This is a genomic window from Serratia sp. CoH_134_PS_4 (assembly GCF_058190535.1).
The window spans coordinates 1-57,671 of the sequence record NZ_JBXWKI010000005.1 but is presented as its reverse complement, the minus strand read 5'-3'; the positions used below and the strand labels follow the sequence as shown (position 1 = coordinate 57,671).

Annotated in this window: 52 protein-coding genes and 3 pseudogenes (1 of these 55 running past the window's edge); 27 read left to right on the top strand and 28 right to left on the bottom strand. The window is 52.5% G+C overall.

All coding sequences use genetic code 11. From position 1 onward, the window contains the following. The 4 genes from AC2FCQ_RS10050 to AC2FCQ_RS10035 all read left to right on the top strand — a co-directional run. A protein-coding gene (locus AC2FCQ_RS10050) for a VENN motif pre-toxin domain-containing protein (RefSeq protein ID WP_490307943.1) crosses the window boundary here: on the top strand, positions 1-1,012 show its 3' portion. Its footprint begins 506 nt before the window's first position; only the last 1,012 of its 1,518 coding nucleotides appear in the window; its start codon lies off the left edge, out of view; it ends in the stop codon at positions 1,010-1,012. Then, positions 1,002-1,268 carry a hypothetical protein gene (locus AC2FCQ_RS10045; RefSeq protein ID WP_209637406.1) on the top strand — a complete coding sequence of 89 codons (267 nt, stop codon included), beginning with the start codon at positions 1,002-1,004 and terminating at the stop codon, positions 1,266-1,268. The genes AC2FCQ_RS10050 and AC2FCQ_RS10045 overlap by 11 nt, the downstream gene beginning before the upstream one ends. Positions 1,269-1,318: 50 nt before the next feature. After that, complete coding sequence (locus tag AC2FCQ_RS10040) at positions 1,319-1,876, top strand: hypothetical protein (RefSeq protein ID WP_245209960.1); 558 nt, start codon at positions 1,319-1,321, stop codon at positions 1,874-1,876. 178 nt (positions 1,877-2,054) lie between these two features. Then, positions 2,055-2,630, top strand: a complete 576-nt coding sequence (locus tag AC2FCQ_RS10035) for an Ail/Lom family outer membrane beta-barrel protein (RefSeq protein WP_209637408.1) — start codon at positions 2,055-2,057, stop codon at positions 2,628-2,630. A gap of 43 nt (positions 2,631-2,673) precedes the next feature. On the opposite strand, the gene abgT is transcribed toward AC2FCQ_RS10035, so the two are convergent. The 3 genes from abgT to AC2FCQ_RS10020 all read right to left on the bottom strand — a co-directional run bounded on the left by abgT (position 2,674) and on the right by AC2FCQ_RS10020 (position 7,068). Further along, positions 2,674-4,200 carry a p-aminobenzoyl-glutamate transporter gene (gene abgT, locus AC2FCQ_RS10030; protein ID WP_209637410.1) on the bottom strand — a complete coding sequence of 509 codons (1,527 nt, stop codon included), beginning with the start codon at positions 4,198-4,200 and terminating at the stop codon, positions 2,674-2,676. Between the two features lie 103 nt (positions 4,201-4,303). Next, positions 4,304-5,755 carry a M20 family metallopeptidase gene (locus AC2FCQ_RS10025; protein ID WP_209637412.1) on the bottom strand — a complete coding sequence of 484 codons (1,452 nt, stop codon included), beginning with the start codon at positions 5,753-5,755 and terminating at the stop codon, positions 4,304-4,306. Next, positions 5,752-7,068 (bottom strand): M20 family metallo-hydrolase, encoded by a 1,317-nt coding sequence (locus tag AC2FCQ_RS10020; protein WP_209637414.1) that lies wholly within the window; start codon positions 7,066-7,068, stop codon positions 5,752-5,754. The genes AC2FCQ_RS10025 and AC2FCQ_RS10020 overlap by 4 nt, the downstream gene beginning before the upstream one ends. Before the next feature lie 271 nt (positions 7,069-7,339). Between AC2FCQ_RS10020 and AC2FCQ_RS10015 the strand changes: the two genes are divergently transcribed. Next, complete coding sequence (locus AC2FCQ_RS10015; protein ID WP_209637635.1) at positions 7,340-8,236, top strand: LysR family transcriptional regulator; 897 nt, start codon at positions 7,340-7,342, stop codon at positions 8,234-8,236. Between the two features lie 30 nt (positions 8,237-8,266). Here AC2FCQ_RS10015 and AC2FCQ_RS10010 read toward each other — a convergent pair whose 3' ends face one another. From AC2FCQ_RS10010 to AC2FCQ_RS09965, 10 genes are all read right to left on the bottom strand, one after another. Then, positions 8,267-10,396: a TonB-dependent receptor family protein gene (locus AC2FCQ_RS10010; protein ID WP_209637416.1), complete on the bottom strand. Its 2,130-nt coding sequence runs from the start codon at positions 10,394-10,396 to the stop codon at positions 8,267-8,269. A 160-nt stretch (positions 10,397-10,556) separates the two neighbouring features. Continuing rightward, positions 10,557-11,693 (bottom strand): ABC transporter substrate-binding protein, encoded by a 1,137-nt coding sequence (locus tag AC2FCQ_RS10005; RefSeq protein WP_490307927.1) that lies wholly within the window; start codon positions 11,691-11,693, stop codon positions 10,557-10,559. A gap of 86 nt (positions 11,694-11,779) precedes the next feature. Further along, positions 11,780-13,927 (bottom strand): phosphocholine-specific phospholipase C, encoded by a 2,148-nt coding sequence (locus AC2FCQ_RS10000; RefSeq protein WP_209637420.1) that lies wholly within the window; start codon positions 13,925-13,927, stop codon positions 11,780-11,782. Between the two features lie 123 nt (positions 13,928-14,050). Next, positions 14,051-14,893 carry an NADPH-dependent 7-cyano-7-deazaguanine reductase QueF gene (gene queF / locus AC2FCQ_RS09995; protein WP_209637422.1) on the bottom strand — a complete coding sequence of 281 codons (843 nt, stop codon included), beginning with the start codon at positions 14,891-14,893 and terminating at the stop codon, positions 14,051-14,053. Then, positions 14,871-15,767 carry a queuosine precursor transporter gene (locus AC2FCQ_RS09990; protein WP_037416671.1) on the bottom strand — a complete coding sequence of 299 codons (897 nt, stop codon included), beginning with the start codon at positions 15,765-15,767 and terminating at the stop codon, positions 14,871-14,873. The genes queF and AC2FCQ_RS09990 overlap by 23 nt, the downstream gene beginning before the upstream one ends. Beyond that, positions 15,768-16,382 carry a helix-turn-helix domain-containing protein gene (locus AC2FCQ_RS09985; protein ID WP_209637424.1) on the bottom strand — a complete coding sequence of 205 codons (615 nt, stop codon included), beginning with the start codon at positions 16,380-16,382 and terminating at the stop codon, positions 15,768-15,770. Positions 16,383-17,004: 622 nt separating this feature from the next. Further along, complete coding sequence (locus tag AC2FCQ_RS09980) at positions 17,005-18,300, bottom strand: cytosine permease (protein ID WP_037416677.1); 1,296 nt, start codon at positions 18,298-18,300, stop codon at positions 17,005-17,007. A gap of 20 nt (positions 18,301-18,320) precedes the next feature. Further along, positions 18,321-19,010, bottom strand: a complete 690-nt coding sequence (locus AC2FCQ_RS09975) for a helix-turn-helix transcriptional regulator (protein ID WP_209637426.1) — start codon at positions 19,008-19,010, stop codon at positions 18,321-18,323. Positions 19,011-19,035: 25 nt separating this feature from the next. Then, positions 19,036-19,446: a GNAT family N-acetyltransferase gene (locus AC2FCQ_RS09970; RefSeq protein WP_209637428.1), complete on the bottom strand. Its 411-nt coding sequence runs from the start codon at positions 19,444-19,446 to the stop codon at positions 19,036-19,038. A gap of 344 nt (positions 19,447-19,790) precedes the next feature. After that, a complete protein-coding gene (locus AC2FCQ_RS09965) occupies positions 19,791-20,711 on the bottom strand; it encodes an alpha/beta hydrolase (RefSeq protein WP_209637430.1) in 921 nt (306 codons plus the stop codon). Between the two features lie 437 nt (positions 20,712-21,148). Between AC2FCQ_RS09965 and AC2FCQ_RS09960 the strand changes: the two genes are divergently transcribed. Beyond that, positions 21,149-21,937: a winged helix-turn-helix domain-containing protein gene (locus AC2FCQ_RS09960; RefSeq protein WP_209637432.1), complete on the top strand. Its 789-nt coding sequence runs from the start codon at positions 21,149-21,151 to the stop codon at positions 21,935-21,937. 25 nt (positions 21,938-21,962) lie between these two features. Continuing rightward, on the top strand, positions 21,963-22,409 hold the full coding sequence (locus tag AC2FCQ_RS09955) for a hypothetical protein (protein WP_209637434.1): 447 nt from the start codon (positions 21,963-21,965) through the stop codon (positions 22,407-22,409). Between the two features lie 67 nt (positions 22,410-22,476). Here AC2FCQ_RS09955 and AC2FCQ_RS09950 read toward each other — a convergent pair whose 3' ends face one another. After that, a complete protein-coding gene (locus AC2FCQ_RS09950; protein WP_209637436.1) occupies positions 22,477-23,220 on the bottom strand; it encodes a winged helix-turn-helix domain-containing protein in 744 nt (247 codons plus the stop codon). A gap of 414 nt (positions 23,221-23,634) precedes the next feature. Here AC2FCQ_RS09950 and AC2FCQ_RS09945 point away from each other — a divergent pair, with 414 nt between their 5' ends. The 11 genes and pseudogenes from AC2FCQ_RS09945 to AC2FCQ_RS09895 all read left to right on the top strand — a co-directional run. After that, a complete protein-coding gene (locus AC2FCQ_RS09945) occupies positions 23,635-24,192 on the top strand; it encodes a fimbrial protein (protein ID WP_209637438.1) in 558 nt (185 codons plus the stop codon). A gap of 78 nt (positions 24,193-24,270) precedes the next feature. Then, on the top strand, positions 24,271-24,816 hold the full coding sequence (locus AC2FCQ_RS09940) for a fimbrial protein (RefSeq protein ID WP_490307928.1): 546 nt from the start codon (positions 24,271-24,273) through the stop codon (positions 24,814-24,816). A 29-nt stretch (positions 24,817-24,845) separates the two neighbouring features. After that, positions 24,846-27,377, top strand: a complete 2,532-nt coding sequence (locus AC2FCQ_RS09935) for an outer membrane usher protein (RefSeq protein ID WP_490307929.1) — start codon at positions 24,846-24,848, stop codon at positions 27,375-27,377. 56 nt (positions 27,378-27,433) lie between these two features. Beyond that, positions 27,434-28,183, top strand: coding sequence for a fimbria/pilus periplasmic chaperone (locus tag AC2FCQ_RS09930; protein ID WP_209637444.1), 750 nt, complete (start codon positions 27,434-27,436; stop codon positions 28,181-28,183). A 49-nt stretch (positions 28,184-28,232) separates the two neighbouring features. Further along, the gene (locus tag AC2FCQ_RS09925; RefSeq protein WP_490307930.1) at positions 28,233-28,847 is read left to right on the top strand and encodes a fimbrial protein; all 615 of its coding nucleotides are present in this window, start codon (positions 28,233-28,235) and stop codon (positions 28,845-28,847) included. Beyond that, on the top strand, positions 28,840-29,427 hold the full coding sequence (locus AC2FCQ_RS09920) for a fimbrial protein (protein ID WP_490307931.1): 588 nt from the start codon (positions 28,840-28,842) through the stop codon (positions 29,425-29,427). The genes AC2FCQ_RS09925 and AC2FCQ_RS09920 overlap by 8 nt, the downstream gene beginning before the upstream one ends. A gap of 10 nt (positions 29,428-29,437) precedes the next feature. Further along, the gene (locus tag AC2FCQ_RS09915) at positions 29,438-29,965 is read left to right on the top strand and encodes a fimbrial protein (protein WP_490307932.1); all 528 of its coding nucleotides are present in this window, start codon (positions 29,438-29,440) and stop codon (positions 29,963-29,965) included. 237 nt (positions 29,966-30,202) lie between these two features. Beyond that, positions 30,203-31,156, top strand: coding sequence for an MrpH family fimbial adhesin (locus AC2FCQ_RS09910; protein ID WP_490307933.1), 954 nt, complete (start codon positions 30,203-30,205; stop codon positions 31,154-31,156). Positions 31,157-31,313: 157 nt separating this feature from the next. Beyond that, complete coding sequence (locus AC2FCQ_RS09905) at positions 31,314-31,859, top strand: helix-turn-helix transcriptional regulator (RefSeq protein WP_404760462.1); 546 nt, start codon at positions 31,314-31,316, stop codon at positions 31,857-31,859. 121 nt (positions 31,860-31,980) lie between these two features. Then, the gene (locus AC2FCQ_RS09900; protein ID WP_490307934.1) at positions 31,981-32,265 is read left to right on the top strand and encodes a hypothetical protein; all 285 of its coding nucleotides are present in this window, start codon (positions 31,981-31,983) and stop codon (positions 32,263-32,265) included. Positions 32,266-32,592: 327 nt separating this feature from the next. Beyond that, positions 32,593-32,796: pseudogene (locus AC2FCQ_RS09895) on the top strand (hypothetical protein); the annotation flags it as partial. A gap of 373 nt (positions 32,797-33,169) precedes the next feature. On the opposite strand, the gene AC2FCQ_RS09890 reads toward AC2FCQ_RS09895, so the two are convergent. Then, positions 33,170-34,222: a GlxA family transcriptional regulator gene (locus AC2FCQ_RS09890; protein WP_245209964.1), complete on the bottom strand. Its 1,053-nt coding sequence runs from the start codon at positions 34,220-34,222 to the stop codon at positions 33,170-33,172. Between the two features lie 180 nt (positions 34,223-34,402). Between AC2FCQ_RS09890 and AC2FCQ_RS09885 the strand changes: the two genes are divergently transcribed. The 9 genes and pseudogenes from AC2FCQ_RS09885 to AC2FCQ_RS09845 form a co-directional block, all read left to right on the top strand. Next, complete coding sequence (locus AC2FCQ_RS09885) at positions 34,403-36,301, top strand: beta-ketoacyl synthase (protein ID WP_490307935.1); 1,899 nt, start codon at positions 34,403-34,405, stop codon at positions 36,299-36,301. 118 nt (positions 36,302-36,419) lie between these two features. Continuing rightward, positions 36,420-36,830, top strand: a complete 411-nt coding sequence (locus AC2FCQ_RS09880) for a CorA family divalent cation transporter (protein ID WP_209637456.1) — start codon at positions 36,420-36,422, stop codon at positions 36,828-36,830. A gap of 36 nt (positions 36,831-36,866) precedes the next feature. Further along, positions 36,867-37,694 carry a hypothetical protein gene (locus tag AC2FCQ_RS09875; RefSeq protein WP_490307936.1) on the top strand — a complete coding sequence of 276 codons (828 nt, stop codon included), beginning with the start codon at positions 36,867-36,869 and terminating at the stop codon, positions 37,692-37,694. A gap of 55 nt (positions 37,695-37,749) precedes the next feature. Further along, entirely contained in the window at positions 37,750-45,585 is a 7,836-nt protein-coding gene (locus AC2FCQ_RS09870) for an aminotransferase class III-fold pyridoxal phosphate-dependent enzyme (RefSeq protein ID WP_490307937.1), read from the top strand. Then, a complete protein-coding gene (locus AC2FCQ_RS09865) occupies positions 45,585-46,601 on the top strand; it encodes an arylesterase (protein WP_209637462.1) in 1,017 nt (338 codons plus the stop codon). Before AC2FCQ_RS09870 ends, AC2FCQ_RS09865 begins: the two co-directional genes overlap by 1 nt. 1 nt (position 46,602) lies before the next feature. Continuing rightward, entirely contained in the window at positions 46,603-47,673 is a 1,071-nt protein-coding gene (locus AC2FCQ_RS09860) for a 2Fe-2S iron-sulfur cluster-binding protein (protein WP_490307938.1), read from the top strand. Further along, positions 47,667-48,821, top strand: coding sequence for an alkane 1-monooxygenase (locus AC2FCQ_RS09855; RefSeq protein ID WP_490307939.1), 1,155 nt, complete (start codon positions 47,667-47,669; stop codon positions 48,819-48,821). Before AC2FCQ_RS09860 ends, AC2FCQ_RS09855 begins: the two co-directional genes overlap by 7 nt. 26 nt (positions 48,822-48,847) lie before the next feature. Continuing rightward, on the top strand, positions 48,848-49,765 hold the full coding sequence (locus AC2FCQ_RS09850) for an alpha/beta fold hydrolase (RefSeq protein ID WP_490307940.1): 918 nt from the start codon (positions 48,848-48,850) through the stop codon (positions 49,763-49,765). Between the two features lie 80 nt (positions 49,766-49,845). After that, a pseudogene (locus AC2FCQ_RS09845) lies at positions 49,846-50,500 on the top strand (integrase core domain-containing protein); the annotation flags it as partial. 66 nt (positions 50,501-50,566) lie between these two features. Here AC2FCQ_RS09845 and AC2FCQ_RS09840 read toward each other — a convergent pair. From AC2FCQ_RS09840 to AC2FCQ_RS09780, 13 genes and pseudogenes are all read right to left on the bottom strand, one after another. Beyond that, a pseudogene (locus AC2FCQ_RS09840) lies at positions 50,567-50,677 on the bottom strand (Arm DNA-binding domain-containing protein); the annotation flags it as partial. A gap of 483 nt (positions 50,678-51,160) precedes the next feature. Continuing rightward, the gene (locus tag AC2FCQ_RS09835) at positions 51,161-52,003 is read right to left on the bottom strand and encodes a DUF4942 domain-containing protein (RefSeq protein WP_004856809.1); all 843 of its coding nucleotides are present in this window, start codon (positions 52,001-52,003) and stop codon (positions 51,161-51,163) included. Positions 52,004-52,131: 128 nt separating this feature from the next. Next, a complete protein-coding gene (locus tag AC2FCQ_RS09830) occupies positions 52,132-52,623 on the bottom strand; it encodes a DUF5983 family protein (protein WP_004856810.1) in 492 nt (163 codons plus the stop codon). Beyond that, the gene (locus AC2FCQ_RS09825; RefSeq protein ID WP_004856815.1) at positions 52,620-52,997 is read right to left on the bottom strand and encodes a TA system toxin CbtA family protein; all 378 of its coding nucleotides are present in this window, start codon (positions 52,995-52,997) and stop codon (positions 52,620-52,622) included. Before AC2FCQ_RS09825 ends, AC2FCQ_RS09830 begins: the two co-directional genes overlap by 4 nt. Before the next feature lie 94 nt (positions 52,998-53,091). After that, entirely contained in the window at positions 53,092-53,322 is a 231-nt protein-coding gene (locus tag AC2FCQ_RS09820) for a hypothetical protein (protein ID WP_004856818.1), read from the bottom strand. Positions 53,323-53,324: 2 nt separating this feature from the next. Continuing rightward, a complete protein-coding gene (locus AC2FCQ_RS09815; RefSeq protein WP_004856821.1) occupies positions 53,325-53,696 on the bottom strand; it encodes a type IV toxin-antitoxin system YeeU family antitoxin in 372 nt (123 codons plus the stop codon). 22 nt (positions 53,697-53,718) lie between these two features. Then, entirely contained in the window at positions 53,719-53,940 is a 222-nt protein-coding gene (locus tag AC2FCQ_RS09810; protein ID WP_004856822.1) for a DUF987 domain-containing protein, read from the bottom strand. 11 nt (positions 53,941-53,951) lie between these two features. Next, positions 53,952-54,431, bottom strand: a complete 480-nt coding sequence (radC, locus tag AC2FCQ_RS09805) for a RadC family protein (protein ID WP_004856825.1) — start codon at positions 54,429-54,431, stop codon at positions 53,952-53,954. Positions 54,432-54,441: 10 nt separating this feature from the next. Beyond that, positions 54,442-54,906 carry an antirestriction protein gene (locus AC2FCQ_RS09800; protein WP_004856826.1) on the bottom strand — a complete coding sequence of 155 codons (465 nt, stop codon included), beginning with the start codon at positions 54,904-54,906 and terminating at the stop codon, positions 54,442-54,444. A 356-nt stretch (positions 54,907-55,262) separates the two neighbouring features. Beyond that, positions 55,263-56,081, bottom strand: coding sequence for a DUF932 domain-containing protein (locus AC2FCQ_RS09795; RefSeq protein ID WP_004856830.1), 819 nt, complete (start codon positions 56,079-56,081; stop codon positions 55,263-55,265). A gap of 89 nt (positions 56,082-56,170) precedes the next feature. After that, positions 56,171-56,713 carry a DUF4234 domain-containing protein gene (locus AC2FCQ_RS09790; protein WP_004856832.1) on the bottom strand — a complete coding sequence of 181 codons (543 nt, stop codon included), beginning with the start codon at positions 56,711-56,713 and terminating at the stop codon, positions 56,171-56,173. A 46-nt stretch (positions 56,714-56,759) separates the two neighbouring features. Further along, complete coding sequence (locus AC2FCQ_RS09785; RefSeq protein WP_004856835.1) at positions 56,760-57,227, bottom strand: YfjT/YkfB family phage-associated protein; 468 nt, start codon at positions 57,225-57,227, stop codon at positions 56,760-56,762. Between the two features lie 58 nt (positions 57,228-57,285). Next, positions 57,286-57,597, bottom strand: coding sequence for a hypothetical protein (locus AC2FCQ_RS09780; RefSeq protein ID WP_490307941.1), 312 nt, complete (start codon positions 57,595-57,597; stop codon positions 57,286-57,288). Between the last annotated feature and the right edge of the window lie 74 nt (positions 57,598-57,671).

Sequence of the window (57,671 nt, the reverse complement as noted above, 5' to 3'; positions counted from 1 at the left end):
TGGCGATCTGAAGGCCGCGATTGCCGGCGGGGCTGCGCCGTATCTGGCGGAACAGATTCATCTTCTGGCACCCAATGAGGAAAGCAGAATTATCGCGCATGCCGTGGTGGCTGGCGCACTGGCAGAACTGCAAGGTCAGTCGGCTGCTGCCGGTGCTGCGGGCGCTGCAACGGCAGCATTGGGTACCAAGGCGATCGCCGAGGCGATGTTCGGCACCAGCGATTTCAGCAAGATGAGCGAAGAGCAGCGCCAGACGGTTTCCGCGTTGGCTACTCTGGCAGGCGGTTTGGCCGGTGGTCTGGCAAGCGGTGATACGGCGGGGGCGGTCGTTGGTGGACAATCAGGTAAGAATACCTCTGAGAACAATGACCAGTTTAGTTTCCCTCCAGGGATGATGAGTTCTGGTCAAGCTGCGTTCACTTTGGGCAGGTATATGACAGAGCATGACGCGACTCCGGAACAAATGACTACGGCACAGTCTGATTTGGCGCGTGGTTTGGGAACTGGTGCACCACAGCCTGCAACCGAGTTTGTTAAGGCTTGGGCGCTATTGATGAGTGGTGTCGGGGGGGCTGTCATAGCACCAACTGCTGGTACTGCGGCCGTTATTGGTGGCGGGGCCTTCGGTGGTATTTCTGATGCGGGTAAGCAGTTGCTTACTATGAAGCCAAATGAGACATATAGTTACACCGATACTTTAATAGCCATTGGTACCGGCGCATTAACGCAGGGTAAAGGGCTGGTACTTTCAGAGGCCGTAAATACAAGTGGTGCATATTTAGGAAGTAAAGTTAAAGGTGAGGATGCTACAGGTGCTGTAACAGGTGCTGTATTTGGTACATTCATCGGTTATAAAGGTGGCGAAAAGATAACCAAGGGAATTATATCTAAAGGCATATCACCCATTACTGCTGAAGCGGCTGGGGTTGTGGGTGGCGGTGTGGCCGGGACAGTGGTAGGCGCTGGGATTGAGGCTGGGATGAAAGCTGAGGATAAAAATAATGGAAAATAAACGTGTAGGTTTCTCAATGTTTTTATATTTATTTTTTTCATTTTCATTGTTGATAATAGCAATAGCTATTTTGGCGAGTTTTATTGCGCCAATAATTTTCTTCGTCCGTAATGGGGTTTTTGATTATCGGTTAGAGACGTTTGTTTTTGCTTGCAAAGCTGGGGCAGGTGCTGGTATTCCATTAGGGATTGGCGTTTGGGTGTTTGCGAAAATAGAAGAGATACGGAAACGAAAACTAAGCGATAAAGATAGGTGACTCTATTTTTTAACCGGTTTTTTTATGATGTATATGAGAGGGATTTTGTGGTGAGATTAAAATTAATTGCCGTTTTTCTATCAGTCACTGCTGTTTCTGGCTGTTCCGTGAACTTAACAAAATCTGTTGATGATTACGCAGGGGCGGATTTTGCCAGGATCAGGGTAAAAAACTACCTGCCACCATTAACTCTTGAAGTTTATGAAAAAGCAGGACAGTGCTACAAGCTTGTGGATGCCAAGAGCTTGACTGCGGGTGTTAATGTCATTGGTATCAAGTCTACCTACAATAAAAAATTACCGGGCATGTTGCCGCCGTCGCCTGAAATGCAGGGCATGGATGCGATAGAGTATAAAATTAAAGCGAATCAGCATGTCAGCATCACCTATAAAGAAGAGACGTTTAGATCGCAATATAATCAAACTATAGCTACGCGTTCAAGCAGTTTCATTCCGGAGGTTGGTCATGATTATGATATCTACCCAGTCAACTCGGGGGTGAATATTGTTGATCTGACTAGCAGCAACCATGCACCAAAGTCTTGGGGCAATGAAGACAAAGAGTGCAATTATAAAACAGGGCTGCTGGGAGGGAGGAATTACTATTGATGCGTGGCAGCTCGCAAGTTACCGGTTTCACTGATTAATTATTATGTCGGACCTGCTAGTCTTTAACCTTATCTATTATTGGGTTTGATAAGATTAATTCAATTATTTATGCCGTTAATACGGCATGGAAAGCTATTTTTGTACCTAAGTTGTTCCACTTACTATTAAGGATGATTGCATGAAAAAGTTAGCTATTGCCACTCTGGCCCTTTCTACCTTGGGCTTCGGTGCTGCGGCACAGGCTGGCCAAAGCACTATTACCGCCGGATATGCGCAGAGCAAGGTGCAGGACTTCAAAAACATCAACGGCGTGAATATCAAATACCGCTATGAGTGGGATTCGCCAATCAGCGTTATCAGCTCATTTACCTATATGAGCGGTGATAAGGACGAATCGTACAATGTTTATCGTGATGTGGTTAATAATCATGCCGAAGTGAAATATTACTCGCTGTCCGTTGGCCCGGCATACCGTTTTAATCAATATATCAGCGTTTACGGGTTGCTGGGTTTGAACTATAACAAGGTTGATTACACGTCCTCCTGGAGCAATTACGCTTACGACACTTACGAATATATGGGTGAAGAAAGCGGTAACCAGAAGAAAACCTCCTTTATGTACGGCGTCGGTTTCCAGGTAAACCCAATGGAAAATCTGGCGGTGGATATCGGTTATGAAGGCTCCAGCCTGGATGCAGGCGGTAAAAATCGCTCTATCAACGGTTTCAACATCGGCATTGGCTACCGTTTCTGATAGTTGAATGAGTCAGGCCTCCCCGAAGGGAGGCCGAACACGCTTACTCCATCTTCGGATAGACCCCCGGCCCGATCGGCAGGCCGAGTGCGTACCACGCCAGCAGCAGCAAAATCCACACGGCAAAGAACACTAACGGATAAGGCAGGATCAGCACGTAATAGGTGCCGAGCTGGGCATCTTTGCGGTAACGCTGCAGGAAACCGAGGAACAGCGGCAGGAACGGAGACATCGGTGCCAACGGCAGCACCGAGGAGTCGGCAATGCGGAAGATCATCTGTGCGAACGCCGGGTGGAAGCCCAGCAGCATAAACATGGGCACAAAGATCGGCGCCAGTATAGACCAGATAGCAGAGCCGCTGGCGATAAACATGCACAGGAAGGCGGAGAGGAACATCAGGCCAAGGAACGCAGGGGCGCCGCTCATGCCGGCGGCTTCCAGCATGTCGGTCAGGCCGATGGCCATAAACTTGCCCATGTTGCTCCAGTTAAAGAACGCCACGAACTGCGACAGCGGAAACACCATCACAATAAAGCCAGCCATGCTTTTCATCGGCTCTATCAAGTGGTGGGGAATATCGTCAGGCCGCTTGATCTGTTTGGTCACCACGCCATAGGTAATGCCGACGGTGAAAAAGAACAGGATGATGATCGGCACAATTCCTTTAATGAACGGCGATGGGATCACCGAGCCGGTTTTCGGATCGCGCAGCGGGGCGGCTTCCGGCACCACCAGGGCGGCGATAATGGCGATAAACACCAGTGCGGCGATGCCGCTCATCATCAGCCCGCGGTTTTGCAGCGGGGTCAGCGCCTCGATCTTGTCCTCCGCGCTGCCGTGCCATTCTGGCAGCCTGGGTTCAATAAACTTATCGGTCAGCAGTGCGCCGGCGATGGTCAGCACGATCACTGAGGTAGCCATAAAGTACCAGTTGTCGATCACACTGACGTGAACGGCGGCGTCTACCGCTTTGGTGGCCTCGGTACTGATCCCGGAGAGCAGCACGTCGGTGGTGACGATCAACAGGTTGGCGGTAAAGCCGGAGGCCACCCCGGCAATAGCGGCTAATAGCCCGGCTATCGGGTGGCGCCCCACCGCCAGAAACATCAGCGCGCCGAGTGGCGGCATCACCACCAGTGCGGCATCCGATGAAATATGGCTGAAGAAGGCGATAAACAGCACCATGTAACTGGCATAGCGGGCGCTAACGCGTGAGGCCATTTTGTACATCAATGCCTGCAACAGCCCGACTTTCTCGGCCAACCCTGCACCGATGACCAACGCCAAAATGGCACCCAGCGGCGCAAAGCTGCTGAAGTTATGAATGATATTCGGGAAGATCCACTGCATGCCCGCCACGCTCATCAGGTTATTCACCTTGATCAGCTCACCGGTGGCCGGGTTCTTCACCGCCACGTCCAGCCAGGAGAACAGCGCGGTGGCCAGCATTAAAACAACGATTAAATAGACGAACAGTAAAAATGGATTGGGGATTTTATTCCCGATGCGTTCTACCCAGTAAAAAACGCGGCCGGGGCTTTTATTCGCTGACGTTGTGACCTCACTCATTGACTTACCCTCTGTGTTTGTCCTGTTGTGTTTATTTTTTATTATTTGATTTAATTATAATTATTTTTACTGGCCCGGTTTGCGGGCCTTTGCAGCGTAGTCGTTATTTTAACGGTGAAGGTTTAATGCCCGCGGGGATTGGGCAACTGTAGGGGTGTTCTGCGCGTTGGCGTTTGAACTCTTGTCGGCAGTCTGCCAGAAGGTTGCTGTCGCTCAGCAGTTCGATGGCAGTGGCAGCCATGATCTTGCCCGCCAGGCACATGCCTTTGTGGGCGATAGAGGTACGGCCCTGTGCTACCAGTTGCCAGGTGTGCAGCGGGGTGCCGAATGCAAAGCACGGGCTGAAGCACTGCGCGGTCGGTGCCACCCAACTGACGTCGCCTACATCGGTCGATCCGTACAACAAATCCTCCGATGCCACATAAGGTGCGACCTCATCCATCAACACCTTGTCACCCAACTGCTGTACCCATACACGGCCAGCCGCACCGCCGGTACGGGCGATATTCAGCCTGGCATTGCGCAGGTCGTCCTTGTTCAGCGTTTGGCGGATCTCGGTGGCGAATCTGCGCTCCTCCTCACTGTATTCCGGCAGGCCGAAGTCACAGACATACCGATACATCACCTGCTCCATGCTGCGGTTCGGCACGTAGTTGGAGCAGGCCTTATCGAAACGCACCGTCATTTGGGTGTCGGTCATTAGCGCCGCGCCTTTAGCGATGTTGATCACCCGCTGGTAAATATCCTGCGCCTGATCGAGCTGCGGCGCGCGGATCAGGTACAGCACTTCTGCGTCGGCTTGCACCACGTTGGGCGAACTGCCGCCGGTGTTGGTCACCGCATAGTGCAGCCGCGCTTCCTGCACGATGTGCTCGCGCAGGAAGTTAGCGCCGGTGTTCATCAATGTCACCGCATCCAGCGCACTGCGGCCAAGATGTGGCGAGTTAGCGGCGTGAGCGGCGATCCCTTTGAACTGAAAGGCTGCCTGAATATTGGCTAAGGTGCTGGTGTTGAACATGCCGCTGAAGCCTTCGGGGTGCCAGGTGAGGGCGGCGTCGACGTCATCGAACAGCCCTTCGCGCACCATGAAGGTTTTACCGGAACCGCCTTCTTCGCCGGGACAACCATAGAAACGCACGGTGCCGGTCAAGCGCTGCTGCTGCATCCAGGCTTTCACGGCAAAGGCGCCCGCCAGCGCGGCAGTGCCCAGCAGGTTGTGACCACAGCCGTGGCCGTTGCCATTTTCCACTAAGGGTTCTGGTGTGGCGCAGCCTGACCGTTGACTGAGCCCGGCGAGGGCATCGTACTCGCCCAGCAGGGCGATCACCGGCTGGCCGCTGCCGAAGCTGGCGATAAACGCGGTTTCAATGCCGCCAACGCCACGTTCAAGCGTAAAGCCTTCCTGCTCCAACGCGTCAGCCAGCAAATTGGCGGAATAGGTTTCGGTAAAGCGTGTTTCAGGGTGATCCCAGATACTGTCGCTCAGTGCGCTAAAACGTGGCTGGTGTTGGTCAATGTAGTGATTGATAAATGCCAGCAGTTGCGGATGGCTCATGCTTTGCTCCTGAAAGTAGGCAGGTTCAGCGCCAGAGACGCCAGCGTTTTCACCGCAACCGCCATGACCTGTTCGTTAAAATCAAACTTCTCGTTGTGGTGCCCCGCGCTCAGTTCGGTACCGAAAATCACATAGGAGGCCTGTCCGCCGTGGGATTTGACCCGTTCCATCATGTAGGTCGCGTCTTCTGAACCGGCAGCCTGCTCACGGCGATCAACGACGGAGGACAGCTCTGTGATGCTCTGCGCCTGTTGGTGGATATAGTCCACCCAGGGTTGGGTTGGTTTGCTGCTTTGTGCCGCCCCCATCAGTGTGACGTTGTATTCCACACCGTGCATTTTGGCTGCCCCGTCGATCACGTTCAGTGCCTGTTGGTAGACAAATTCGTTGATGGCGTTGGTGGCGCCACGGGTTTCCACTTTCATAAAGGCCTGATCGGCAATCACGTTACGGCCAGTGCCGGCGTGCAATACGCCGACGTTGATGCGTGAACTGCCTTCGCTGTGGCGTGGGATGGCGTACAACCCTAATGTGGCCTGCGCCGCCGCCAGCAGGGCATTACGGCCATCTTCCGGTTTGGCACCGGCATGGGCGGCTATGCCGCGGTAGGTCACATCCAGCTTGCTGGTCGCCATAAAGCTGTCGCTGCCGCACACCAGTTCACCGGCGGGTACGCCAGTGCCAATATGCACCGCAGTGAAGAAATCAACGTCGTCCACCACGCCGGCTTCCACCATGGATTTTGCCCCGCGGGTGCCTTCTTCCGCCGGTTGGAAAATCAGTTTGATGGTGCCGCTAAGCTGTGGTGCCAGGCGCTTGAATACGTGTGCCAGCCCCAGGCCAATGGTGGTGTGGCCATCGTGACCGCATGCATGCATCATGCCGCTGTTGCAGGAGGCGAACCCTTCGCGGAACGGCAGGTGGTCCGGCTGTAGCTTTTCGTTGAGATCGAGCGCGTCCATATCCACCCGATAGGCGATCACCGGGCCAGGGCGTCCGGTGTCCAGCGTGGCAACAATACCGGCGAAACCGCCGGAAAAGTGCGGCAGCCATTTTTCCAGCGCACCTTGTTCGCGGGCGCGTTGTTCTTGCCTTTGTAAGGCTTCGGCTGATGGAAGCCCCATGCGTGCATCGGCATTAATGACTTCGCGGCCCAGTTGCAGGCGATAGCCAAGCTTGTCCAGTTCTTCAGCCACCAAAGTGGCAGTGCGGAACTCAAACCAACCGGACTCGGCATAGCGGTGGAAGTCACGGCGCCAGGCCTGGAGTTGCGGGTACAAATCGGTCACCAACATCGAAAGCGGATTATTCATTGGGAGATCTCATTAGTTATCGCGCCCAGATAAACGCTGGGCAGCAGTGGTGCTCTGAACTGGAATCAGAGGGTGAAACTATTTAATGAAAATGGCGTATTTAGTGACTAACTACCGTGAAGAGCGCTTATCGCCGCAGAAAATGTGCTTAATTAAGCGAAATAAGAATTTGGTTATTTATTATGTTTTTTTCGAATGTACACAATGGAATCAGGCTAAATAAGATGCCAATATCTTGCTATTGATAAACAACGGTTATCACCCTTTGCCTATGCCCGCCTCAATAAAATTGCACCAATTACGTGCGTTTGTCGAAGTCAGCCGACAGGGCAGCATCCGTGCCGCCAGCCGCACCTCACGCCTTTCTCAGCCCGCACTGACCAAGTCGATTCAGGAACTGGAACAGGTGCTGGGAGCCAAGTTGTTCGTCCGCCGTAGTCAGGGTGTGGTGCTGACCGACTGCGGCGATAACTTTTTCCAACATGCCAGTCTGATCCTCGAAGAACTCCGCGTAGCGCAGGAGGATATTCAGCAACGGCTGGGGCTGGCAGGGGGATCGGTGAATATCGGCGTCGGCGGCAGTATTGCGCGAACGGTGATGCCACAGGTGATTACCCAGTTTCATCGTGAATACCCGAAGGTTAAAGTCAGGATTGTTGAAGGGCAGTTGGTGTCGATGATCCCGGAGCTGCGCCAGGGTGAACTGGATTTTACCGTCAATACCTATTACCCCAGCAGCCTGGATAACGAATTGCAGTACGAACGGCTGATGGAGAAAGAGTACAAGGTAGTGGTACGGAAGGGCCACCCGATGGAAGGGGCCACGTCGCTCAAGCAATTGCAGCACTGCGACTGGACCATGCCGACGCCAAAAGGCAGCTATTACCGGCTGCTGCATGATTTGTTCGGGGATTTGGGGATGGCGCCGTCGATCAGTGTCACCTGCGAGACTTTTATGGCCTGCACCAGCCTGGTGGCGCAAAGTGACTTCGTCAGTATTTTATCGGTAGATGTGATCTCTGATCCGATATTGGGCAAGCATTTGGTGCCGCTGGCGCTGGAGGAAAGTCTGCCAAAGGCGACGTTTTATCTGATTCAGCGTAAAGACACCACGTTGACGCCGATGGGTGCACACTTGGCGCGCTTGTTTCGTCTGCACTGTCGGTGAGATTAGCGCCCCCGAAGAGGGCGCTGATGCTTAGAATGCCACGGAACCCTGCACGAAGAAGGTGCGCGGTTCACCGACGTACTTACCAAAGTTGTTGTCGTTGGAGCGGGTGAAGTAGCGCTGATCGAACAGGTTTTTTACCCCGGCACCCAGCGTCAGGTTCGACAACTGCGGCCCAAAGTTATACTCCCCACGCATATTCCACACCATATACCCGGCGATGTTACCAAACTGGCCGTCGGCGCTTTCCTGGGTCACGTAATCCGGCCCGGTGCCCGGAGAGTGCTGCTTGGACTGAGCATAGCTGTCCAGATTCCACACCCAGTTACCTGTGGCGTAGCGGGTGCCGACGGTATACACCTGGCGTGAATAAAACGGCAGGTCTTTACCGGCGAAGTCGCCTTTGTCGGTGCTGGCCTTGGTGTAGGTGTAGCTGGTATAGACGCTGGCGCCGTCCAGCATGCGGCTGAGTTCGCTGAGATCATAGCTGAGTGCCAGCTCGATCCCCTTGTGCTTGGTCGCCCCCATGTTGGTCCAACCCACATCGTTGCTGATGTACTGCAATTGGTTGTCGAAGTCGATGTAGAACAGCGTGGCTTCGGCTTTGACGATGGTGTCGTCATAGCGGGTACCGAACTCATAAGTATGGGCTTTTTCTGCTGTCAGGCCCGGTGCCGGCTGGTTGCCGTTGCCGCCTTTGGTCAGCTGGAAGTATTGCATGCTGCCGAATGAGGTATTGGCGTTGGCGAACAGCTTCCAGGCGTCCGACATGTGGTACATGACATTCAGTGACGGCAGCGGTTCGCTGTAGCTCTTCTCGCGGCTGATGTTGTTGAATGAATCATCGACATGGGTGCGGATGCTTTCATAGCGCAGGCCAGGAGTCAGCGTCCAGTTACCGACGTTAATGGTGTCGTCAATGTACAGTGCGTGGGCCGCCGTGCCGCCGGAGGTGTGCTGGTAGTAATCCGGGGTTTCCGGCGTGGAGCCGATATTCGCCGGGTTGTACCAGGCGGAGCGCGAGGCTTTCTCGTCCATGGTTTCGTTCAGGTAGCGGTAGCCGAGGGTGATCTCGTGTGCCATGTCCCAGAAGCGGAAGACCTGCGAATAGCTGGGTTCAATCGCCCAGGTGGAGTAGTGGCGCGGGTAAGACACCATGCGCTTCATACCGGCGTTTTTGCCGGTGCCTTCCGATTCGATACTGCTACCGCGATAGCTGTCGGTGAAGTAAGTCAGTACTTCGAACTGCTTGTCGTCTTCCTGGTGCTTATATTTGAACGACATGTCCTTGCGACGGCCTTCAAACTGGTCCCACGGGCGGGTCGACTGGAACGGGTTTTGTGCGTACTGCGCGCTGCTTAGCCCGCCCGGCATTCCTGCTTTGGCATCGTAATAATGGAAATTGGCCAGCAACTCATCACGATCGGTAAACGCATAGCGCGTTTTCAGCATGACGTCGTCGATATCCGTGTTGTCATTATTGTCGCGATAGCCCTGGCCGTGCAGGCCGGAATACAGCAGTTCTGCGCCGAAGCCGTTGTCAGCGGTGCCACCGAGCGAGGTGCTGGTCAGGGTTTTCAACCCGCCGTGGCTGGCCCCCTGGGTTTGCACGCTGGCTGAGCCACCAAAGGTTTTCGGAATGTCTTTGGTGACAAAGTTAATCACGCCACCGACGTTTTGTGGCCCGTAACGCACCGCACCGCCGCCACGCACCACGTCAACCGACTGCAGGCTGCCAATCGACAACGGTGCCATCGACAGCTGTGGCTGGCCGTAAGGGGCAACCGCCAAAGGTACGCCGTCCATCAAAATGGTGGAGCGGGGAGAGAGGCGAGACGTCAGGCCGCGCACACCGACGTTGAGCGAAATATCGCTACCGCCGGTGCCATTGCTGTCGCGTACCTGTACGCCAGGCACGCCACGCAGCGTATCGGCGATGGTCTGATCGCCTTGCTCATGCATCTGTTGTTCAGTAACGATGGATCTTGCACCAGGGTGGTTAAGCAATACGGAGCTGGTGTCGGGGTTATCCAGCCAGTTGCCAACAACGGTTATGTTGTCAGTGGGCGTTTGGTTTTGAGATTTATTATCAGCAGCAAGGACGGGTAGCGCCATGGCAACGGACGCTGCCAACAGAGAAAGACGAAAAAGGATTGACATAATAATGCCTTAAAAGTTTCAAACCCAGATGTGTTTTTTTAGAAATGACAATCTTAATGATAATTATTGGCAAGTAAATAACTTTGTTGCGGAATAATTCAGCGGGCAATTAAATGACGACAGGAACGTCAGGGCCCGGCTGACGGGCCCTGTGTGAGGATTATTTCGCGGTGACCCAAAACACACCGCTGTAATCCAATGCGGTGAATTTGTGGTGTACCATTTCAATATCCGCTTGCGGATCAATATCTTTAAATAAGTCCGGATGCAGAAATTTGGCGATCGCCTCGACCGCGATGAAATTCAACGGCGTATCATAGAATTGGTGATAAATCGCCATTACGCGTTTTTCTTTGACGGCCTTCAGCACGTTCAGACCGGTGCGGTTCATCAACACAGCCAGCTTTTGCTGAGTGGTGGCGTCATCTGTTGCGTAACCCAAGGGGACTGCCATCGTGCCTTTATGGCCGCGACTCCAGTCAGCACCCGTCATCAGATAGAAATCCGGGTTGCTGGCGATCATCTGCTCCACATTGACTTCGCCGCCCATTTCCGCAAACAACGTACTGCCGATGTTGTTGCCACCGGCGGTATCAATAAACTGGCCAAAACTGCCTTTGCCGAAGGTGTTGCAGCATTGCTCGCCTTTCATGCCGGCACTGCGTTCGATAAAAACACTAGGGCGTTGCTCTGGCTTGAGCGTCGCCACCCGTTGGCGTACCAGAGCGAGCCGTTGCTGGTAGAGCTGAATAAAGGCATCGGCGTTCTGCTGTTCATCAAATACGTTGCCCAACAGCTGCATGCTGGCGACGGTGTTCGTGAGGGGTTGTTGGCGGAAATCGATAATCAGCACCGGGATGCCGATTTTTTCCAGTTGGGTCAACACGCCGCTGTCTTTCAACTTGCTCAACAGGCCGATGTCGAAAATGATCAGATCTGGCTTACGAACCACCGCGCTTTCAACGCTGAAATCACTGACGTATGGGTTATCGAACGTGGGGATCTGCATCACCTGCGGGAATTTCTTCGCGTAGGCCTCCACCAGATCTGGCGCTTTGACCTTCAGTGAATTGTCCCAGGCGATGATGTTTTTCAACGGCTCCTGCGGGTGCAGGATATTCAACGCCAGCAGTGCACGGGCATCAGCCAGGATCACGCGTTTCGCCGGTTGTGGCAGGGTAACCTGGCGGCCGGCAACGTCGGTCACGACGATTGGCGCAGCCTGAACGGCACTGGCTAGCAGCAGGGCGCAGGCGGCCAGCCAACGGCTGGTTTTGGCAATAAGAACGGCGAGCATGGAGATCCTTGAGCATGGGGCGTTGAATAAAGAAGCTAATGATAATCCATATCCTTTCGCTTTTTGAACACCCCAGTGCGGATATCTTATGCTTTACCCATGAGTGGGTCGCTGACGCTGTGTTCGCCCGTTTCCAGCCTGCCCGCCAACCGCCGTCGCCAGCCATGGGAACCTTCTAGTGAAAGATCGTACCAGCCGCCGCTGGTTTTGGCGTCAAAGGCTTGCTGATGGCGGCCACCTGCCGGCAGTTCAATGTGCCAAGGGCCATGTTGCGTATAGGGGCAGCGGGCGATCGTTACCGTTGTTGTCTGGCTACCGGGGTTCGTGAGCGTGAGCGACAGGCCGTCACCCTGTGGGTTCAAACGCACTTCCGGCTGTGATTGGAGAAGGGTGCCGCGTAGCTCACGGTGAAAGCCGTTGGGGCCGAGTAGCCACAGATGGTATTCGTCTGTTGTTGACCAGTTATCGCTGACGGCTTTGCCGGCCTCGACGGTATAGCGCTGTGGGATCTGATCCAGATTCAGTCGATCGTAAACGTGGAATACCGCGCCTTGCGCCCCGGTATTGTAGAGATTGAGCGTCACCCTGTGCTGCTCGGGGTAGCTGGTGGCCTCAACGTGCAGTTGATAAGGCAGTGCACGTGATGGACGCGCCAATCGGGATTGGTGTGGCAATTGCTGCTTATCCGCGGGGGGCAGAGGTACCTGCGGCAACTGTTCCTGTCGTTGGCGCAGGCTGTCGGCGGCGTGGCGACTGATGGCCGGCAAACGGGGTAAGGTTTCTCCGTTCGGATCGACAAAGTTGAACGCGGAGGTGAGATCGCCGCACACCGCCCTTCGCCAGGCACTGATATTCGGTTCATGCACCTGAAAGCGTTTCTCCAAAAATTGCAGTACCGAGGTGTGGTCGAACACCTGTGAATTGACCCAACCGCCACGGCTCCAGGGCGATAGCACCAGCATGGGCACGCGTGGCCCGGGGCCATAAATACGGCCGTCCGGTGGGGGTTGGTCCTGCGAGCCCGGTGGAGCAACGTGTTGAAAGATTTCACTGTCGAACGGCACCGTCGATTTGCCGGCAAAGCTGCCATCTTCGCGTAGCGATGGCGCGGAAGGTGAAGGCATATGATCGAAGAAACCGTCGTTTTCGTCGTAATTGACCAGCAGTACGGTCTTGCTCCACACCTCGGGGTTGTCGGTCAGCGCATTGAGAATTTCTTGCGTAAACCAGCCCCCCTGCACCGGACTGGACGGCCCGGGATGCTCCGAATAGGCTGCCGGTGCGATAATCCAACTCACCTGTGGCAGTTTGCCCTGCTGAACGTCGGCGCGGAAACCGGCTATCATCGCGCCCAAATCATTGCCGTTGGCGGCGGGCAGGGTATTGCCATTCCCTTTGTACAGCGGCGCTTCGGCATTGAGTTCATCGCGGTAGGGCACAAAGGCGGTGAAGTCTTTCGGTGGCTGCGCCGGATTACCGACCTTAACGCTGGCGGCGCGGTATTGGCGAAAACCTGCCAAGGGGTTGTCGGTGAAGTTATCCGGCAAAAATTGGTAGACCTTCCAACTGACGCCACTGGCTTCCAACCGCTCAGGATAGGTATGCCACTGGTAACCGACCTCTACGGGGCCGGGGCTGTCCCATTCGTTAACCACGACCGCGACATCGGCCGCAGTCGGGCCGTTGGTCCCGGTCCAGTGGAACAGGCGGTTGGTATTGGTACCGGCGTGGATCGAACAATGATAGGCGTCGCACAGAGTGAAGGTTTCTGCTAGCGCAAACTGGAAGGGCAATTCGTGGCGGCGGTAATAACCCATCGAGGTCGGCGTTTTGTACGTGGGCCAGGCGCTCATGCGGCCGCTGTCCCAGGCGGACTGTTCGTCTACCCACGAGTGGGGTGTACCGCTAACCCGTTGAGCATTTCCGCGTTTGCTGTCCAGGTGATAGGGCAAGACCAGTCGATCTGTCCCTTGTTGTTGCCACACATGGCGATCGTCGGGCAATGGAATGGTAATACGATCGCTAAAGCCGCGCACCCCAGGCAGCGTGCCGAAGTAATGATCGAAAGAGCGGTTTTCCTGCATCAGGATCACGACGTGTTCGACATCGTTAATCGTGCCGGTGCGGTTATTGGCCGGTATTGCCAGGGCTTTACGGATCGAAGCAGGTAACAGTGAAAAAGCCGATCCGATGGCGGCAGCCCGCAGTACTTCTCTGCGCGAAAAATCAGGCATGCGTCGTTTTACTCCCCAAGGTTTGCTTTGAAGATAGTCGTTAACGACGGTAATGGCGAAAAATAACAAGGAGATGAAAGGGGGAGAAATAATGCCCCGCATCGGGGCATTATTGAGGAAGGCTTATTGCCTGATCAGGCGACCCAGTGTGGGTTCGGCTTCAAAATCGCTGCGGAACGGGTTGATGTCCAGACCACCGCGGCGGGTGTAGCGGGCGAAAACGCTGAGTTTTTCCGGCCGGCAGCTTTGCTTGATGTCGTTAAAAATGCGTTCGACACACTGCTCGTGGAACTCATTGTGCTGGCGGAAAGAGATCAGGTAGCGCAGCAGGCGCTCGCGATCGATTTTCCGGCCTTGATAGTGGATCACCACGCTGCCCCAGTCCGGTTGGTTGGTGACCAGACAGTTGGATTTCAGCAGGTTGGAGGACAGCGTTTCCGTCACGGTTTCCGCTTGATCGCAGGTTGCACCGTGCAAATATTCTGGTTTGAAGTCAAAGTCATCCACGGCGATGTCCAGATCGTCAATATTGATGCCCGGCAGGCGATCTATTTGCGATGAATAACCGTCCAATCCTGGATAGAGTTTGACGCCGACCTGACCGTTGGCGGCCTGCGACAGATCTTTTTGCATCGCGGCGCTCACCTGTTCAACGCTGTCAAAGCGCGTCTGGTTAAAGCTGTTGAGATACAGCTTGAATGACTTGGACTCAATCAGATTGGTGGAAGAATGCGGCAGAGTGAACTCGCCAATGCCAACCACTGGCTTGCCTTTGGCGTTGAGCCAGGACAGTTCGAAGGCGGTCCATAAATCCACGCCGTGGAACGGCAGGTTTTGTTCATCTACACCGATCAGATCACGGCCGCGTGCGCGCGGCAGGGCCTCGAGCAATTCGGGAGCATACTGGTCCGGGTAATCGGAGTTAGCGCCAAGATGGGTGATTTTATCTTGTTTTTTGATATGCATATTCGTTGCTCCTTGCAAGATCGGTATTGATATAGCGGTTAAACAGACTACGAGCGGCGTAAATCGGGCCGACGCCCACCAGGGCATAGACCACCTTGATCAGGAACTGCGACAGGATCATGGTTTTGATGATGTCCCAGCTCAGGACGTTGTAGAACGCCAGTGTACAGAACACCACGCTGTCGATGGCTGAGGCGACAACGGTACTGGTGATCACGCGCACAAACAGGTAGCGGGAGTTGGTCAACTCTTTGATTTTGCAAAGCAGGTAGGAGTTAACATTCTCGGAAATTAAATAAGCCGCAGAGGAGGCAACCAGTACCGCCATAATGCTGTGGACGATACCGTCATAAGTTTTGCTGAACTCCCATTGTGGAATGCTCGGCACCAGGGTGGTGGCCCAAACGCCCAGCACAAAAATCAGGTTGGCCATAAACGAGATGATGATGGTGCGCCTGGCCAATCGTAGTCCGTAAAACTCGTTTAAAATATCGACGAGGATAAAAGTGAGAGGATAAATAAAAATGGCTGGTGGTGTGATCAGGTTTAACGCGGGAATTTGAATCGGCTTTACGCCGCACAGCGTTGAAAAGATATAAATCACGCTGAGTGCCACGGTAATGATCAAGTAGGCGTACCAAGAGCGCTCATGGCGATCGCTAAGTTCATAAGCGGTTTGCTGCTGATTGTTGCCATAAATCTTGCGGTACAGTGCCTGCAGTTCATGTCGGCTAAGATCTTCCGATATTTCGCTGTCGGCCAGCTCATTGAGCCCCATAGTGATGGTTTTGCCGGTGGCTAATACCATGACATTGGCCGCGAGGGTGCCATGCCGGGTAAAGCCCAATAGCTTGAACTTTTGATTAGGTTCCATTTATAGCCTTTCTCCAAAGATATAACCCAGGAATTGCACGGTATCCTGATTGTTTTTCTCCATGCTGCTTTCTTCTTTGTCATTAATGACAAAGAAACCGTTTTTTCCCGAGTGATACAATAAAGGCGAATTGCAAACCAGCACCGGCGGGCGTTTTATAATAATGACCTCGCCAGGGATAAATGAACCTTTTATTTCGGTCTCTATTTTCATTGCTACCATATTTGACTCATCGCCGAAGAAATAAGTCAAAGGAAACTCTGTCACCAACTGCCCAATCTTCCAGCCCGTAACGGATAAAAATCGCGATTGAGGAATAACTGGAATGGCAGAAGGGTTTTTATTCCCTTCGGTTGAAAGGGTTTCGTTGAGCAGCTCCAGTTTTTCCAGATCATAGTCTTCGATCTCCTCACAGGAAACGCCAAAGAAGTCTGAAATCCGGTTAACGGTGGCTTGCTGCACATTGTTGACCTTTCCATCCAGGATTTTATAGATGGTGGTGCGTGTCAGGCCAGTACGGTTAGAGAAGGATGCCTTGGTTTCGCCCCGTGTGCGCATCAGATATTCAATATTCTTAATGATGTTGACTTTGCGCTGGGCGTTAGTGGTCTTCATAAGCATTCCTTACAATATTCTGGCCGGCTTTACTATATCGCACGCACCGGCATTGTCCAGAACGGACACAGAGATTATGCCGGTAACCGGCTGATTACACTTTAAAAATGAAAGGGGTTCTATCCCTTGCCGTGGTCATGAAGGCTTTTATTAATGTGCGCATAATGAGAAATAAAGGTAATCAAATACAAATCAATCACTTACGACTTAATCTGTGAAAAGTGAACACAAAAGTGGGTTTTGTGTCTACTTTTGTGTTGACCAGGGTGGATTTTGTGAGCTAATGTTCACCCATACTGAAGTGTTTATTGACGATCAGAAGGGTTAATAGGCAATCGTCTGACTGCTTCTATAATAAAAAGCTCGGAGAGGGGGCGTTTCCATTCTCTGAGTATTAAAGGATGTTTTAGCTACTGACACCAGGGAATTCCAATTACGCCATCGGCTGTAACGCTACAGTTTAAAACCCACCAATCTATATTGATGCCAGTCGGCTAGTTAGCCGACCGATATCTATTTATGCCTTGACGTTATCACTCGGCGATTCTATTTCTTTTTCTACTTGTTTCTTATTTCCCCACTCTCCGGCAGTGAGAGAGTGGAGAATATCACTCAGGCCAGATTAACTTTGTGCAGACGCCGGTTTCTGAGAGCGGCTCACTGTCAATTTGAGCGCCCAGTACAGCAGGCTGGCGGCCAGTAACGAGTTGATGGTAGGCACACCCCACTCAGTCACCAATCCGACGATGCTGCCGGCAATACTGGCGATGATGGCCGCCCAGCCAATGGTTGGCGTCTGGTCAGGCAATTTTCCTTCCTGGCGGCTCTCATCCAGAATTTTACGGTGAGTGCGCAACAGATAATAATCAACCAACATAACGCCGATAATCGGCGGGAATACCACACCAAGTACCGTCAGGAAATCGACAAACCGATCCAGAATGCCCAACACGGAAAGTGTGGTGCCCAACACGCCAATCACTAACGTGGTTGCGGTGTATTTCAGCCTTTTACCGGTCATGCCTTCAACGGCGTTGACGATGCCCAGTGACGATGAATACAGGTTGAGGTCGTTAACCCTCAAGGTGGAGAACACGACGACCAGCAAGCCCGCGCCGCCGGCAACTTGCGACATGATGGTGACCACATCCGCCGTGCCGAGCGTTTTGGCAATCAGCAGCGCCAGGCCGTTAACCACGAACTCTCCGGCGACAATGGTGAGAATGGTCACGCCAAATACATGCTTGCTGTTTTTTGAGTAGCGCGTTAAATCGGGGGTCATCAGGCTGGCAACAATAGCGCCGCCGACCACAATAGTGATACCGGCGCTGATCGACAGCGGATCACCCGGCGGCATAAGTTGGATAATCTCCGGCAGATTATGGCCGGTGAGGGTGATATAGGAAATATAGGCCACCAACATAATAAACATCGGCACCGCAATTCTGGCGGCAATGCGCAAGGCCTTGAAGCCAAACGCCACCAGGATGGTCAATAGGGTACCGGACAGCCCGGCCGCCAGACCAAAGCCCAGTTTATTGCCAAGAGCGAAATCCAACGATTTGGCGAAGATGGCATTTTGTATGCCAAACCAACCCAGCAGGCTGACAGCGACGACGACACCGATCAGGACCGAACCCAAGCGGCCGAAACCGCACCAACGGGCGAGCAGGCTACCGGAGATCCCTTCGCGCATCCCCGCCAACCCGAGGCCGTAGGTCACTACGCCAAAAATCAGGCTGCCGACAAAAATGGCGGTGAATGCATCGATCAGCGTCATGGAATGGCCCAACACGGCGCCAAGCATAAACTGATCCAGAGCGGTCAACATGCCCATATGCACGATAGCTACGCTTAAAAAGGAGACTCTTTTATCCTGAGGTACCCGGGTTAACGGATAGTCTTCAATTTTGATCACGGTGAGGTATTCCTTGCTATTTAAATAAACTGGATGCCTTTCGCTATCAGGCGATCGGGAATATAGCTGTCCAGACGCGCATATTTGCAAAACTCCTCAAACTGCTGCTGTGTGTGGACATCAGATTTCTGATAAATGTTATATATTCTGTTTTCTATGGTTTTATTGCTGATGTTATATATTTTGGCTATTTCTTTCACCGACAGCCGTTGCAACATTAAAAAGATAACGTCCAGTTCAGCACGGGTAAAAATAGTGCTGTTGGTTTCCGTGGTTAATACGCTGGGTTTATGATGATTGATATAATTAAGCGGGGATAATGTGTTGAGCGGCTTGGCGTTCCACATCACCCCGAAGACTTCTTTCTTATCGTTGTAGATGGGCAGTTTTTCGCTGATAAACGGTGTCAGGCTGTCTTTCCCATACCAATAATGGGTTTCTATCACGGCAACCCGATCGCGTGAGATCTCGGTCATTTTGTCATGCTCGACAAAATCGGCGGCAGATTCGGCCCAGTCCGCGGGGAATTCGTCGTCTCGCTTACCGGCTATATCAAAACTTAATGGCGTGTTGGTATAGAGGTAGGCGGCCCGGTTCATGTAAAGATGACGGGATGCCAGATCCTTGATGCCCCATGGCTCACTTAAGTGCTCCATCATGGCAATCAGGCCCTTCAAATAGAATTCATTACTTTTATCGGGCGAATCCATTCTGACCTCACCGATTAAGATTGGGTTATAACTTTTTCGCCAGGTAGTGACGCGTATGCTTTTTGGCATAATCGCCTAAGTTGCCGTAAACCTGATAGCCCAATTTTTCATAAAAGCCTCGGGCCTGGAAGTCGAAAGTATCGACATAAGCCATGTGGCAACCGCGCTTCTTGGCTTCTTCTTCGGCTTGTAACATCAATTGGCGGCCATAGCCGCTTTTCTGATATTGCTCGCCGACCCAAAGATACTGTACTTCAAGCCCGCCCCACCAGGTTCTGGCAACCAGGCCGGCGACGATTTTGCCTTCGTCATCGGTAATGGTCAGGAACAGCGGGTGGATATCGACATGTTCGGTTTTTTCGTTGTGAGCCCACAGGCTATCAATGACGAACTCTTCATCTTGTGGGTTTGGTTGATCGGTAATATTGATATTCATTGTTGTAATATAATTCCCTGTGATAATAATTGTTTTTGCAATCAATTTGATGTCTACCAACGGGTTTAACTATCACTTTTCATAATGTATTACAAGGGTGGTTTTCACCCGTTCCCGTCGGTGGGGCAAACCTTTATATTAACTGTGACGGGGCTAGAAAATAGCGCAATACGCGGTAATAAATAGCGGTAAATCCTGTCCAGTCAATCTCTTCTTATTGTGCCTCACCAGGGCCTCCTTCAGAAAATACATTAGCCATTCAGGCTCCACCGGTAGAGCAAGCTAACTTGCCAAAGGGGAGCCGCCATGTTCAAAATTCCCCAGAGTCAGCAACTGTAATCCCATCATTTATCCTGAGCGGTACCCTTGGCGATGTCTTCCAATGCAGGTGCGATAGCCGCACTGAACATAGCACCGTGATCCAAGCCTGGCCATTCCCGGAAATCAACCTCAAGTCCCTTTAGCGTACCCAACCGTTCGGCCAACTGCTGAGCTGCATCTGCGGGAAGTGGAGCCTGCTTGACATTGGGCGGTGCTGAACGCATTTTCTCGCCACCGCCGGTCCATAACCACAGATGGGCAGATAACGCAGGATGTCGATCAATAACCCGTTGTGCTTCTTGCAGAATAAAGCCTTTGCCCCACCAGAGAGAGGGTTCAACCGCGACGTAATGTTGGAACGCCGCTGGCTGGGTTAGCAGCGTATGCAGAACGAACAGACCGCCGTAAGAGTGTCCCCACAGCGTTTGCTGTTGAGGATCAACGGTAACCTTCGCTGCAACTGCCGGTTTCACCTGACGTTCAATCAGTTGCAAGAAGGCATCTGCGCCGCCATTGGGCCGCATCCCACTGGTTTGCAGTGCGGCCGGGGTGTAATCGTAGCTGCGGCCATTGGCATCGATACGCAAATCGTTGTCATAACTGATCAGCACCAATACCGGCGGCTGTTTTTGTGCTGCAAGCCGTGCCAACAAGCTGGCATTCAGCTCCATCAGTACCGCGTTGCCGTCCAAAAAGTAGATGACCGGATACCCAGCCGGTGGCGGGGCGATACGCGGCTGCGCGATGCGGATGCGGTAATGGCGCTGGCCATCCACTGAATTGAACCGTAAATCACTGAACTGATAATCAGGTGACTGTGTATCGGCGATGGTCACGCCAATTTTACGTTCCAGATCGGGCCTGGCCTGCACCAGCATGGGGGAGCCAACGCCGATAATCAGCGAGATGACAAAGGTAAGACTGCGAAGAAAAGAGGATGCCATGCTGAGCCTGTTCAACTGAAAAACCTCGATAATAACATCTCATCAGTAAATGGGGGGTATGGCCGTTCAGCGGTCGCCATAAAAGTAAAGCAGCCCGGTGATGTGCTCAGTGGGTTGATAAGGAGGGAGGGCGAAGCTGGATTCAGAATGACCCAATCACAATCCCACTGTGCGTAGAGAAATCCATCCCTCATATTGTCGTACCTGAATATCAAAATCGGGTTCGTAAATTTACCCTATCAGGCAAGACGGTGGTATTTCTTCGCCAACTATGACGTTAATAGTTACCCAAGGGCCGTTAATGTTTTTCAATAGGCTATTGTTTTATATAAAATTATACCATTGCGTTAGGAATTTTCTTAGTCGTTGTTCTATGGTAATATAACCATGCTTAATAAAGGTGAATTATTGTTAATTAGTTTGTAGGGCAAGGGATTATGAAATATATAATTAATAATAATATTAAATATCATGAAGATAGATCTGAACTGGTTGTACTGAATGATAACATCCCGCCGGTTGCCTTGACGGCAACCCTGAATCGCTTGCTCTCCGCCTTGGTCAGAAACAATAATCTGGTGCTTTCTCGCAATACGCTTCTGATGCAGGTCTGGGAGGCGCATGGGCAAGTGGCCTCCGGCAATAATCTCAATAACACCATTTCTATCCTGCGCAAAATATTCGCTTCGCTCGGCGAAGAGGACATTATCGTTACCTTGCCCCGGCAGGGGTTTATGTTTACCGCCGCGACGCTGGAAACGGCGGACAGTTTGGCTGCCGATTTACCGGCTACAGAACTCCCGAATGACATGGCGCAGACATTGCCTGTTGTTTCGCCACGTTTTGCTCGTCTTAAAGGTGTTGCTTTGAGCACACTGGTTCTGTTGGCTGCCGTCAGTGGCGCTTGGGCCTGGTCGGACCTTGGATATTCACCGATTAAAACGAGGTCCGTGGGTAAAATAGGCAGCTGTGACGTTCAATTCATTACGTCTTACCATAAGGTGGGCTCCGGCCAGGTCGATTTGACCCATTTGAAGGAACTGTTGGCGCAAAAAAACGATATCAAATGCACCGAGCCAGCGACGCTATTTTTTTACGACACCTTATCGCTAATGCCGAATGCCGCCGGGCGATTCAGAACCTCTTATTTCTATTATTGTCCTGAGAAGCAGGTGAGTTCTAGCCAAGTGCAATGTGAGAATTTTTATGAAAATAAGGACTTATAGTTTTTTTCGCCGTTGCGGCTATGGGATGGCAGCACTGCTGGCGCTGGTTGTCTGCGGCATTTCCGCTTACGCGTTGTTTTTTAGACCCCAGCTCCCAGAGTGCCAGGCGACATTATGGGTGACTAATCAGCTAAAAGATAAAACGATGCGGCGCGTATTGCTGATTAGCATCGCACCAGAAGGTGCACGACGGGCAAAGGTGTTGATTCACGGCAGTTTTTTCGACGGATATGTCAGATACAACATTGACCGTGCGGTGATAATGGATTATCAACGCCAAGGAGATAACTATACGTTTACCGTGCGGGAAAACAACAATAGACCGGCGGATTCGCTAATAGCACCCGAATTGAATCGGCGTATGCCAATGCAGGGGCAACAGTATCATTTACGTATTGAACAAATAGACAGCCAGCGCTTCTTATTTGTTGGAAATTACGCTCCGCTTTTTGTCTGCAGCACTGTACGGTAAGTTGTATCCCCTTGGAGTAAGACAGCCAAGGGGACTAAAAATCTGACCCTGGGGGGCATATAGAATTTTAATTATTATTATTGATGTAATTATTAATACAAGGGCTGCTAATTTCACGCGGACAAAAGGTTATCTGCTCCTCATTACTCTGTGAGTTTTCGTTACGGATGTTATCGTAATAGTAGACGTCTGCTTTACTTTTACAGTTAAAGCCCGCTTGCTGAATGATGCCTCTAATCTTATCTAAACTCCCACTCCCCAATTTCATACTGTAGATCTGACAGCGCTCATAATTCCCTAGCGGATAGACGTTAATGCGAGTGCTGTTCTGATACAGCACGATGGCAGCAAACGGCACCAGGCAAGCAGCAGTGATCATGATTAAGCGCTGAAAAGGATTCCATAACCTTTTTTTGGTTGACGGAGAATATTCATCCTGCCAGGAAAATTTATTTTCATAGGCGTAGGGTTCATCCTCATTCGCTATCTGATGAATGACTTTGGCGGAAAATTTAAACCCTTGGCGTGGATAGGTAACGATAAGCTCCTCCTCCCCAAACTGTGCCAGAGACTTTCTGAGCCCGGACACGTAATTATTAAGGTTATTATTGGATGCTTTTAAACCATACTCTACCCAAACCTCATTAAGTAATCTATCTCGCAACAATAGAACATCATTATTGCGAATAAATAAAGAGAGCAAGCGGCACGTCGGTTTCAACAACGCCAGCTTACTGCTCGCATTGTCTATATGCATTAGCGTGCCTTCCTCTTCATTATAGAGGACGTTGTCATTAATATTAAAAATCATGTCATTTACCTGTCAACTTTCCTGTCGAGAGATGATTCTGAGACCTTATGACTTTTTTTTCAATCCTACTCAATATGAGTAAATAGGATTTATCTCTATATTCTTATAATATCCGTAAATAATTGCTTATGTTATAAGTACATTAAAATAAATATGTGTAATTAATATGTCTTTTTTAGGTTTAAAACCTATCTATATGCTATTTTATTTTATAATATCCTGTGTTTTTGTCTATTTCACGCATAACATTTTATTTTGGCTTTGAAGAAGGTAACTTTGTTCCCACTGATACGGAGCGCTAAACGTTATGTATCGGCACTCAAACAACGCTTGGATAAATTAACCCTCAGCGTTGATGATCTGATGATGGAATACATTGATTTCTCTTCTTGCTAAGGAATGTAAGGGCTTTATATGAAACTGAATAAAATTATGCTGGCTGCAGTGATGGCTTTTGGTGTTTCTTCTTTCGCTAACGCAGCAAACCAGGGCAGCGGTTCAGTCACCTTTACCGGTGAAATTATCGATGCACCATGTTCAATCGCACCAGGCAATATTGATCAGACTATCGCAATGGGCCAAATCTCTAACCTGAGCCTGAAAGATGGTCGTGCGTCTGAATTAAAACAAGACTTCAAAATCGTGTTGGAAGATTGTACTTCAGCAACAGCGAAAACAGTGAAGACCACCTTTACCGGTGAGCCGGGCGGCGCTACAGGTACAGATAAGAAAATGGTTGCTCTGGGCAGCGGCAGCACTGCTAAAGGTGCAAGTATTGTTATTACCGATACCAAAAACAGTAATGCCGTTGTTGAGCTGGGTACCGCAACGACCGGTCAGGTTATTGCTGCAGGTGATACTGATGCCGAGCTGGAATTCCAGGCTTATCTGAAAGGCAATGGTGGCGCTCTGGACACCATCGTTCCTGGTGCGTTCACCAGCGTTGTTAACTTCGCTCTGAACTACCAATAAGCAATATTCATAAGCGTATTCAGCATGCGGGTAACCGCATGCTTTTTAAAATGGAACCTTATTGCCAGGAACGTGTATATGTTTGAGAAAGTCCAAACCTTAGTGGCACCTTCCCTGTTGACCCTGATTTTTATTACCCAGCCATTAATGGCACAGAGCTCTGTGATTGGGTGGGGAAGGGTCAATATGGAAGGCGCCATTGTCAATGCTGCTTGTGCAATTGAATCTGCGAGCCGTGATCAAACTATCGACATGCAAACATTACCGGTGGAACAAATTGCCCGGGATGGCAAGGGCCTGACCAAGGCATTTAGCTTGCGGTTATTAAATTGCAGTTTAACAGACGCAGGAAAAATGCAACCCGGCCGTCAACATTTTCAAATGATGTTTGATGGCAGAGCCGATAACGGATTGTTCGGGGTGATGGGAGATGCAACGGGAATAGCATTACGTCTTTCAGACAGCGTCGGCAATGTTATTTACCCAGGCTTGACCATGCCGATAGACGGCACGGTAATAAAAGAGAATCAATTAAACTATTCAATGCAACTGGTGGCTAATCGCCAAGTGTTGCGTGCCGGGGATTATAGAACCGCTATCCGTTTTAAATTGAATTACTACTGATTATAAATAAGTTAAAGGTTGGCGGTATCATGGAATCGAACGCAAATAATTCGAGCGCACCTTTATTGAGCCTATTAGGAGTGTGCGTCGCTTTGGCGATATGCAGCTTGCCATTTCAATTACAGGCAAGTGATGAGGTGCAGTTTAACATTGACGTGTTGGATCTCAATGACAGAAAGAATATTGACTTGAGTCAGTTTTCTCGCGGCGGCTATATCATGCCGGGGAAATATGTCATGTCTATTCGTCTGAACACGCAGGTTTTACCCGAAGAGCCTATCGCATTCTATGCGCCGGAAAATGATGCAAAAGGCAGCCAGGCTTGTATATCTCCAACGCTGGTTGAAAAACTGGGTTTTAAACCGGACGCCCTAACAAAGCTGCGCTGGTGGCATGACGAACAGTGCCTGGATTTAACCAGCCTTAACGGCCTGGAAGCCAAAGGCGATCTGGCCACGTCCAGCCTGTATTTGAATGTGCCACAGGCCTATTTGGAATATTCGTCTCCGGATTGGGACCCTCCATCACGTTGGGATGAAGGTATTCCCGGTTTGCTGTTGGACTATAACCTGAATTCACAGGTTCAACGTACGCAACAAGGTGGGCAGCAGTCATACAACCTTAGCGGTAATGGTACTACCGGGGCTAACCTGGGGGCCTGGCGTTTACGTGCTGACTGGCAGATGAACATCAATCATCAGACCGGTTCCGGTTTACCTACCCAGCAGAATTTTGACTGGAGTCGGTATTACGCGTTTCGTGCATTACCACACTGGGGCGCTCGCCTGACGATGGGGGAGGATTATCTGGCGACGGATATTTTCGACAGCTTCCGCTTTACCGGGGTCAGCGTGAGTTCAGACGACAATATGTTGCCACCTAACTTACGTGGCTATGCGCCTGAAGTGACAGGCATAGCCAAAAGCAATGCCAAAGTTGTTATAAGCCAGCTAGGGCGTGTGCTGTATGAAACCCGTGTCGCGGCTGGGCCATTCCGCATCCAGGACATTAATGACTCTATTAACGGCCAGTTGGATGTTCGGGTTGAAGAACAAGACGGCAGCGTGCAGGAATTTAAGGTAGATACCGCCAATATCCCATACCTGACCCGCCCTGGTTCGGTACGTTATAAATTTGCCAGCGGCAAGCCTTCCGACTGGAATCATCATGTCCAGGGGCCTTTGTTCGCCACCGGAGAATTCTCTTGGGGGGTGAGTAACGGTTGGTCATTGTACGGCGGCGCTATTGCCGGCGGGGATTACACCGCATTGTCTATGGGGCTGGGGCGTGACCTGCTGGCCTTTGGTGCAGTGTCGTTTGACTCTACGCAATCGCGAGCGAAATTACCGCAGCAGGCTGATGTTAAAAGCGGCGGGTCTTATCGGGTCAGTTATTCAAAGAGTTTTGACGAGTACGACAGCCAGATCACCTTTGCGGGCTATCGCTTCTCAGAGCAGAACTTTATGACCATGAGTGAATATCTTGATGCTCGTTATTACGATAACCGCATCGGGAAAAACAGAGAAATGTACACCATCACGCTGAATAAACAGTTTCGTGATTTGGGGTTAAGCACATATCTCAATTATAGCCACCAGAGTTATTGGGATCAGCCCGTGAGCGAGCGTTATAGCCTGGCACTCTCACGCTATTTCGATTTGGGGCCAATGAAAAATATGAATGCATCATTAACGGTTTATCGAAATAAAGATAACCGCGCCAATGACGATGGCATGTATTTGTCCTTTACCCTGCCTTGGGGCATGAACTCTAACGTCAGTTATAGCAGCTCATGGAACCGTAATGAGACTACCCAGCGAGTGGGATATTACGAAAGACTGGATGAACACAATAATTACCAATTGAGCACCGGCCACTCACGCCGAGGCAGCTCAGCCAGTGGTTTCTACACCCACGAAGGTGATAGCGCGCGGATCGGCGCCAACGCCAGTTACCAAAGTGGCGGCTATTCATCCATGGGCATGTCCTTACAAGGCGGGATGACGGCAACGGCCAAAGGGGCGGCGCTGCATCGAACCGGCTCGCTGGGGGGGACACGCTTATTGCTGGATACCGACGGTGTGGCCGGGGTACCGGTGCGTGGGTTTGGTGCAACGACGAGTACCAATGCGTTTGGCAAAGCAGTGGTTGCGGACATCAGCAGTTACTACCGCAGCAGGGCGAGTATCGATCTCAACACTTTGCCGGATGATGTTGACGCAACACAGTCGGTGGTGCAGGCGACGCTAACCGAAGGGGCAATTGGTTATCGGCGGTTTAACGTCATTTCGGGGCAAAAGGCGATGGCGGTAATCCGTCTGGCCGACGGCAGTGCACCGCCGTTTGGCGCACTGGTCTACAACAGCAGGCAGCAACAGACAGGCCTGGTTAATGATGAAGGCAGCGTATATCTGAGCGGCATCCAGCCCAATACCGAGATGACGGTGAATTGGGATGGTAAAGCGCAATGCCGGATCGCACTGCCGGAGATCCGCACGGATATCGCGTTAAGCAACCTGCTGTTGCCGTGCCGGGCGAACACCGAGATGCGGTCGGAATAAGCCGTCGCTCCCGTGATTATTTCAGTAAGAACAGCGTTAGGAAACGGAACAATTTTATGCAAACAAATAGGGTAAAGGCATTTTCTGTTGTTGGGGTGTTGTCGGCAACATTGTTGAGCAGCCAGGTACAGGCGGCTATTGCGCTGGATCGTACCCGTGTGATCTTTAACGGTGGCGAGAAGTCGGTGAGCATGAATATCAGCAATAAAAACACGCAATTGCCGTATCTGGCTCAGGGGTGGCTCGAGGACGCCGATGGCAAAAAAATCACCAGCCCGCTGGTGGTCTTGCCTCCGGTGCAACGGTTGGAGCCGGGTGCACAGAGCCAAATAAAAGTGCAGGCGACGCCAGCGGCGAATTTGTTAGCGCAGGATCGTGAAACCCTGTTCTATTTCAACTTGCGTGAAATTCCCCCAAAGAGTGATAAGGCTAACACGCTGCAAATTGCCTTGCAGACGCGCATTAAGCTGTTTTATCGCCCCGCAGCGATTACACCCAGCAAGGGCAACGCCTTTACGCCGTGGCAGGAAAAATTAACGCTGACACGCCAAGGAGAAGGTTTCCAGGTTAATAACCCTACGCCTTACTACATCACGCTGGTGGATGCCAGCAGCAGCAAAAAAGGTAAAACGGCGCAGGGTTTTGAACCGCTGATGGTGCCGCCTAAGGGCAGTATTGCGTTAGGGGCCTCCGGCCTGGGTAATTCACCGGTGCTGACCTACGTCAATGATTACGGCGGTCGCCCTGATCTGACGTTCAAATGCGGCACCAGTGATTGCCAGGTTGTGCCAGACGCAAAAGGGTAACCGATGCCGGTGGCCTATTTTACTGGTTGAAGCGTGTGGGGAAGAAACAATGCAAAGAATGGGCAAGGGTTACAGCAATCTGCGGGGCGGCTTTTTAACACGGCAAGCAGGCATAGGTACCCTATTGGCGGTGGCCTTGCTGACGGCCGGCTACGCCGAAGCGGACGAAGGGAATCACGGCGTTCTATTTGTCCATGGTGCATTAACAGAAGGTGCTTGTCGGCTGGATATGGCGTCGGCATATCAAGAGGTCTGGTTGGGGGAAACGACAACGGGCAGCCTCGCCAAGGTGGGCGAACGTACTAAGCCGGTCGCTTTCCAACTTCGCTTGCGAGACTGCCTGCGAACGGGGGGAGCAATACAAGATGACCGTTTGGGCAATCGCGTATGGGATGCCTATCAGCCGGCCGTTACGGTGAGTTTCAACGCGCCCTTAGACGCGGATAAGTCGCAGTTGGTCAAGGTTCGTGGGGCGGGTGGGTTAGCGCTTCGCCTGCTGGATAGCGACAAAAAGGATGTGCGTTTGGGCAGCCGCAGCCGACCGCAGCTGTTGAAAGGTGCAAATGACGTGCTGAATTTCTACGTCATGGCGGAACGTACAGGTGCGCCTTTGGTTGCAGGTGCCTACCAGGCAGCGATTGATTTTCGGATGAACTATGACTGAGGCGAAAACAATGGGCAACCCAGGGTACTGCGCGTGGCAAAAGGCGAAGGAGGGCATTCTGATCTGCTGCGCTCTGGCGGCAACCATGGCGACGACCTCAGCGCTGACCTTGTTAGCAGTGCTGTTGATTAGCCAGGCCGGGTGGGCCGCGACGGTGACGGTTACCGTCAAAGGCGTCATTGTTGCCAAGCCAAAATGCGAGATTAATGGCGGGCAAGATATTAACGTGCCCTTCGGTGAGCTGACCACGATCAAGATTGATGGTGAAAGATACGGCAAACGGCCGATCCCTTACGGGGTGAGCTGCAGTGGCAATACATCAGGTAGCGCAGGGTTGTTGAAAATCAGCTTGCAAGGCTTGGCACCGGATTTCGGCGACGGTTTGTTGCGTACCAATAATAACGATCTGGCAATTAAGCTGGTGCAAGAGAATGGCCAACAGCTGCGGTTGAATTCCTGGCTTAATTTTACCTACCCGATTGCACCTGCATTATATGCAGTTCCGGTCAAGCGCAGCGGCGCCACGCTGAGAGGGGGGGATTTTTCCAGTGCCGCCACGTTACTTGTAGAGGTTCAATAAGGAGATAAACATGAAGGAAGCTAATATGAAAAAAATGAATGTGACGCATTATTCCGCCATGGCGACAATGCTCTGCATGGGATTGCTGGTGGTTGGCTCTGCGCAAGCGGTAAATGTAAAGTTCATGGGCAAATTGGTAGAACAACCGATCTGTACGCTGAATGATGGCAAAGATATTAGCGTTGATTTCGCCAACGTCGCCATCAGTAAAATTGACGGTGTTAACTACAAAAAAATGGAAATCCCTTATACCGTTAGCTGCAATGGTGGTTCAGCGGGTTATGGTGACCTGAAAGTGAAGTTGAGCTTTGCGCCGGTATCCTGGGGTGACAGCAAGCCACTTCAGTCCAGCGTGGGCAACCTTGGGTTGCGTATTACGCAGGGCGCGGGCGACACCACCTATGTCAGCGACACCAAACTGATCATTAATGCCGCTAACCCCACAAAGCTCTATGCGGTACCCATCGCACGGCCTGGGAGCATGTTAGTGGGTACCGATTTTACCGGCGCTGCGACTCTGACTGCTGAGTATGAGTAATAGCGGTTTCTGCAACCGGGCAGATATGCCTGGTTGCAGGAAATAGATATCGCCGGTGTTAAGTTTTTAAACGTAAATATGCCATTTAATCATGCAGTCGGTATGGTTATTAGGGGGGCTTTAGTAATATTATTTTAATAAAATGCATTGCTGCTTTTTATGTGTGCCAATTGAGTTGGTGTTTGTTATTTATTCCTATTTAATTTCTAATACATCCATGGTTTCAAAGAGGAACGTATGAGTTTTTATAATTTGTATTTTTTTAATGACAAAGTGGCATGGATGGGTAAAGTTATTTTATCTTCTTTTTTACTTTTTATTTTTGTGTTTAAAGCAGACGCAGGCGTAGTTTGGGAAACCACCAATGCGCCTATAATAGATGGAACTATTTCGTCCGCAAATGCCAAGTACTATGGGGCTGCTGGTAAAATTGTGAGTATGGACTTTGATGATCCAACACCGAGCCCTTGTTATCAGAAAGCATGCATAGCAACTATTGGTGTTTATACCAATTTGTCGAGCAAACCTGCACCTTATATGCAAACATACTTATCCTATGCGTGGGAGATGGGGCCAATATACCACTCTAAAACTATGGGTGAGCTTTATAAAGCTTTAAGCAGTAAAGCCGAAAATAATTTTTATGTTGGGGCTGAAGTAGGGGGGTATGGCAATATTAGATATTATTGTGATCCTGATATTTCTCCAGAGATTTGTATTAATAAGAATAAATGGGAGGCCTATTCAAAAGTATGCTATGCGCTTGTTTATTTCCGGACTTCATATTCGTATTATAACGCTTTTCCTGGACAGAGTTGTATTGGGCCAACACCGCCTAATAATGAATGCAATATTGATGCGGGCGCGGTAACGTTGGATCACGGACAATTAAGTACAGATGAGGTTAATGGCCATAAGAAGCAAGAGACTTTTCGTATTTCCTGCACCTACCCGGCTAACGCAGATATTTCTTTGGTGAGTAATAATGCCAGTGAAAAAATAATGCTAAAGGGTGATGATAGCCTGTATTCCACTGTCACTATCGATGGTGTACCTGGCATAACCGGTAAGAAAATCAACATTCCTACTGGTGGGGCATCGATTAACCTGGAATCTACCCTGCACACTGTCGGTAATGTTGAAGAGGGGCCGTTCAGTGGCAATGGCATTCTTATCATAAACTCTTATTAATCATCTATAAGGGGGTACATAACCTCGTAGGTTATAAAGTTTCCTGCGAGAGACACAATGACTGATGTAATTTTCATTGTTGTCTTAATGACGGGCACGGGCATGTTCTGCGTTCTTGCAGATTATATTGCTATGCTCTTATTCTAGGGAGGTAAGGATGAAGGTAATCAATATCATCATTGATGATGATAATCGCTACTTTTCTGCTGGCCTGCAGAGCAGCATTAAGGAATATGCCCGGTGCCATAATAAAACGATTTGTTTTTTAAAGCAGGATGCTGAAATTCAGCCCGATGTGGTGTTTGTTTCAACACGTCGGGGGGCCCAGAGTTGGCGCCGAACGGCTTATGATAATGGGCGTTCGCCTGTCGTCACGATCAAGGAAAGGCCCGTGGTTGCCGTAAGTCAACCACCGCGCGTGCTGTACCGAACGGACAGGCCGGCTAAGTTGTTCGAACTGCTGGCCGAAACCTTAGCGAATATACGCCCAGTAAGATCGTTTGAGCATCCGCTTCTGACCCAGCGTGAGCAGCAGGTTATGAGCTATCTCAGAAGGGGGCTCGATCAATCACAAGCGGCCCGAGTGCTGGGCGTGAGCGTCAAAACGGTACACAGTCATAAACGTTCCGTGATGAAAAAATTGATGCTAAGCCGACATCATGAATTTATTTACTGGCTTTTGTCCCACGGGGATTGGGTATAACAAGAATACAGAATGTTATATCTCCACAAAATTTATAGCTTAGCGTTTACATAATTATCAAAATAAATTAATGAGTTGTTTTTATTTACTGATTGAAAAACACCAACAAGGAGCGCTGTATATGAAAAAATTAACCATTTCATTTTTCGGTGCCTGCATCATGATGGCGTCTTATGCCTATGCTGGTTTTAATGGGAACACCAATACTCACGATAATCAAGGAAACGGTAACGGCGCAGGGGACATTAATATTGGCCACTGTGAAGAGGGTAAAGGCCAGAATGGGGGTAAATGCGTTGGGGAGAGTAACGGTGCCACTAAGCCCAAAGAACAAGAAAAGGGCGACGTGCTTAATTCAATTTGCAAATCACCCGTTATGAAAAAGTATGCGGTGATCTGCCAGTGATAATTTATTAACCCATCAGATGGGAAAGGCCAGGGCTGCTTATAGTCCACTAAGATAACTTATTATTTTACACCAATATTGTGAATGGCTTCGTCTTGGTATCAAGCTGAATTGCTTGTTATCAAGGTGACCTTTCCCGCTGCGTGTAGCCAAAGGACGGTAAAAATGATGCTATTATTTTTAGCAGTGATTATGCTTTTATTAAGTGTGTATGCATTTATTAAACATACCAAGTCAATTAATAAAAATCGTCTGGGAGGATCGGGGCGATGATGGCTTTGGTACCAGCCCATAGGCTGAGGGCTTGAGGCCGAATAATCGAACCAAGGACACAGGGTGACGGTTGACCCGCTTAACAAGCATGACCGTAGCCTGAGTGCGCACATGCTGTATTTTGGCCCGACCGGCGCGGGGAAATCGGCGACGCTGCGTGCGACCTTATCGCAACTGATGGCGATACATCGGTCGCGGTTGTTTATCGCGGAAGCGGGTATCAATGGCATCGCCCTGTCGCATACTGTATTTGACAGTGACGATAGGCACATTCGCACATTAGGTACCGACCGAGAGCTTGCACAACACTGCGGCCACGGAAGAACAGATTACCGCAAAAATCTAGGATTTTTGCTCTGTAAGTGGTAATACCGTTGGCATCGTGAAGTTTGATCCCAAGAGCAGAGTGATGTCGTAGCTCGCCGCTGATGGCGGTGTTCGCTGGCTCCAGTCTAGAGGGGAGCTTATCTTTACGCCGGGTAGCTTGAATGGCCACTTTGCTGGAATCGTTAAACAGTGCAAAGAGCGTTAGGAACTGTGAAGTTTGCTATTCAGCGAGCGCTCGGCGAAAGCTGATTGGACATTATATGTGGGGGGCCCTTGCGGGGCCCCTGCAGATTAACGCCCTGATTTAGCTCTTGGAAGTGGATTGTTCAGTATGGAACAGCTTGGCGCGAACGGTTTTGCGATAATCACCGGGTGAAACGCTGGAGATGCGTTTGAACTGGCGGTTAAAGTGCGCAATATCTTGGTACCCCACCAGAGCGGCAATTTCTTGAATACTCAAATTAGTCGTTTGTAGCATATTGATTGCAGACTCAATCCGAACCTTTAAGAGGTATTGCAAGGGCGAAATATCGGTCGCATTTTTGAAGCGGCGGTTAAAGTTGCGCAAACTCATGCCTACCATATCGGCGAGCCTCTGCATTGGTAAGTCTGTCGTGCAATTTTCCTTTATCCAGGTTTGGATCTGGATTATATCCTCGTCAGGATGAGGTTTATTTTCTTCTCGGTAACACAGGCGTTCAAAGTTGCTGCGGATCTCGTGGAAGAAAGTCCGTTGCGTATGGTTAGCCACTTTTTTACCGTAGGTGGTCTCAATAAAATGAATGGTGAGATCGGAAAGGGCCTTCACGCTGGCTGCACAGAAAACATTCTCGGACTGGGTGATGAAGTATTTTGTTTTTAAATTAACCTCGGGATAATCATGTGCGAATTGTTCGAAATAGTGCCAGTGGGTGGTGGCCGGTTGGTCATCCAGTAGATGGGCTTCGGCCAAAAAGCAGCACCCCGTCCCGACGGCAGCTATCCGTGTGCCTTTTGCCGCTTGCACTGCCAGCCACTGAGTGATGGTTGTGTTTTGTCTTACGATAGGGCGCGGATTGCGCCAGATAGCGGGCAGATAGATGATATCGTAATCGGAATCGTCTTCCAATACGTCATCGGCAATCAAGCTAAAACCGCTGTGTGTAGGTATGGGATTTTTATTAATACTTATCGTACTAATATTGAGAATATTCTCATGCCTGCATAAGGTAGGTATATATTTATCTTGGTTTTTCTGATTGTTCCTTTGTTCTGCGAAATAACTACTTGCTGCTGCTTTCCACATTTCTATTGGTAGGCTGAGGCCGGAACTCAGCATGTGCTCGCACAATACAAATCCAATTTTTGTATTTATCATTTTTCGGTTAATACCTGATTTATTATTTTGTTATTGCTTTTACACCTGTCTTGGCCAAAAAGGTCTGCATTTTGGCCGGATTTTCATAATATCTTTTGCCCACGTTTTGTAAACTGATATCTGTAAATTATCTAAAGTAAGTGAAGGCATAACGATGCCGCAAAAAGGCGAGGATACTCTATGGTCAAGTTACCTGTCATAACCGCCTTCGGTGGCTACGGCCCAGCAGGGCGGAGTTCTTCGCACCACGCGTTTCGCCGCATGGTCATGGACGCTTTGCCGGAGGACCAGCAGCAAGAGACGCTGTTATCATTAGCAGTGCTGATGGGGTTGCTAAAATATCAGGATGACGGCTACCGTAACGCTGAAGGGAATTTACGTTCAGCCGCACAAGCCGCGACTGAAATAAAAGAAGCCGTATTGCAAGGTACATTGATCAGAAAGATCGCCAAAGAGTATTTTGACGTCGATGCCGTTGCCAGTCATGCCAAATTGAATATGGCAGCCGGTGCCGAACCTTTGAGTTTTGATATACCCAGCCGGCAGGTGCCCCAATCTTTGCCGCAAGGATGGCGAGTTGAACCGCTAACGGACGATCGGATGCGCATTACCGTTCGGGGCGAGATGGATTGCAAAATTGACGTTACCTTGCGTACGGAAGCGCAAGCCGCCGGCCAGTTGCCGCAAGGATTCAGACCAGGTGATCACTACAGTTCGCAGTTTCATCCCCGTGCGTTGCAGATGGCGATCGTCGCGGCTTCCGATGCTATTAATGCTCTGGGGATCCCGTTGCGTGAAATTCGGGCGCTGATTGCGCCAGACCAACTGGGGGTGTATTCCGGCAATATTCTGGGGCAGCTCGACGATCAAGGGTTTGGCGGTATGCTGCAATCGCGCCTGAAGGGCAACCGCGTCAGCGCCAAACAGTGCCCGTTGGGCCTGAACAGCATGTGCGCCGATTTTTTGAATGCCTATGTATTAGGCAGTATGGGGCACACCGGCGCTACCTTGGGGGCCTGCGCCACCTTTCTCTACAATCTGAATGCCGCAGTAGAAGATATTAAGGCGGGCAGGATCCGCGTAGCCATCGTAGGGAGCGCGGAGGCACCGATAACCCCAGAAGTGATTGAAGGTTTTGATGCGATGGGGGCGCTGGCAACGGAGAGCAAGCTCAAACGTATCGACGGAACTGAAACGGCAGACTGGCGCAACAGCAGTCGCCCGTTTGGCAACAGCTGCGGTTTTGTGATTGCCGAGTCCAGTCAATATATTGTGCTGATGGATGATGAGCTGGCATTGCAACTGGGGGCGGAGATTCACGGCTCGGTGAGCGATGTTTTTATTAACGCCGACGGGTATAAACGCTCTATTGCTTCGCCGGGACCGGGCAATTACATCACGATGGCGAAGGCTGTCGCCTCTGCCGTCACGATGGCCGGGTTGGAATGCGTACAAAAAGGCTCTTTTATACAGGCGCATGGTTCCAGCACACCAAAGAACTGCGTGTCCGAAGCCGAGATCTTTGACCGGGTCGCCGAAGCCTTTTCCATTAACGCATGGCCTGTCACGGCGGTGAAATCATATCTGGGGCACTCATTAGGGCCGGCGAGTGGCGATCAGTTGATTAGCTGTCTGGGCACCTTTAAGTACGGCATCTTGCCGGGAATCAAGAGTGTGTTTCAGGTATCACCGGAGGTGAATGACGCTCGCTTATTGATCCCGACCCAGGATCGGCCTTTACCAGTTGAACAGACGCAGATCGCTTTTATCAACTCGAAGGGGTTTGGCGGAAATAATGCCTCCGCTGTGGTCTACTCACCGCAACTGACGGCGCAGTGGTTGCGTAAACGGCATGGCGAACAGGCCTTTGCCGACTACCAGCAGCGTAGACGGCAGGTACAGCAACAGATAGTGGCTTATGATGCGGCGGCCTCACGCGGTGAACTGAACGTTATCTATCTTTTTGGGCAACATGAGATAAATGAAGCTGAGGTTGAGATCGACATGAACGGTATCAGGATGCCGGGATTTGAACAACCAATTCATTATTCCAAAGTTAAACGATTTACAGATTTTTAATTATACGTATTTATAATCTTATAGCGTTGAAGTTATTCAAAACTATTTTTATTTATAAGGGTATTTGCGACCTCGCAAGCACCTTGTTTGTGTGGCGATAATAATCAGGAGAAATAAAGTGGCTAATCTCAGTGAGATGCTGATTGCCTTTGGTTGGGGTGGTATTGTTGTGGGTATTATGATGGGGGGCTTAATGGGAATGTATGCCTTTAAAGGGCCTTTTCGGGCACCTAAAGGGCATGAAAATTACACTGATTTAAACCGAAGGATGCTGAGGCTGGCGCATATAGCTTTTATTATGCTGCCGTTAATATCAATGCTTTATGGAATGAACATTGACACCTTACAGGTTCCCTATGTTTACAAGTATTATGCGGCGATATGCATGGTTATTCTTTCCGTGGGTATCCCTGTATTACTGATTGCTGCCTGTTTTTACTTACCATTCAAATATATTCAAGTCATTCCTTTTAGCTGTGGGATGTTTGCATTAGTTGTTATGGCCGTAGGCAAGATATCTGCCTTGTAATCTATCAATCGTAGTCTTTATATTGAGATATAAATCATGGAAAAGTTACTGAGTGCACGCCAACTCGGCAGAGAGGCTATTGCTGCAACGGTAGAAAATAATAACTACCAGCGTAATCATAAGTTCGCAAAGAGATTAATTGATCGCGTTGAATCACATCCGTTGATGAGAAATCCCATCTTGTCAAAAATGAATAGCGGTGAGTTTGGCTTCAACCAGATGAAAGTCTTCCATTTGGAGTTTTATCATGCCTTCGCCCAGGTCTTTACTGATGCGGTGATCGAAGCGCTTAGCTCTGCAAAACAGTTGGAAGGCCGCTTGGGCGCCCGGGCAAAAATGGCCGCGCGTTTCCTGCTGCAGATTAACCTGCTGGACGAATTGGGTTTCCACCCGGGGACCGGCAGTGACGGCAGCTATAACGGGCAGCCGGCATTGGCGCACTATGTGCAATTCTTCAATACCATTGAACAGCTGGGTATGAGTGAGGATGAGGTGAAAACCTGGTTGCCGATGTCCAGCTCTGTGGCTTGCCGCGCAACCTTTGAAAACGCCTACGGTGATTATCCGCAGCTGGTAGCGCTGCTGGCCGTAGCGGAAACGGTGTTCCATGATTTTGCGACGCCATGGGCGAAGAGCGTGGACGTGGCGACTGACATTGATGTCTCCCGCGGTTATCACAGCATTCACGTAGAAACGGAAACCGGCGAGTCGATTGAAGACGGTCACTCTGAAGATGCCTGGATTTTGTTCTGCCAGGCGATAACGGAAGATCGTTTCGAGGAAATGGTACAACGTGTGGATCTGTGGCTGAAGGTATGGAATGACTTCTGCAACGATCTCCTTGCCGGCCGCGCCGAAAAATAATTTCAGGCTAATTTAACTTTTCATATTTTATATTGAGAACAAAGAGCTAATCATTATGCCGTCTCATCAGTTGTTTAACAGGGGATTTAATTCCTTCAACCAACTATTGCCAGAACTTGCTGTTCAACATACCGACAAGACGGCATTTGAATTTTTGCGAAGTGCCAAAGAAATAAAGAATCAGAGTTACAGACAATTACATCAGCGCGCTGCATCTCTTGCCAGCGCACTACAGCAATACGCTCATCGGGGTGGCAGGGTTATTTTACTTTATCCTGACGGTGAAGATTTTATTGGCGCTTTTTTCGGGTGTCTTTATGCCGGCATGATTGCCGTGCCTGTCCCTATGCCGGCCAAGGCCTCAGGAAGCGCGTGGGAGCGTTTTATTGGGGTTTTACGCAATGCACAAACGGAATTTATTGTCACCACAGGGAAAGGCGCTGAAACCTTAATATCACTCAGTTTACCGCTAGCGCCACTAATTTTTACCTTTGATCAACTGCCCGCCGTGGTATTACCGGCGGGGTATCGCCTTCAACAACTAGATAGCCATTTTTCAGGGACGTTCAACCCTGCACCGGTGAGCGGCGACGATGTGGCTTTTTTGCAATATACCTCGGGTTCAACCGGTACGCCAAAGGGGGTCATGGTCACTCATGGCAACCTGTGGGCCAACTCTCAAGCCATTCATCGCTACTTCGGTCACCACAATGAAAGCCGCGGCATGATATGGCTGCCGCATTTCCATGATATGGGGCTTATCGGCGGCTTGCTTCAGCCGGTATTCGGGGCATTCCCCTGCCGGGTGATGTCGCCGATGATGCTGATGAAAAAACCGCTTAATTGGCTAAAACAGGTGTCGGAGTTCCGTGCGACGACGTCGGGCGGCCCTAATTTCGCCTACGACCTCTGCGTGCGCAAAATTAGCCCGCAGCAGGCCGAAGGCCTAGATCTTTCCCACTGGGATGTGGCCTTTTGCGGTGCGGAGCCTATCCGGCCAGCCACGTTGCGTCAGTTCAGTGAACACTTTGCTTCGGCCGGTTTCCGGGCGCAGGCGTTTTTACCCTGCTATGGCATGGCGGAAACCACGCTGATTGTTACCGGTAGGGAGAAAGGCCAGGGGATGGCGGTCGCCGAGGAAAAATCGGGGGATGTCGTCAACTGTGGCGAGGCGTTGCCCGGCACCGATGTCCGCATTGTCGATCCTGATACTCTACAACCGCTTGCCGCCGGGCAAACCGGTGAGATTTTGTTACGCGGGCCCAGCATTGCGGCCGGCTATTGGAATAACCCGGCGGCGACGGAGACCACCTTCCAAGCGCGGATCGAGCCTGATTCGGCGCATTGGTTACGCAGCGGCGATTTGGGTTTCCTGCAAGCGGGGGCACTGTACGTCACCGGGCGTGTGAAAGAACTTCTGATCGTCAATGGGCAAAACCATTACCCGACGGACATTGAGGAAACGATCAGAGGAGCAGATATTTTGCTGGCAGACGCAACCGTTTGTGTCTTCGCCGCCGAGATTGCTCAAACTGAACAGGCTGTGGCCTTGCTGGAGATCCCGGAACGTCTCAAAGAGACCCTGGATACCGCAGCGTTGAACCGGTGTTTGAATGCCGTGGTTGCCGAGCGACACGGCATAACCCTGGGGGAATGGGTATGGGTCGGCCGCCGGGCCATTCCACGCACTACCAGTGGCAAATTGCAACGTACCCGCGCCAGAGAAATGTACCGGCAAAATGAACTGGCGGTGCAATGGCGTAGCCGGGCCGAGCAATCGCAAAGGGTCCAGGTTGCCGATGCTGCCTCATACAGCGTGCCTGCCCTGGCCGCACTTATAGCCAGTATCATCGGTACTGCGGTCAATGGCGCTGTCGGTGAAGAACAGTGGGATGAGGCTTTTACCGTCTTTGGCCTGAACTCGTTACAGGTCGTTGGCGTGATCGGCGAGTTAGAGCAACATTTGGGGCGTGAGCTGTCGCCGGCGCTGATTTACGATTATCCGACGATCAATAAGCTGGCTGCGGGTCTGTTGCAACCCGTTGTGCGACCAGAAGCCGCTAGGACGGCCGTGGCCAGCCAGGATGTCGCCGTGATTGGCATCGGGGTTGAACTGCCGGGCCACAGTGGCGTGCAGGCGTTGTGGGCGATGTTGCAACAGGGGCAAAGTACCACGGGTGACATCCCCGCTCACCGTTGGGCCGGATCTGCACTCAGCGGTTTTAACCGCAAGGGCAGTTTCTTTGACCGCGTGAGCGATTTTGACGCCGGTTACTTTGGTATTTCGCCGCGCGAGGCGGAGTATATCGATCCGCAACATCGCCTGCTGTTGGAAACCGTGCAACAGGCGCTGACCGATGCGGGGTTACAGGCTTCGGCGCTGCGGGGCAGCGACACCGCGGTGTTTATCGGCATCAGCGCCAGTGATTATGCCCTGATCTCGGGCGACCGGGTTTCCGCGTATAGCGGGTTGGGCAACGCGCACAGTATTGCCGCTAACCGAATATCTTATCTTTATGATTTTAAAGGGCCAAGCGTCGCTATTGATACGGCCTGCTCATCTTCGCTGGTGGCCATCGACGGGGCCATGCAAAGCCTGCGCTCAGGGCGCAGTTCGCTGGCGATTGCCGGCGGCGTGAATCTGGCGTTGACGCCGCATTTGCAAAAGGTCTTCACCGAAGCGCAGATGCTGGCGCCGGACGGCCAGTGCAAAACCTTTGACGCGCGCGCCGATGGCTATGTGCGCGGCGAGGGGTGCGCCATCGTTGTGTTGAAACCCCTGGCGCAGGCATTGGCCGATGGCGATCGGGTTTATGCCACCCTGGTTGCCAGCGCCATCAATCAGGATGGCCGCAGCAACGGCATCACGGCGCCTAACGGGCCATCGCAACAGGCGGTGATTGCGCGGGCGCTGGCCGAAGCGGGCATCGACAGCAATCACATCGACTATGTGGAAGCGCATGGCACCGGGACGGCGCTGGGTGACCTGATTGAGTATCAGGCGCTGGAAGCGGTGTTTGCCGAGCGTAGCCAACCGGCACCGGTTCAGGTGGGATCGATCAAGACCAATATCGGTCATCTGGAAGCCGCAGCCGGCGTGCTTGGGGTGGTGAAAACCGCGTTGATGCTGCATGGCCAACAGCGCGTGCCTCATTTGAATTTTCAACAGAAAAATCCGCATATCGCCGCCATTAGCCGCCGGGTGGCGGTCGCGGGCAGCCACTCTTGCGCCTGGGAATCTGCGGCGGGCCAACGTTATGCCGGCGTCAGCAGTTTTGGCTTCGGCGGGACGAACAGCCACGTGATACTGCGTGATTGTCCGCAGGCCGCGAAGCGCGATGAGGCGGCCCAGCCGCTGGCGTTGCTGCTGGTGGCCTCGCACGAAGAACAAGGTTTCAACGCGCAGCGTGACGGTATTTATGACACCTTGCAAATGCAACACGACGTTGACGTTCCGGCATGGTGTCGCCTGGTCAATACCCGTTATGACCACCCGCGCTATCGTGGGTTTGCCTATGGCGATAACCGCCGTCAATTGGCAGAAAATCTGGCGCAACTCACCGCGAATAAAGCGGAGAAACCGCGTCCGCTGGTCTGGCTCTTCCCTGGGCAGGGAACGCAGCAAATCGGTATGGGGGCGGCCTTATACCAGCACCTGCCACACTACCGCACGTGCTTCGATAGCCTGGCTGAGGTGGTTCAGGAACGCTATCAAATTGATATTCGGCAAGCGCTGCATGCGCAGGACGACAGTTGGCAGCATTGCGCCAAAACCTGCCAGTTGGCCCTGTTTGCCAGCAGTTATGCCACGGCGGACAGTTTGTTGCAGTTCGGGCTACGCCCGGCGGCGGTGATTGGCCATAGCCTGGGCGAGTATTGCGCTGCGGTTGTCGCCGGCCAGATTTCGCTGGATCAGGGGTTGGCGATGGTTCATCAGCGCGCACTCCTGATGGGCAGCCTGGAGCAGCAGGGCGCGATGGCGGTGGTGTTCAGCGGCGAAAACGAGGTTCGCCGCGGTATCGCCCCCTGGGCCGACGATATCGATATTGCCGCGTTCAATACGCCGACGCTGACCACCATCACCGGCAGTTCGCCGGCGATTGATGCTTGCCTGCAGGCGGTTTCAGCGCAAGGCGGTCATGCCCGCCGGATTAAAACCACCAACGCCTTTCATTCTCACCTGATGGATCCCATCTTGCCGGCGTATCGCCTTTGGTTGACGCAGCATATTGATTTTGCTGAAGGGAATATCCCTTTCTACAGCAATCTGGACGCTCTGCCGCGCCGGCACACCGATGCCGACTACTGGAGCCAACAAATCCGGCAACCCGTTCATTTCCTGCAAGGCATACAGGCGCTGCGGGAGGAAGGGAAATATACCTTTGTGGATTTGAGCGCCGACAGTTCGCTGGGCAAGTTTGTCGCCGCCACCGATCGCAGCCAACAGGTTTTGGCGGCCGCGGATCATCGCCATGAATACCAATCACTGCTGACGCTGCTGGGTTCGTTGTGGCAGCAAGGGCATGACATTGACTGGTCCAGGCTGTATCGCGCAACAAGCCGTGAAGCCTTGACGCTGCCGGCCATTCAATTCTGTCGGAAAACTTATTGGCTGGCCGATAAAACGCCAACGCTGCCACCATCTTCACATGAGGACGCTATGTCAAAACAACATCAATTACACGCCGAAATCAAAGCGATCATTGCCGGGTATTTGGGGGCATCGCCCGACGCTCTGGAGGATGATCTGCCCTTCCTGGAAATGGGGGCCGACTCGCTGGTCTTGCTGGATGCGATCAATACCATCAAGGATCGCTATGGCGTTGCGATCCCGCTGAGATCGCTGTTTGAAGAGTTGAATACGCTGGATGCGGTGATCCATTACGTCGTGGAGCGTGCGCAAGTGGCGGAACCTGTCGCGGTGGCCAGTGAAAGCCGGGTTGTGGCGGTCGTGCCGCAAGCCGAAGCTTCGGCGGCGCCCATGCAGCTTCCTCTTATCGAACACGGAGCCATGTCGGCAACGGCCCCGGCCGAGTTGCAAGGAGTGATTGCGCGGCAATTAGAGGTCATGTCGCAACAGCTGCGCCTGTTAAGCGACGGCCATGCTCAACCGCTTTCCGCACCCGCGCTGCCTTCGGTACCGGCAAGCGCGCCGATAGCCGCACTTCCTGCACCGGCAGTCGCGAGTAACGCGCCGGCTACCGCTGCACCGGCGAAAGCCGGCGCGCACACCAGCTGGTTTAAAAAGGAAACCAGGAAGACGTCATTAGGGGCCGAGCGCGACAAACACATACAGCAATTGACGCAGCAGTTTGTCAGCAAAACTCCGAGCTCCAAGCACAATGCGCAGCAGTACCGCGCCGTGCTGGCAGATAACCGGGCATCGGCAGGTTTCCGTTTATCCACGAAGGAAATGCTGTATCCCTTGGTGGGCGTGCGTTCACAAGGCTCCCGTATTTGGGATGCCGACGGTAACGAGTACATTGATTTCACCATGGGGTTTGGCGCCAACCTGTTGGGCCATGCACCGGAGTGCGTGCAACAGGCCGTTGCCGCACAGCTGGCGCAAGGCATGCAAATCGGGCCGCAGAGCGCTCTGGCCGGTGAGGTTGCCACATTGATTGCAGAGCTGACGGGCCAGCAGCGCGTGGCGTTCTGTAACTCAGGTTCGGAAGCCGTCATGAGCGCGGTGCGCCTGGCGCGTGCCGTAACGGGCAAGAACAAAGTGGCGCTGTTCAGCGGCTCTTATCACGGCGTTTTTGATGGCATCCTGGGGCGTCAGCAGGGGGGCGAAACCCCGGAGCGGGCAGTGCCGATTGCCGCAGGGACGACGGCGTCCCTGGTTGAGGATCTGCTGGTGCTCGACTACGGCAGCGAAGAGAGCCTGGCTTTGATTGCCCAGTATGCCGATCAACTGGCCGCGGTCATTGTGGAGCCGATTCAAAGCCGCTATCCCGATCATCAGCCGCGCGACTATTTGCATGCGCTGCGTAAGTTGACGGCCGAGCGCAATATCGCCTTGATGTTCGATGAAGTGATTACCGGTTTCCGCCTGGCAGCCGGCGGCGCGCAGGCGTATTACGGTGTCCAGGCCGATATTGCCACCTACGGCAAGATTGTCGGCGGCGGCATGCCGATTGGCGCCATTGCGGGGTCGGCGCGCTTTATGGACAGTATTGACGGCGGTTTCTGGCAATACGGCGATGAATCCTGGCCGCAGTCCGAACTGATTTTCTTTGCCGGGACCTTCTCCAAACACCCTCTGACCATGGCGGCCAGTAAAGCGGTACTCGACTATATCAAGAGCCACCCCGGTCTCTATGACGACATCAACCAAAAGACGCATTACCTTGCGCAGACGCTCAACACCTGGTTTGTCACGACGGGTACGCCGATCGAGATCGTCTCGGCGGGCAGTTTGTTCCGTTTCAAATTCAGCGGCAACTACGACATTTTGTTCCATCACCTCATGCTGCGCGGCATCTTCATTTGGGAGGGCCGCAACTGCTTCGTGTCCACCGCGCACTCTTCGCAAGATATAGCGCTTTTTATCGCGGCGGTAAAAGAGAGCGTTAATGCCATGCACGTCGATGGTTTCTTCGGTGAAGCCGGTTTGTCCCCCGATACGTCTTACCCGGCCGCCGACAGCCAGCAACGTTTTATGCTGCTGGCCGCCAAAGACGAAAGCGGGCTGTGCGCGGGCAACATCGGCTGCGTGATTGAAACGGCGCGTGAGATTGACGGGGCAACCTTGGCCGAGGCGTGGGCGCTGCTGAGCGAACGTCATGAGTCCTTACGCATGCAGTTCAATGGGGCGGGGGAGTTGCGGGTGGCGTCGGGCGTTGTCAACGTTGATTTTATTGAGGAACGCAGTGAGTCCATGGACCCTGCTGCCCGCTTGGCCGAGTTTGCCGCCAAACCCTTCGTCTTGACGGCGGCGCCGTTGGCACGCCTCTTGTTGCTGAGCCAACCCGGCCAAACGGCCCTGGCGTTGGCGGCGCATCATTCGGTGGCGGATGGTTGGTCATTCATGGTGATGCTGCGCGAACTGCTGCATCTCTACGATGCGCTGGTTGCAGGGCAGCGCCCAGCGCTGTCGGCGGCACCGAGTTATGTGCACTTTATGCGTGCGGAAAAGATGGCCAATGAGGCTGACGTAGCTCAACGGCTGGCCGCTATCCCCGAGCGTCGTTTCGATCCCGCCAGTGCGCTGCCGGTTGTCCTGCAGGCCGCGCCGTATCAAGGCCAGCGTTTGAAGCAAGGGCTGGCTTACCCGAACTTGTCGACCCAACTGCGTAATGTGGTCGCCGAACTGCGCACGACCCGCTTTGTGATGTTGAACGCCCTGTTTGTACTGACGCTCGAGAAGTTTATCGGCCACTCGCTGTTGCCTGTCGCTGTGCCGAATGCCGGGCGTGACTTCGAGAACAGCGAAGGGTTGGTCGGCCAATGCGTCAGCCTGATGCCGTTGTGTTTCAACAGCGCCGCGAGCGCTTCGCTGCCTGAGTTTGTGGCCAAGGTACATCAGGCCATTTTGGCGCAGCGCGATGCGCCGGCACTGCCGTCACGCTGTTTCCATGGTGAGCAAGCGCCGCTGCCTCTGCTTGCCACGTTCAATGTTGAGCCGTCCGTTCCATTGGCGGAAATGCGCCAGTGGCAGGCCAGCCTGTCGATGCTGCCGGTCAATGCTGTCGAGTTCCCCTTGATGATCAATGTGGTGGAAATGGCCGATGAGCTGTCGATTGAGCTGGATTATCAGGCGCGTTATTTCACCGGGCAAACCGCTTCAGCGCTGCTGGAGCAGTATCTGGCTGCGATCGCGATTCTGGCGGAGCAAGGTGTGAGCGCCGTAAACCAGCAGTTTTATTCACCGGTTGCCGTGGAAGCATGATGAAAAAGTTGATGGGTATAGCACTGGCTGTCGCTGTGCTGGCGTATGTAATCAATCTGCTGTTTGACGCCGGCGTGTTCTACCGCGTTCAGGATATTAACCTGCAACAATGCCAAAAAATACCGGGGATCAGCGGAGCGGAGGATATTGCGCCGCTGAAGGACGGGGGCGCACTGATCAGCAGCCTGAATCGCCACGATAACGCACCGGGGGCGCTCTATTACTTCCAACAGGGGCAAGCGCCCCTGCGTTTACCCGGCGACTATCCGCCCGAGTTTTACCCGCATGGTATCGATGTGTGGCAAAAGGGCGCAGAGACGTGGGTTTACGCAGTGAGCCACGGCTCTCGTGGGGATCGCATTGAGACGTTCCGTTTTGAGCGGGCGGCGATGCGGTTGGTTTATCAGCCTGAGCTGTCGCGCAGCGTCGGCAAGAATATCAATGATATCAGCGTCATTGATAAATCCCGTTGGCTGTTGACGCGCGATCACGCCTTTTCCGGCATGTTGGGGCGCGTTGAAGACTATCTGCGGCTGCCACTCTCGCTGGTCTTGCTGGTAGACGACGCGGGGGAGCATACGCTGCTTGATGGGTTGCATTTTGCCAACGGCATTTACTACAACCCGCAACGAGGGCGGCTGTACGTGGCGGAAACCACCAACGGCACCGTGAGCAGTTGGGCATGGCGGCCGGGCGAGGCGTCACCCGTCTTGCTGGGGCGGTTCACCGGGTTGCACGGCGTCGACAATATCATGCCTGACGGGGATGGGCTGCTGGTGGCCGCGCATCCGCAACTGTTAAAGCTGGCCGCATTTCAAAAGGATGCGCAAGCGCGTTCGCCGTCGCTGGTTTGGCAACTGTCGCTGGGCACACAGGGTGCGGTTGAGCGTTCGCAGATTTATTACCAGAGCCATGGCCAGGCGCTGGCGGCGATCAGCGTGGCGGCACCGCTCGGCGGGCGGATCCTGATGGGCAGCGTATTTGACGATGGCCTGCTGACGTGCGGAGAGCAATAACATGTTGAAGAGATGGTTCTCGCGCCGCAGCACCTTTCGGGGGGTGCTGGAGGGGAAAGCCTTCACCTTGGCTGCGGGGGAAACGGTGCTGGAAAGCGCGCTGAAAGCCGGCGTGGCGTTGTCTTATAACTGCCAGGTGGGGTCTTGCAAATCCTGCCTGTGCCGGGTGGTCAGTGGTGAAGTGCGTTCGCTGGTGGATCTCGGCTATTTGCTCAGTGCCGAAGAAATTGCGGCCGGCCATGTGTTGGCCTGCCAGTGCCTGCCCCAGTCTGATTTAACCCTGATGTCGGCTGCGGTAGCGACAAACTGGGCACCGGCTCAGATAAAACAGGCCACTCCTCTCTCAAGCCGGGTGTGGCGGATCACCCTGTCGCCCGAGCAGGCTATGCCTTTCCTGCCTGGGCAATTTTTGCAGCTGTGCCACCAGCCTGGCACCGATGTCCGCAGTTACTCGGTGAGTTGGCCCAGTAACGCGCGGGAGATTGTCGTGGATGTCACGCTGAGAAAGCAGGGGCGCGTTTCTCCCCTTTTATGCGATCGGGGCAGCGTCGGGCGCACCCTGTGGGTGTCTGGCTGTAGCGGACGGTTTGGGCAAGCCGATGACGGGAAAGGGCCATTACTGGCCATAGCCAGCGGCTCAGGTTTAGGGACTACGTTGGGGCTGGTTCGTGCGGCTCTGGCGCGTAATCCCTATCGGGCGGTGATGCTGGTACATGCCATTCGCAAGCGGCAGGACAAGTTTGACGTTGCCGAACTGCAGCGGTTGCAACAACAGCATGAAGGCTTCCATTACTTCCATGCGTTGTCGCAGGAGAATGACGGAAAACAGCACGAACTTGTGGGACGCTTTACATCCTGGCTGGAGGAGTGGCGCAGCCTCTATCCGTACCAAAAATACGGGCTGGAGGCTCGCGACTGGCGGGCGGTGATCTGCGGTAACTCAGGGCTGGCGCAGGCGTGCCAACAGGGGCTGCTTGCGAGCGGGGTGATGGCGCGACATATTCAAACAGACTGTTTTTCTCCCGCCGGCGCCGAGGAAAAAATCTCGAATAATAAGGAGTTAGTATGTTGAGTTACCTAAGATTCGCCTTGGTGCCACTGGTGTTTTTACCCCTGACGGCGGCGGCCAACTTGCTCGGCGGCGGGTGGATATTGGCCGCCATACTGTGCGTATCCTTGAGTTATTTGATCTTTGATAATGTGACCCCGGTAGATACTGCCGATCACCGCTATCGTTTCACCGCTCTTCTGGCGCTGATCCCCTATCTGCAACTTCCCGCTGCCCTGCTGGCGTTGTTTACGTTGATCTGGCAGGCGGCGCCGGGCGATGTGCTGGGGTTTGGGGCCGGGATCTCGGCGGCGACGGGGTGGGATGTACCGGCCTTGCACGGTATGCGAATGCCAGAATTGCTGCTGGCTGCCGTATCCACCGGCTATACGCTGAGTACCAACACGGTGGTGGCTCATGAGCTTATCCACAAAACCCAGAGCTGGTTGGCGATGACCGTCGGGCGTTGGTTACTGGCATTGGTCGCGGACGCGCAGTTTTCTATCTCCCACGTGTACTCGCATCACCCAAATGTGGCGACGTACGCCGATGGGGCGACGGCACGCCGTGGCGAGCATGTTTACCGTTTCTTTATCCGCTCGTCGCTGTCGCAGTACCGTGAGTCGTGGCAGGTGGAACAGCAACGGCTAAAAGGCCAGGGCAAGCCGAGTATTACGCTGAGCAATAGAGTGATTCGCGGCGTTATCATGAGCCTGGCTGTCCTGGCCGCCTGTTATGCAGCGGCAGGGGGGCGTGGATTACTCGCTTGCCTGGTGGCCATGCTGGTCTCCAAGTTCCTGTTTGAAACCGTCAACTATATCCAGCATTACGGTTTAATCCGGGTGCCCAATACCCGCGTTGAACCACGCCACAGCTGGGATTGCAACAACCAGGCATCTTCTGCCGGCCTGTTGAATCTGACGCGCCACTCGGATCACCATACAAATCCACGTCGGGAGTTCTGGCGGCTGCAAGCGCACAGTTATGCGGTGGGGATCGATCATGGTTACGTGGCGCATATCCTGTATGCGTTGGTACCACCCCTGTGGTTTAAACGCATGGGAGCAAAACTGGCGTATTGGGATCGGCATATCGCCACGGATGCGGAAAGGGCCCTTATTCGGCAGCTCGAAAAGCTTCAGGAGGCGCAAGATGCGCCCGCGCAAGTCTAACGTCACCCACGATTCTGGAGAGTACAATGAGTGAACATTTTGACCAACTTATAGAACAAGCCTACCGGCAGTATCGTGGGCCGGCTTATATGCGCTCACCGGCCGTATCCTGCATTAAAATGGGCATTCGGTTGATGGATTTTGTGGTGCCTGGCCCCACGGCCGCCTACCTTGGCAAACGTTTTTTCACCCCACGCCGCGTCCCAACGCGTGAAAGCGATAAACAGACGATGGGGATGGCGAGTAGCACTACGTACATCACCCTGAGCAACGATAAGCAGGCGGTGGTGTACCACTGGGGGCAACAGGGGCCGAAGGTGTTGTTGGCGCATGGTTGGGAGTCGCGGGCATCGCATTTCTCGCGCTTGATCCAGATATTGGTGGAACGGGGTTTCCAGGTTATCGGCTTTGACGCGCCTGCACACGGGGATGCGGAAGGCAATCAGAGCAGCATTGTCGAGTTTATCGAAATCATTCAGCGACTGGAGCAGCAAGAGGGCGGATTTGACGCGATGGTGGCTCATTCCTTCGGTGGCCTGTCGGCGATCAACGCGGTGAAAGCCGGGCTGCGTACCAAAGCCTTGGTGATTGTCGGCGCCCCCACGCACTTTAGCGGCCTGGTGACCAAGTATGCTTCTATCCTCAATTTGCCGGCGCGCCAGCAGCAACGTTTACGGGGTTACATTGAGCGCTATTTTGGCATTGGGGATGCCGTTTGGCAGCGCTTTAACGCCTATGAAGGATTGCGGCAGATTGAACAACCGGTGTTAATTATCCATGACAGCGCTGACGATATCGTCCTGGAAGTGGAAGCAGAATGCCTGGCTCAAGCCTGGCCTGCCGCCTGTCTGGTGAAAACTCAGGGGTTGGGGCATAACCCGTTGCGCCGCCCGGGGGAAGGCATAGATCTGGTGTTGGCGCATCTAGCTCCGCTTCAACCTTAACCGGCGCCATTCCGACGGGGCAGGGCAACAAAAGCTGCACTGATTTGCCTGATAGCCAGGGATAATGGCTATCAGGCAGACGAGTGCTCCGCCGCGAAGGGCTTCATGTTAATCACTAGCATGTGTACCGGCTTTTTCATCTTAGTGGCCTGGGTGTAAAACGCAGACGACGTCGTAAAGGGCTGGCAACAGAATGTCTGCCGCTGCTCCGCCCGGCAGCACCTAATCTGATCTGGTCGATGAATTCGTCATGAACGTGCTGGTCATCGGTCGCAGGATCAAGTGCCCGACCTGCGTGGATGACCTCACTAAAGAGTGCCTGATGGTAACCGTTATCTGCGGGATTTCAGGCGTGCAGGTCACGCGTATTCTGGACAGCATTGCGCTGTTTCGCGGCTATCCGGCTACGATAAGAACTGACCAGGGACTGGAGTTTACCTGCAGAGCACTTGACCAGTGGGCTTATAAGCGTGGCGTGGAACTGCGGCTTATCCAGCCCGAAAGCCGACACAGAGCGGATTTATTGAGAGTCTCAACGGGCGCTTTCGCGATGAATATCTGATTGAAAACGGGTTCCGTGTTGTCAGTCATGCCAGGAAAAGCATCAGTGAATGGCGTCAAGATTATAACTAATGCCGCCCGCACTCCACGCGGAATTATCAGACGCCGTCTGAATTAGCGGCGGGCTGGAGAACGGGGAATTCTGAGAGTGGAGGATCCAACATTACTAATTGAGCGTCGTATCTAATACTGGAGGCAGGTCATTTTCTCTTTGCCCAGAAACCGATAGCGGAATCGTCAGTAGAGGAGGCCGTTAGGGTGAACAAGCAAAAACATGTTGCCGCTGTCGGCAAGTTTATAAGGTTTCTCATGCGGTTTAGCTGCCCGGATTTTAGCGTCAGTCAGTGCCATAACAGGGTTCCTGAGTGATTTGAGAGTATAGAATCTTATCGAATGAGGCTATTGCCCCATATGTACCCTCGCACGGGACTTGGTGTGGGGAGAATTGAGTGGAATTGGGGTGAATGGAAGATTCGCGAGGCGTGATTTTTGGCAGGTTCTGAAAGCAAAAAACCCGCCATAGGCGGATTCTTCTAAATAGGGTGCCCGGACTCGGACAACTGGCGCTTGCGCCGTGTTGAACAGCGCTTTAGCGCTGGCCCGTAGGGTGAGGCCTTGGGGCCGAATAATCGAACGGAGTTCGATGAAGAGTCCGTATCTCAGAAAGCAAAAAACCCGCCATAGGCGGGTTCTTCTAAATATGGTGCCGGACTCGGAATCGAGTCTTGTTGCTATTTAATTGATATACAAGGTTTATTTTTAGTTTGGTGATTTTTGTGCCCTCATTTGTACCCTCGGTCCGTTTGCATTGATTCTGGTGACTCGAATTTGGGTTCAGGTACGAGGTGGTAGGGTTGCAGGAAAATAGCGGGCAACTATTTCGTTCATCTTATCAATCAAATCAGAGCGTTTAAAGATGATGTGCCCAGTGCCTTTCTGGAAGTAACGTATCTCAACATACTCGTCTTCGTAAACGGAAGCGTGCTGTTTGGAGATATGAGCATCGAGCCTGACGGAAAGATCGTTGCGATTCTCCGGAACAGGTTTACCATCCAGCAGATTCAGCATACGATCTAAATCTGCTAACTGCTCACGTCTACGCCCATGACGGAAGTGAAATCCCCAACGGTCATATTGTACCAGACCATCAACGATGATCTTCTTCCCGAATTTGCAGGGGCTGTTGCTCTTGTAATCCCAGCTTAGTCCCTTAAACACGTTAATGATCCCTCGCTCGAACACCTCTGCTTTACTCTGATGTAGTTGCTCAAAGGTGCTGAGAATATTCTCTTCACTGATAGCGGGAATATCGTCCTTTTCCAGGCTGTTGTACCACTCGTCGCGTGCCTGTGCGTCCATGAGCGCCAGCATTCCCGACTTATTCATCAGGTCTTTCCAGATGCTGCGATCGATATTTTGGGTGATGGCTTTTATCGCTGTTTCTGGTTTATCCATCAACCAGCAGTCGTAACGGTATTGCCGTACTCCCCATTCATTTGCTTTACCACCGCCGATGTTGCTAGTCAGTGTCGAGATATCGTCGAGTTGCTGTATCAGCGTTTCAATTTGAGCCAGCGCCGCGTTGCGTCCGGTGACGATACGTTCAATGCTGGTCGAGCAAATTACATCGGTATTGTCGGTTAACACTTCGGATTCGGTGAGAGTAAGTTCTGACATAGTTTATGTCCTTTATATAAAGCAAAACGCCAGTCGGTGAGGGCTGGCGTTTATGCGTGTGGTGAATACAGGGCTGTGATTATTCTGAGCGGATGTGTTGCAGAGACTGAGCATGTCGGAAGGAGAGACTACCAGTTGAAGGTGCTAAAACCCGGCAACAGGTCACCCGCTGCATCCAGATGTAGCATATCGATCCCGTAACGTCGTATCAGTGTGGTCACTAACCGACGGCAGCCCTTTGAAAGCCCCAATCTCTTTAGTTCCAGCACTGGGTATAAGCGAGCATTAAGTCTGAGCAGGTAACCGTAGCCGGTGCACAGTATCCAGTCACTGTTGCCGCCGTCGTGGCGTTGAAGAGTGACCTGGTCGAGAATAGCGTTATCCTCACACGTGATATGAGCGGTACTGCACTGGATCCCATTCAGACGGGCGGTACGTGGTAGCTGATCTTCAACAACCAACCTCCCTGGGGTATCAGCAACACGAAGCGAATACCCGTTATCACTGACCACATCAATCAGCGCAGCCAGCTCAATACCATCGATATCGACGGCGATCCGGCCCCCATTAAGGGCCAGTACATTAACGGTATCGGCTTCCACCGTCAGGGACAGCTTCATTGCTGCCCCCTGGATGACTGCCCACTGATGGCGCAAGTCACCGCCTTATAGCCGGTACGTTGCATCAGGCCGGTGGCCTTTCTGGCCCGGAGTATGTCAATAGCGCTGATGAACGGAGACTGATGCTGAATGGAGAAACCGGGGCGATCAATTCGTACCAGTTCAGATTTTTCAACGAGAAAATTGAGTGCATCTGCCAGTGAAATCCCGGCGTCAATATGCTGCTGGATCACATTGCCATCACCAAACTGTGTGTCGTTAAGCGAAAGGCCGTAATGCCTTTCCAGCAGATAAGTAAGAAGTTGCTGCCAGATTTCTACCGGCGACGGGTGTGACGATACCTTCCTCGTCGGGATGGTGGGTAAGGTTTGCATAAAGTTGATCTCTGTTAAATAAATAAGATGTTGATGGTCGGGGGGATTACGGTGAAGGGGGATGGTGAATTACGGTGTTTTTCAGGTAATCCACTTACTGTCTGATGGCGTCAAGTGCGGCCTCCAGTGTGAACCAGTTAATGCCCTGTTCTGCGTCGTGATGGCTGGCTGCATGGCATAATGCCGCTCTGGCCTCTTCTGTCGTAACAGACTCATCCACATTGTGTACATCGTCTTCGTACCAGAGTGAACACAATACGAAGTCGTCATTTTGATGTTGTTTCAGCAGTTCAATGACCTCGCTGATTTTACAGGCGTGTTGCATGGCTATTCTCCTCCGGGTTGTGCCGCAGGTGGCGTCGCATAAATCGCAAGATAAACGTACCCGCAGGAGCCGAGGGTGTCTGCCTCGCAGGTCAGTCCTTTTGCGTAGAGCGTGACGCCGTGCTGATGTCGGGGAGTGAGTTCACCGCTGGTGAGCATTAACTCAAGTTGTTTCAACAGCAGTGGAAATACCAGATTCAGATGGCGCAGGTCTGATTCGCTGAAGGTGCCGGTGATGCTGGCGCGATCAGCCAGGTAATGCAGCCGGTTGCCCTCCTGTACCAGTCGTGCGCCAAAACACGGGATAGCTGCAGGCTTAAGTCCCCACCAGGAGGCGGCAATATCGTGGTTTGCTACATTTGTTGAGCTTTGCATTTAAGTAATCCTTAACTATGTGTTAATTCAGGGTAACGCTGCGCAGGACAACATACGGGCCGTTGCGGTCCTGGCGGCGTTCAGCGAATACGGCGAGCACACCGCTGATATCCTGCACCTCCCGTCCGGCATAGTGGCAGATGCTGCCGGACCACTGGTATTTCCCTGTGCAGAAGCGGAACAGCCGGGACTGCGGATGCTGGCGGTATATCGCCATCGCCTGGCGTTTGCTGATAATCTTCATCACCGGTCTCCTTAAAGCCAGCCTCGTTCGGCAAAAGACACTATATCCATCCCGCCAACCACCAGGTGGTCCAGCAGGCGAATATCGACCAGCTCCAGCGTCTGCTTAAGACGTTCTGTGATCCGTCTGTCTGAATCGCTGGGCTCTGCGTGCCCTGAAGGATGGCAGTGCGCCACGAGCATGGCAGCAGCGTTATATTTCAGTGCAGCCTTTACCAACTCCCGTGGATAGACCTGCGTATGGTTGATGGTGCCGGTGAAGAGAGTTTCGTGCGCAATCAGCCGGTGCTGGTTATCGAGGAAGAGCGCGGTAAACTCTTCGCGCTCCAGTGTGGCAAGCTGCAGGCGCAGCCAGTCACGTACTGAGCTACTGGAGGTAAATGACGCACCGGGTTCGCGTAACTGACGCTCCAGCAGGGTTAGTGCCTCACGGATGGTGTGTTGTGCGGATGCCGGTAATTCGGCGGCAAACAGTGGTAACTGTGTTTCCATAGCGGGATCCTCAGTCAATGATGTGCATGATGGCGCTGCATTCCGCGTGGTTGAGCGCGTAGTCCCGCAGACGGTAATAGTGCTCCGTCATGGCGTCGCATTCGGTGCGCATGGCGTGGTGGCTGTAAGCCATCAGGCAGGCTGCTATGCCCGCGGCCTCTGCGCTCATTTCCACATCGTTGCCATTCATCGGGTTGAACAGCGTCCATTTTTCAACGTCATCACCATCGGGCTCCGGGGCTATAAAAGCACCGCCGTTGCTCAGCGTGTAAAACTGCCAGATACCCCCGCAATAGTCTGCACAGAAGAGGTCCATCCAGGCGAAGATATGCGGCTCAAGGGTCATCCACTGCGGGATGGAACCAAAGTGCTGTGGCCAGAAGCCGATACGCTGTTCATCGGGCAACAACGTGACGATGAGAGTGTTGGTATTTTCGAGGTCTGAAAGGGTTTGCAGATTTGTAGCGTTATTCATTGGTTATTCCTTTTGAAAGGTCATAAGTGCGACTCCGGTAAACGGGAGCCTGATGTGTGGAAAAGGTGATTTGAGGCGTGATGGTGAAGGAATGCGTTACTGGCAGGTAAGTTCAGCAGGTGATGTGGTCAGGAGTAGCTGTGGGCAGGACTGTGCATAGCCATCTGCATCGCATCGTGAGGGCCAGTGGCCCTCCGGGAGGATTAAGCGGCACAGGCTGAGTTCACCGGGACGATAAAGAAGGTGTGAGCACCAGGCGCACAGGTCGTCATCGGAGATGGAGCGGCTGCAGGGAGTGTTTTCCAGGGCGGTCGGATAAAGGGTTGCCTGGTGGGCGTTATCAGGTAGCGGTGGCATCAGCTCAGTGCCTGCTGTAGTTCTTCCGCCATTACCCAGAGGGCGCGGTTGAGCTTAACGTCTCCGTCTATGCTTTTAACCGCGCGGGTATGGCTGCGCTTGCCTTTGGCAGTACGTCCCGGCAGACCCCCTTTCAGCAGGTTCTCCTGACAACGATTGAAAACTGACCACAGATCGTCCTGACGGTCTTCATAGCGGCGGGGCGTCAGTATCTGGGATGCCGTCACCGGCTGGTGATCTTCACCAAAGCGGTACGTCAGCGCGGCTTTTGCAAAAGCCTGCTGTGCCGGTGGCGTGAGTAACAGTGACTGCATCGCATCCCGATTTTCTTCGACCCGGTCAAATATCCCCAGTACCTCATAAGCCCCTTCAATGACTTTCTCCACCACATTACCCTTATGCGGCACGCGCACCTCCCCAAAGGTTTCGCCACAGACAAGTCCGTTCTGGCAGACTGCACGAAACAACCCCGGCAGCATCTGGTATGAGCTGGAGCCGTCGTGACTGTTAAGCAGAATGATTTCGGGGACCTGTTTACCGGTAATCTGGCCTTCACGCCTGAGGCGCAGCATGTGCTTTGTGTGGTCGCGTTTATTCAGGTCACGCACGCGTGTCTGGCAGGCAAAGAACGGCTGGAAGCCTTCCCGCTGCAGGTTATCCAGCAGGGTGATGGTCGGGATGTACGTGTAACGTTCGCTGCGGGATTCATGTTTTTCTTCGCTGAAGACGCTGGGCACGTAGTGCGCCAGTTCATCGCGGGTTAATGGGCGGTCGCGGCGCACGAGGCTGGCAGCGCCAAAACGGCTGGCTAAGCGCATGGAAATTTCCTTTCTGAGAAATAAAAGAAAACGCCCCGCTCGGATGAGCAGGGCGTTGGTGGTGTGTAATACCTGTGTTGTGGCAGTTGTCAGGGCTGGTTCGTCTGTTCTGCCGCCTGGGCCGGAGCATGTTCACCCGGTGTTGTGGTGTTCCTGTGAATAATCTGGTGTTTCGCCAGCGCCTGCTGCATGTCATTGATGCAGTACGTGATGTAGAAGACGTTAAACAGCACGGTATAAAAGACGTTCATCTTCAGGTCAAAGCGAAACGTGTTCAGCGCAAAGTGACGCAGCGCGGTTCTGGCCTTGAAAGCCCAGACCACATACATCACACCACTGGCTATTGAGAGCAGCCCGCTGATGGCCAGCAGGATATCGCCGGTTGAGTCGTAACCGTACGGGTCAGGTGCTGCCATGGCACCCAACTGACGACTGAGCCCGAAACAGACGGTGAGCCAGATAATAAACAGATTGCCGTAAAGCGGGTAGCCCGTGGTCTCGCTGATGATATCCTGCTTTTTGTAGAGCCAGAGCAGGGGCCAGACGCCGCAGGTGACCATGCTGAGCAGGACAAAATGCAGCGTACGGGTATTCAGCCGCTGGCTGAGGGTATTAATCGTGATATCTGTCATGAACTAAATTCCTGTATTAAACGAGTGGGGGGAGTGTTTCCGTGAATTAACCGGCCGTATTTTCACAGTCGCTGATATTTTTCAGCTCCTGCTGTGTATTCCTGATCCCCGGGTTAAAACTGCCGGCTTTCCTGTCATTCACATACACATCAAAATGTGCAGCCTGTCCCAGAGCCGTAATAAACTGCGACCAGGCATTGTCCGCATTACGCCATCCCAGAGACGAAGGGAGCGGGAATTGTCGATCGTTTATTACCAGCGTGATGGCGGTATGGTCGTCATGTGAGTCTGCCCCGGAACCATCGGGAAAGGTGAGCATGACGTGATGCTGCAGGATGTTCTGCTCATCGGGGTTGCCTGTGCAATTGAGGTTAAACATCACATTTTCGGGGCTGGTGATGATGTATTCGGTCACTCCCATGCCGAAGCCGCTGGTCCACATATTGGGGATAGCGTGAGCGACGCCAGTGAATGCCAGTGTTGTTACCAGCAGAACGGCAGATAGTTTACGCATGAACGTTTCCTTAAATTATCTAAGAGGCGGGCAACTGTTGATGAATCCGCCGTGGGTGTTACATAAGCTGTTTGCCAACAGTTATCAGACCGGCCAGCCAGCCGATGCACTGAGGCCCCACAAGCCAGAACAAGCGGGCTTTGAGCAGCCCGGTCATACCTTCGCTGGTGTATACCGCATCCGGCATCAGCCACTGGCGCAGGAACGCGCCGATGGTCATACCGGCACCGGGACCGAGCGTCATCCAGAACAGATACCCCATCCCCTGCCCGAAACTGCGGATTTCGCCCGTGTTCCCGAATACGTTAAACAGGACGACAACAAGCGCGATGCCGAAGGCAATTGCGAAATACTTAATAACTAGCGGCATTCTGTTCAGTCCTTATTTTCTGCACTGCTTAGCGGCGCTCAGCATGTTGTCCATAAAACGCGAGGGTACATAGC

Bases quoted from the DNA above. Each gene is read 5' to 3' on its own strand.
- AC2FCQ_RS10045 (WP_209637406.1), top strand. From the start codon at position 1,002: ATGGAAAATAAACGTGTAGGTTTCTCAATGTTTTTATATTTATTTTTT.
- AC2FCQ_RS10035 (WP_209637408.1), top strand. From the start codon at position 2,055: ATGAAAAAGTTAGCTATTGCCACTCTGGCCCTTTCTACCTTGGGCTTC.
- abgT (WP_209637410.1), bottom strand. From the start codon at position 4,200: ATGAGTGAGGTCACAACGTCAGCGAATAAAAGCCCCGGCCGCGTTTTT.
- AC2FCQ_RS10025 (WP_209637412.1), bottom strand. From the start codon at position 5,755: ATGAGCCATCCGCAACTGCTGGCATTTATCAATCACTACATTGACCAA.
- AC2FCQ_RS10020 (WP_209637414.1), bottom strand. From the start codon at position 7,068: ATGAATAATCCGCTTTCGATGTTGGTGACCGATTTGTACCCGCAACTC.
- AC2FCQ_RS10015 (WP_209637635.1), top strand. From the start codon at position 7,340: ATGCCCGCCTCAATAAAATTGCACCAATTACGTGCGTTTGTCGAAGTC.
- AC2FCQ_RS10010 (WP_209637416.1), bottom strand. From the start codon at position 10,396: ATGTCAATCCTTTTTCGTCTTTCTCTGTTGGCAGCGTCCGTTGCCATG.
- AC2FCQ_RS10005 (WP_490307927.1), bottom strand. From the start codon at position 11,693: ATGCTCGCCGTTCTTATTGCCAAAACCAGCCGTTGGCTGGCCGCCTGC.
- AC2FCQ_RS10000 (WP_209637420.1), bottom strand. From the start codon at position 13,927: ATGCCTGATTTTTCGCGCAGAGAAGTACTGCGGGCTGCCGCCATCGGA.
- queF (WP_209637422.1), bottom strand. From the start codon at position 14,893: ATGCATATCAAAAAACAAGATAAAATCACCCATCTTGGCGCTAACTCC.
- AC2FCQ_RS09990 (WP_037416671.1), bottom strand. From the start codon at position 15,767: ATGGAACCTAATCAAAAGTTCAAGCTATTGGGCTTTACCCGGCATGGC.
- AC2FCQ_RS09985 (WP_209637424.1), bottom strand. From the start codon at position 16,382: ATGAAGACCACTAACGCCCAGCGCAAAGTCAACATCATTAAGAATATT.
- AC2FCQ_RS09975 (WP_209637426.1), bottom strand. From the start codon at position 19,010: ATGGATTCGCCCGATAAAAGTAATGAATTCTATTTGAAGGGCCTGATT.
- AC2FCQ_RS09970 (WP_209637428.1), bottom strand. From the start codon at position 19,446: ATGAATATCAATATTACCGATCAACCAAACCCACAAGATGAAGAGTTC.
- AC2FCQ_RS09965 (WP_209637430.1), bottom strand. From the start codon at position 20,711: ATGGCATCCTCTTTTCTTCGCAGTCTTACCTTTGTCATCTCGCTGATT.
- AC2FCQ_RS09960 (WP_209637432.1), top strand. From the start codon at position 21,149: ATGAAATATATAATTAATAATAATATTAAATATCATGAAGATAGATCT.
- AC2FCQ_RS09955 (WP_209637434.1), top strand. From the start codon at position 21,963: ATGGCAGCACTGCTGGCGCTGGTTGTCTGCGGCATTTCCGCTTACGCG.
- AC2FCQ_RS09950 (WP_209637436.1), bottom strand. From the start codon at position 23,220: ATGATTTTTAATATTAATGACAACGTCCTCTATAATGAAGAGGAAGGC.
- AC2FCQ_RS09945 (WP_209637438.1), top strand. From the start codon at position 23,635: ATGAAACTGAATAAAATTATGCTGGCTGCAGTGATGGCTTTTGGTGTT.
- AC2FCQ_RS09940 (WP_490307928.1), top strand. From the start codon at position 24,271: ATGTTTGAGAAAGTCCAAACCTTAGTGGCACCTTCCCTGTTGACCCTG.
- AC2FCQ_RS09935 (WP_490307929.1), top strand. From the start codon at position 24,846: ATGGAATCGAACGCAAATAATTCGAGCGCACCTTTATTGAGCCTATTA.
- AC2FCQ_RS09930 (WP_209637444.1), top strand. From the start codon at position 27,434: ATGCAAACAAATAGGGTAAAGGCATTTTCTGTTGTTGGGGTGTTGTCG.
- AC2FCQ_RS09925 (WP_490307930.1), top strand. From the start codon at position 28,233: ATGCAAAGAATGGGCAAGGGTTACAGCAATCTGCGGGGCGGCTTTTTA.
- AC2FCQ_RS09920 (WP_490307931.1), top strand. From the start codon at position 28,840: ATGACTGAGGCGAAAACAATGGGCAACCCAGGGTACTGCGCGTGGCAA.
- AC2FCQ_RS09915 (WP_490307932.1), top strand. From the start codon at position 29,438: ATGAAGGAAGCTAATATGAAAAAAATGAATGTGACGCATTATTCCGCC.
- AC2FCQ_RS09910 (WP_490307933.1), top strand. From the start codon at position 30,203: ATGAGTTTTTATAATTTGTATTTTTTTAATGACAAAGTGGCATGGATG.
- AC2FCQ_RS09905 (WP_404760462.1), top strand. From the start codon at position 31,314: ATGAAGGTAATCAATATCATCATTGATGATGATAATCGCTACTTTTCT.
- AC2FCQ_RS09900 (WP_490307934.1), top strand. From the start codon at position 31,981: ATGAAAAAATTAACCATTTCATTTTTCGGTGCCTGCATCATGATGGCG.
- AC2FCQ_RS09890 (WP_245209964.1), bottom strand. From the start codon at position 34,222: ATGATAAATACAAAAATTGGATTTGTATTGTGCGAGCACATGCTGAGT.
- AC2FCQ_RS09885 (WP_490307935.1), top strand. From the start codon at position 34,403: ATGGTCAAGTTACCTGTCATAACCGCCTTCGGTGGCTACGGCCCAGCA.
- AC2FCQ_RS09875 (WP_490307936.1), top strand. From the start codon at position 36,867: ATGGAAAAGTTACTGAGTGCACGCCAACTCGGCAGAGAGGCTATTGCT.
- AC2FCQ_RS09870 (WP_490307937.1), top strand. From the start codon at position 37,750: ATGCCGTCTCATCAGTTGTTTAACAGGGGATTTAATTCCTTCAACCAA.
- AC2FCQ_RS09865 (WP_209637462.1), top strand. From the start codon at position 45,585: ATGAAAAAGTTGATGGGTATAGCACTGGCTGTCGCTGTGCTGGCGTAT.
- AC2FCQ_RS09860 (WP_490307938.1), top strand. From the start codon at position 46,603: ATGTTGAAGAGATGGTTCTCGCGCCGCAGCACCTTTCGGGGGGTGCTG.
- AC2FCQ_RS09855 (WP_490307939.1), top strand. From the start codon at position 47,667: ATGTTGAGTTACCTAAGATTCGCCTTGGTGCCACTGGTGTTTTTACCC.
- AC2FCQ_RS09850 (WP_490307940.1), top strand. From the start codon at position 48,848: ATGAGTGAACATTTTGACCAACTTATAGAACAAGCCTACCGGCAGTAT.
- AC2FCQ_RS09835 (WP_004856809.1), bottom strand. From the start codon at position 52,003: ATGTCAGAACTTACTCTCACCGAATCCGAAGTGTTAACCGACAATACC.
- AC2FCQ_RS09830 (WP_004856810.1), bottom strand. From the start codon at position 52,623: ATGAAGCTGTCCCTGACGGTGGAAGCCGATACCGTTAATGTACTGGCC.
- AC2FCQ_RS09825 (WP_004856815.1), bottom strand. From the start codon at position 52,997: ATGCAAACCTTACCCACCATCCCGACGAGGAAGGTATCGTCACACCCG.
- AC2FCQ_RS09820 (WP_004856818.1), bottom strand. From the start codon at position 53,322: ATGCAACACGCCTGTAAAATCAGCGAGGTCATTGAACTGCTGAAACAA.
- AC2FCQ_RS09815 (WP_004856821.1), bottom strand. From the start codon at position 53,696: ATGCAAAGCTCAACAAATGTAGCAAACCACGATATTGCCGCCTCCTGG.
- AC2FCQ_RS09810 (WP_004856822.1), bottom strand. From the start codon at position 53,940: ATGAAGATTATCAGCAAACGCCAGGCGATGGCGATATACCGCCAGCAT.
- radC (WP_004856825.1), bottom strand. From the start codon at position 54,431: ATGGAAACACAGTTACCACTGTTTGCCGCCGAATTACCGGCATCCGCA.
- AC2FCQ_RS09800 (WP_004856826.1), bottom strand. From the start codon at position 54,906: ATGAATAACGCTACAAATCTGCAAACCCTTTCAGACCTCGAAAATACC.
- AC2FCQ_RS09795 (WP_004856830.1), bottom strand. From the start codon at position 56,081: ATGCGCTTAGCCAGCCGTTTTGGCGCTGCCAGCCTCGTGCGCCGCGAC.
- AC2FCQ_RS09790 (WP_004856832.1), bottom strand. From the start codon at position 56,713: ATGACAGATATCACGATTAATACCCTCAGCCAGCGGCTGAATACCCGT.
- AC2FCQ_RS09785 (WP_004856835.1), bottom strand. From the start codon at position 57,227: ATGCGTAAACTATCTGCCGTTCTGCTGGTAACAACACTGGCATTCACT.
- AC2FCQ_RS09780 (WP_490307941.1), bottom strand. From the start codon at position 57,597: ATGCCGCTAGTTATTAAGTATTTCGCAATTGCCTTCGGCATCGCGCTT.